The organism is Enterobacter sp. 61D5, from assembly GCF_034107965.1.
GTDB lineage: Bacteria > Pseudomonadota > Gammaproteobacteria > Enterobacterales > Enterobacteriaceae > Enterobacter > Enterobacter cloacae_M.
Genome location: NZ_JAWNFK010000008.1, coordinates 1 through 57671, shown reverse-complemented (window position 1 = coordinate 57671; position 57671 = coordinate 1). Strand labels below are relative to the sequence as shown.

Here is a 57671-nt window from a genome sequence, read left to right as displayed (position 1 = left end):
TTCAGCCGCAGCACCTACATGGTCAAGATGACCATGAGTGAGCAAAATCTGCATCAGCGTGACGCCGCTTGCTACTACTTCCTGCTTGATTTTCTCAGCGTCACCGCCGGGATCGACAAGCGCGGCCAGTTTAGTCTGTTCGCACCAGATCAATGAACAATTCTGGGAGAACGCGGTAACCGGAATAATACGATAGTTCATACTGCTCCTGTGTTTCGTTATTACCAGTGCCGAACCGGACCGGTATCAATATGCACAAAGTTGCTGCTGGGGTAATATCCTACACCACCTGCGCGCATAGATAACGCGGCTTTGCGAATATTGGCTAACGAAACGCCTTCAATATGGAAATCCATTGCCTGTCCCTTCGTGTGATAGCTTTTTTTGGCTACCCCGCGACTGTGGGCGCGCAGTTCATTATTGGTATCAATTGAACGATAGCCAGAAATGAGCTGAACCGGCTTGCTGGTGCCCAGCAGGCCCTGAAGGCGGAAAATCTGATCAAACAGTCCTGGATCGATGGCTTTTATTTTATTCGCGCGGAAATCACGGAAAAAATGGTTAAGTCTTGCTAATTCATCCTGAATATAGCCTCTGCCATCAAAAAACTCCGCTTTTAGCGACTCACCGGTATGAAGATTGTTGAGCGTTAAAACTCGCGGACGAGGTGTCGAGAGGGTGGCAAATGCTGGCGTCGGCAGGATGGCCGCTGCGCCAAGCGCAACGCCACCTAACGCCAGCAGTTTGCGGCGATTAGCGTCAAATTTGTCCATGATAATCAGGTCTACAGGTAAAAGAAATCGTAATATGCTTAGCGCACGAAGGTGCACCTTAACTGGCAAAACCTGGTACGTCAAGGCGCCCAACCCCAGTGAATACGCGGCTTGCAGCGATATAGCCCCTTATTCACCATAACTTACGACAATCATTTTTCCCGAACTACTTCATTTACCTGATTAATTGTTCCGCTTTTGGCAAAATTTGTGCGCCGGATCGCGCGGTGAGATCATAATTGTAAATATCTGTACGATACTGGGTACGCCCGTCTTCGCCCACAAACGCCGTCAGATAGTAAAGATTGACCGGAATATTGTGGCGAATATTAACGTAACGCGTATCCCCCTGTTTCAGGGCATCCGAGATGCGCGTATCGTTCCAGCCCGCATCCTGCAATAGCATATTGGCCAGCTCCGAGGCTTTGTTCACGCGCACGCAGCCAGAACTCAGCGCGCGCGTATCTTTCTGGAACAGGTTGTGGTTCGGCGTATCGTGCAGGTAGATAGCTTCTGAACTCGGCATGTTGAATTTGTAGCGCCCTAAAGAGTTATGCGCTCCGGGAGCCTGCTGGAAGCGGAACGGCAGATTCGACGCTGTGATGGTCGACCAGTCGACCATATAAGGATCGATGGCCTCTTTACTGTTCCATCCACGCATAACCGTGTAGCCATGACGTTCCAGATAACCCGGATCGTTCCAGACTTTCGGCAGAATGTCTTTACGCGCCAGCGTCGGCGGCACGTTCCACGGCGGGTTAACCACCACGTTATTCAGCGCGCTGCTCATCATCGGTGTTTTACGATCCGGACGCCCGACAATCACGCGCGACGCCAGCACTTCGCTGCCGTTCTGGTAATAGACCAGGGAATACGCCGGGATGTTAACCATAATTCCGGTAGAGAGCGTTCCCGGCAGCAAGCGCAAACGCTGGATATTGAGCGCCAGCACCCCTGCCCGCTGCGCAGGCGATACGTTCAGCCAGTCGCGCGTCGTCTGGCCAATGACGCCATCGGCCCCCAGCCCCTGAGCGGCCTGGAACTGTTTAACGGCCGCAACCAGCTCGCGATCGTAAGCCGCGGGTTTGTTGCTCAGGGCAACGGCTTTCTTCTCTTTCACGGGCGCTGACGGGCTGACGGCGACGTTTTGTGGATCATCACCCGGAAGAGCAATCTTTGGCCCGCCGTCAAGAAGACCGGAACGCGTCAGGATCTCGCGCAGGGCGGGCACATCGCTGCTCCACTGCCCCGGACGCAGCGTCGCGGTCCCGCGCATTTGCGGCCATGGACGCGAGTCCCCCACCAGCGCGAGGAGCGACTGGTGCAGAGTGGCATAGTGTGGATGCGCCGGTGCGAGGCTGGCGATAAAGCGCGGCAGTTCGCCGTTATCCAGCGCTAACTGCCATTGGTTAATCACCGACAGCGCCGGCGTCGCCAGCTTGTACGGCTTATCGCTGTAGAGCCAGCGGCTGCCATTGACCGGAATACCCGCCACGAACTGCAGGTAGCCCATCATGGCATCGGAAAGGACCACGTCCCGCGCCTGCCCGGTGACGGCAGGATCGGTTAGCAGCTCAACCCACTTAGTAAACTGCGGCTGAAATCCTGCAATCGCGACCTCCGCCAGCTGCTGCTGGAAGGCGCGCACGGCATCGCGATTTTCCCACATCGGTTTCATATCGCGGGCAGCATAGAGGAGCGTGAGCTGATTGATATAGACAGGCGTGTAGCCTGACGGCAGCTCAGACTGCAGCTGCTGACTGAGCGATTCGGCGTCGATGCCTTCCGGCAGCGGTTTAATACCGGCCATGATAGCCGTTGCCGGAGACTGGTCCAGCGGCTGGGACAACGACGTTGGCTGCGCGCCTGTCGTTGCCGAGCTGTCAGTCGGCACAATTTCAGGCTCGTCGGCCTGGGCGGTTAACAGCGGAGCAAACATCACTGCCAGGCATAAACTCAGCGCAGACAGCTGACGACCACATTCTTTCTTAAGCAACATCCCTTGCCCCCTGTTTTCACGACATGCCCATCAAATCAAGTTGGGGCTTTCTTTCATTATAGGTAGACGGCCAAGCTGTTGCCTTACCTTATGTAAAGAAGTTTAAAGATAACGCAGCCCTAAGCACAAGTTAAGTTTAAAAAAAAAGCGGCGCCAGTGCGCCGCTTCGGGTCAGAAGACGCGTCAGGAAGCGTCCGCCGTGTTTTCCGGCAATGACTCCGGCGGCTGCGGCGCAAAGCCACGCAGCCCAACAACGTGAACGTGTTCGCTGTTCTGGAACACCTTACGCACCAGTTTGTAGGTGGTGCCCTTCTCGGGGCTGATGTTCTCCGGCGCCGCGATAATGAGCTGCATATCGAGACGTTCGCAAAGCTCGAACAGCGTAGCAATTGAGCGGGCATCAAGACGCGCCGCCTCATCCAGGAACAGCAGTCGGCACGGCGAGATGTCTTTGCCGCGCAGGCGACGCGCTTCATCTTCCCAGCTCTGTACGACCATCACCAGAATTGACATACCGGTACCGATCGCTTCACCGGTAGAGAGCGCCCCGGATTCCGCACGCAGCCAGCCGTCTGAGCCACGGTTTACCTCAACTTCCATTTCAAGGTAGTTACGGTAGTCCAGCAGCTCCTCACCGATGGTTTGCGGCGTACGTTGCCCCATATCAATCTGCGGGTTCAGGCGCTGATACAGCTTCGCCAGCGCTTCGGAGAAGGTCAGACGGTTGCTGTTGAACAGATCCTGATGCTGCTCGTGCTGCTCAGACAGCACTTCCAGCAGCGTCGCGTGGGCTTCACGCACGTTGACGTTGAGGCGCACGCTGTTCACCTGGCCAAACGACACGCTCTGCAGACCCTGGTTCAGCTGGCGAATACGGTTCTGTTCGCGCTGAATGGTTTTACGAATGATGTTCGCCACGCTGCGGGAGCTGATCGCCAGCTTCTGCTCGCGGGAGGTCAGCTCTTCCGTCAGGCGACCCAGCTCGATTTCCATCTGTTCGATGGCTTCAACCGGATCGTCGGTACGGATGATGTCCTGACGAATACGCTCGCGCAGGTGCTGGTAAACCGCCACGAAGAACTGGATTTTACGTTCCGGACGTTTTGGATCCTCCGACATGCGCAGCACGTCGCGCAGGTGTTCGTTATCCGCCACCGCCAGACGCAGCGCACCCAACGCCTTATCCGACATGGAACGCAGCTCATCGGCAGAGAGGTACGCCAGCTCGCGACGGTGCAGACGACGCTCAACGTTATTGTCTTTCACCATGCGCATCACCGCGCACCAGCCCGCCTTGGCGGTCACGACCTGCTCGCGCATCTCAAAGTAGTCGCGCTCCAGCTTGCGCAGGCGACGGGTCAGGTTATCCATTTCCGCTTCGCAGAAGGTCAGCGCTTTTTCCAGCTGATTACGACGCGCGCGGTTATTGCTGAGCTGAGAATGCAGCTCGTCACGACGAATACGCGCGCGCTCTTCAGCCCCGCTGTCGGCACGCACGCCGATGTCCTGAAGCTCTTTCTGCAGATCGTTTAACAGCTCTTTCTTGGTATCGAAGGAGCTTTTCAGCGAGGCCAGTACCTGGTTGTACTGGTTCAGCTGAGCGGAGTGGCTGCGCATTGCTTCGCGGGCGCGAGTACGTTCCGCTTCCGCCTGCTCAAGGCGCTGACGCAGTTTTTCGTTCAGGTCGCTGTTGCCGCTCAGCATTTCAGCCGAATCGGAGTAGCCAAAGTGGGCCCGACGCTGCACCACTTCCGTCAGGGCAAACGCCTGCTGACGCGCTTCGCGCTGCACCTGCTGCGACCAGGCATAATCTTCTTTTAACTGCTCGAACTGTTCCGGGTCGCTCTGCAGTACAGACACGACGGGCTCCAGCTTCGCCAGCTGATTGCCGTGCTGCTGAACGAAACGCGCGGCTTCCTGCGCTTCATCCAGACGCTCCTGGATCTCATCCACACGGTCAGCCAACGTGTCGTCCGCCAGCAGATTCAGGCGCGGCAGGATGCGGTTAAGGGCAGCGACGCCCTCTTTCGCCTGTTCAAACTGCACGCGACTCTGCTGGTTATCACTTTCATGGCTGGCAATGGCACGTTCAAGCTCGCCACGACGGGTATTGAGCTTGCGGATTTCGGCTTCCGGATCCGCGTCAAACGCCACGGCGAGATGGCTGCCGATAAAGCGGCTGAACGCCTGGTGCAGACGCTGGGTTTTCTGCACGTCAAACGACAGGTTCGCAAAACGTTCAGACAGCGTCTCACGCTCGGCGTGCAGGCTCTCGATGCGGCTTTCGCGCGCGGCGCGGCCAAACAGCGGCAGCTCAGGGAAGCGGGAATAACGCCACTGACGGTCGGCGATTTTCACCACTACCGCTTTTTCCAGCTCGTCGACGCTGAATACGCTGTCATCGAACGACTGCGGATCCCCTTCGATCAGGTAGAGATCTTCCGGACAATCTTCCAGCCCGGCAAGCTGCTCAGAAATAAGCGACAGATCCGGGACTACAATCGCGTTGCGGGATGGACCGTACAGCGCGGAGAAGTACGGGGCATCGTCAAGGCCAACGTCGTCATAAATCTCGGACAGCAGCACGCCGCCAAAACGCTCGGCTAGCGCATTCAGGCGCGGATCTTCTGAACCGCCCGGCTGGCTTAGGCGCTCAATTTCTTCATCGACGTCGCGCTTGCGGGCGCCCACTTCGTCACGCTCAACGATGGCTTCACGTTCGCGCTCCAGCAGCTGCTGCAGGTATTCGGTCACTTCCTGGCTGGATTCGAACTGCTCGCCGCACTGCTCGCTGAGCTGGTTCAGGCTGCTTTGAGCCGCCAGCCAGACCGGTGCACGCTCCAGGAGCGTCTTCGAACGGGACTGAATCTGCTCCAGCTCCTGACGCAGGGTCATACGCTGTTCGCTGGCGTTTGATACGGTATCGGACAGGGCCGCAATACGCGCTTCCAGCTCCTGATGCAGGGCCTCAAGCTCGTCGAAATCGTAATTTTTTCCCTGACGCTTGCAGAATTCCGCCAGCAGACGCTCGGCTTCCTGCTGCTCGCGCAGGCGCTGCTCCAGCTCGTTCAGACGCATACGCAGCGGCTGAACCTGCTCGGCCAGATGGCGCTGGTTCACACCGTCGCGCAGCAGTTCACGGGCAACGTCCCAGGCTTCGCTACGCGCCAGCGGGCCGTTAATTGCGACCACCAGCTGATAAGCCTGCTCAAACTGGCTGTGCGCCGTTTGCGCGACGCTCATTTTCTGTTCGAGGGACAGCAGTTTCTCGGTGGCTTCCTGCTCTTTGGCCTGGAAGGTATCCAGCCACTCGTCGGCGCTGTCCGGCGTCAGGTCAGGCAGATGGCACAGCTCTTTCGCACGCTGTAATGCCTGCAATGCCTGGGTGTACTGAATCGCTCGCGTCTGCTGCACGTCAAGTGCCTGCTGGTAATCGGCAAGCTGGCTTTTCAGCTCATCCACTTCCAGCTCGGCCGCTTCGGCGCGGGCTTCGTTCTCTTCCTGCATGTCGGCGGCTTCAGCCACCACTTCATTTTGCTCTTCGAGACGAATCTGAAGCTCATCGAGGTCCGCTTCATAGCGCTCGATTTTTTCCTGCTGACGCAGCGCGGTCTGCACCAGGTTCAGATGATCGCTGGCGGCCTGATAGTCGGCTTCCAGGTCGCCTTCAGCACCGTTGTGCTCACCCAGCTCGCGCGCCATCTCGACGTGCTTGTACTGCTCCGCTACCAGCTGTTTACGGGAGGTAAACAGCTCGCGACGGTATTCTAACGCCTGATCGAGATGCACGCGGCGCTCGTTGGCGTGGCGCATGTAGTCTGCCGCCACGTAGTTGGTGGCTTCGCTGATCAGGTGTTTAAACAGGTCGCGGTCAGACTGGGTAACGCGAATCGCTTCCAGCGTCATGCGGTTTTCGCGCAGCGCCGCTTCCATATCCTGGAAGGCCTTACGCACGCCGCTGTTTTCCGGCAGCAGGTAGTCGCGCAGGGAGCGGGTAATCGCGCTGGAGATACCGCCGTACAGAGACGCTTCGATCAGACGGTAGTATTTACTACGGTCTGATGCGGTGCGCAGACGACGCGCCACCACGCCCAGATCGAACATCAGCGAGTGGTAGTCGGTAATGGAGTTGAACTGCTTGAACTGCACGCCTTCGATGGCTTCAAGCTTGTCCTTCAGCTCCTGCAGCGTCAACACGCGCGCCTGACGTTCGTTCAGGGTTTCCGTGAGCAGTGCCGTCGGCTGCACGGAGGTTGGCAGCCCCTGGATCGCAAACGGTTTGATATCCACTTTGCGGTCGCGACCGGCGACCTGCTGCAGGCGCACGCCCACCACCACGCGCTGATGACGGGAGTTAATAACGTCCAGAACCGAATAACAGACGCCGGCCTTCAGCTTACCGTGCAGACCTTTATCACGTGAGCCGCTTGTGGCCCCCGCTTCGGTGGTGTTACGGAAGTGGAGCAGCGTCAGATCGGGGATCAGCGCCGTAACAAAGGCTGCCATGGTGGTGGATTTACCCGCACCGTTACCGCCGGAGAGCGTCGTGACCAGCTCATCCAGATCGAACGTTCGGGCAAAGAAGCCGTTCCAGTTAATCAGCGTCAGTGAGCGAAATTTACCGCGTTCAATCATTACTCTTCCTCCCCGCTATCCGGCAGATTCTCTTCATGCTCGTCATTGAGCTGCAAATGGTTTTCCACCGGCATCGCTTCACCGTCGCGGATCATGCGAAGCTGCGCTTCACGCGCGTCATCGCCCGCACGCACGTCGGCGCCGAAGCGGAAGACAGATTCCGTAATGCGGAATTTGCTGCTGTCGTGGCCCATAAACCAGACCATCCCCAGACGACGCAGACGGTTCAGGGAAGAGCGAACTTTTTCCTGTAATTTCTGACGGTCAAGATCCGACCCCGTGGAGCGGTTGTTCACCAGCTTGAGCAGCTTACTTTCATCTGCCAGCGTCAACAGCTCGTCGTAAAGTTCCTGCTGGGTGAAGATCCCTTCATTCGCCAGACGTTCCGGGCTGAGGTAGAGGTAGCAAAGAATTTTGCCGACCATCATATCCAGCTCTGAGAGCACGGAACGCGGAATAAGCGTCGTGGAGCGCGGGCGCAGGTAGAAAAACCCTTCCGGCGCGCGGATAAGCTCCACGTTGTAGCGCGCGTAAAACTCTTCCAGGTACTCCTGGAAGTCCATCAAAAAGGCGTGATTATCCAGCTCGTCTAAGCCAATGTGACGACCGGCACGCAGCTGGCTGTCCAGCGCCGGAAATAACGGATTCGCCAGCGCCTGTGCCAGCTTAACGGGCATCACTTGTTCAATATTTGTCAATGACATGCGCCTGTACCTTGGCTCCGTAATCGTTAATTGGCTGCCACTTCGGCGGCAGTCCGGTGAAATCTGCTTGCGCGACGCCCAGGCGCACCGCCTGGTCTACCACAATGCGTGCAATGTCGAAGTGGCGCGCGCGAGGATATTGCGCCAGATAGTCGCGCACCACGAGACCAAGATCCAGCGGCACTTGTCTGGTTTTGTAGACAGCGAGCTGTTCTTCGATCATCGCCGCAAGCTGCTCGCGAATTTCGTTAAATTCTTCGTATTCCAGATCCGGCGGCAGTTCACCGGTCACCTCTTCATCGCGCAGCGCCATCTCTTCGTCGCGCATATCCAGCAGACGATCGGCATTGGCGTAGGTCAGCGCCCACGGCGCATCGAAATAGGTCTGCACCGACTGACGCAGACGCTGGGCAAAGACGCGGTTTTTATCCATATCAATCGCGGTACGGATAAATTTATGCACGTGTCGGTCGTAGCCGATCCACAGGTCGATTGACTGCTGACCCCAGCTGATAATGCGGTCGAGTTTGCTCTGCAGATCGAAGACCAGTCGATCGATAAAATGCAGATCGTCGTGCGCCAGCGTCGCGTCCTGGATGCGCAGCAGATTCGCCTGCAGCTTGTCCCCTGCGGCTTCCAGCGTATCCTGGAGCTCGCGCAGCGTGCCGGAGGTTTCTGACAGCAGAAGTTCACAGCTGGAGATGGCCGCTCGCCAGTCTTTATTCAGCAGCTGGGCGATATCGTCTTTCACCTGCTGCTGCTGTTCGTCCATCAGACGCTGGGTGAGATCGATACTGTCGAAAATCTCTGCCACCGAATATTTCAGCGGCGCGTAGACGTTACGGTGCCAGTGGAATTCGTCACCGTTTTCATCCGCCGCATCGGCGGCGCGCTTAAGCTCACCCGCCACGATCGAGAGCTGCATGGAAAGACGCAGCGTGGAAAATTCACGCTGGCGGATGTAGTAATCGGTGATGCCGATGCCCAGCGGCGTCAGGCGATAGATGGCGTTTCCTTCCGCCTGCTCGCTGGTAAAGCGGTTCAGCAGACGTTGACGCACCATATCGTTGATCGCGTTGTTGGCACGCACGCTAATGGTTTCGCTGGTTTGCTCAAACGCATCACTGACATGGCGGAACGCATCCACCAGTTCACCCTCGCTCATTTCACCGTCCAGCCGTTCGCCGTTCAGCGTGGCAACCGCCAGCAGGAAAGAGAGTCTGTCTACCGGCAGCGAGATGGAGAAATCGTTTTTCCTGGCCCAGGCAACCAGTTCGGGGACTGTCTGGGAAAATTCACTCATAGGTTATCCTTGCATCTGCGGCTTGTGCGCGGTGACGTGAATATAGCGGCCAAGGCTGATAAAAGGCTCCTGACGGCAATACCGCGTTTCTAATTCTGTTAAGGTGTCAAAACAGTCACTCTGTTTGTGTTTTTCACGCAGATAATCATGAAACACCCTGACGCCCGTCTTCCCGACGATCTGCCAGCCAATCGCTTCCAGCCAGCCATAAACCTGCTGTGGATCGCGCGGATAGTCCGGGGAAAGCGTGCGCTTTTTCTTTTTGGGCATCCCGACCTGCACATAGTCGAAGTTTCCTGCAACCATGTTGTGCATCAGGAAGCCGTTAGCATTGTAGAACATCAGCGACAGCGTGCCGCCCGGGCGCAACATCGACCACAGGGTTTGTAACACGCTTTGCGGATCGGCAACCCACTCCAGCACCGCATGAAACAATATCAGATCAACCTGGGTTTCCAAATGCTGCGCGATGTCCTGAGCGGCGCATTGTATAAAATGCATGTTGTCGCTCACACCTTTCTCTTCTGCAGCACGCGTCGCGCGGGCGACCATTTCAGCAGAAAGATCGCAAAGCGTGACGTGATGACCGCGCTCGGCCATTTTTATCGCCGTCTGCCCTTCACCGCCACCGGCGTCCAGCACGCGCAACGTTTGACCACCAAAGGTGGCCAGAATGGTGTCCAGATCCTGCCAGAGGATCGTCTGACGGAGCCGCCCTTTCGTGGTGCCATAAATGTTGCGCGAAAACTTTTCCGCGATGTCATCAAAATTGCGATCCCGCATTGGGAGAGTTCCACTCGCTAACTGCAAAACCGCTATTTTGTCACACCCGCGCGGAGAATGAACCTCTCTGGTGTAATATCACGGGTAATCACCTGCTATATGGTCAAAAAAGGAACCAAAAAGGATGCTTTTTACCCTTAAGAAATACATTGGAGGGATGATGCTTCCCCTTCCGCTGCTGCTCATCATCATCGCGCTGGGGCTGGCGCTGGTGTGGTTCAGTCGCTTTCAGAAGAGTGGCAAAACGCTTATCACGCTCGGCTGGTTTGTCCTGCTGCTGTTGAGCCTGCAGCCGGTCGCGGATGGTCTTTTACGCCCCATCGAAAACAAGTACCCAACATGGCAGGGAAATCAGAAAGTGGCGTACATCGTGGTGCTGGGCGGCGGATATACCTGGGATCCTGACTGGGCCCCCAGTTCAAACCTGATCAACAACAGCCTGCCACGACTAAATGAAGGCATTCGCCTCTGGCTGGCGAATCCGGGATCAAAAATGATCTTCACCGGCGCGGCGGCCAAAACGAACCCGGTGAGTACGGCTGAGGCAGGCGCCAGAGTCGCGGAATCACTCGGCGTGCCGCGCTCCTCAATTATCACTCTGGACAGCCCAAAAGATACCGAAGAAGAGGCTGCCGCAGTGAAGCAGGCGATTGGCGATGTCCCGTTCTTGCTGGTGACCTCCGCCTCACACCTGCCGCGCGCGATGATTTTCTTTGAGAAGCAAGGCCTGCACCCGCTTCCCGCACCGGCAAACCAGATGGCCATCGACGCGCCGCTCAACCCGTGGGAACGGGCGCTCCCCTCCCCGGCGTGGCTGATGCATAGCGATCGCGTCGGTTATGAGACGCTCGGACGCCTCTGGCAGTGGCTGAAAGGATCGTCAGGCGAGCCAGGGCAGGAGTGATTTTGTTGCCAGATCGAAATTTGCGCGATTAAAACGTCCCGTATTCACCAGCTGCGCGACTTCGTCCCAGAGCAGGTAAAGCCAGCGCCGCCAGAGAAACGCTTCTGCAACGGGCGCGCGTTGAAGGTAGTGCCACAGTAAACCTTCCGCCGCCCCGCTGTCGCTGAGCCTGAACAGCTCATATTCGCGCGGAGCCCAGAGCATGATCCCCGGCCCGAGCATCGCCAGAAGCTGATCGCTACGGGAGTCTTTGAGCATGCTTCGCAGGGTGAAATTACCGTGGATCAGCACGCAGTTGTCATTAAAACCGTCGAACAGCGCCGGTAAGCACTCGCGGGTGCGAAACAGAATACGTTTGTCCTGCATGGTTAAACCGGTATTGTTGAACTGGTTAAGCGTTCCCCACAGCACTTCCACCCGCTGGCGATACCACAGCGGCCACAGGTTTTCCTGAGTGCTGTCGACCGGACCGACAAGCCCGCGGCTATCCTGACGATGCCAGGCCAGCAGCGCCTCGACAATCTGGTCTTTTAACTGCTCCCAGCGTTCCGGCGTGCGCGCGGGCGCTTCAACGGGCACGCCGCGCAAGCGCTCAATCAGCAGCACGTCCGGGCCGGGGTGTTCCTCGTGCGTCATCACGCCGTACACCGTCGGCATACGGACGGTTCCCTCCCGCGCCAGCATCGACATTTTCCATGCAAGCTGCCTGGCAACGCCCGGCGAGGTGAAACTTCTGGCCATCAGCGGCATAGGGTTGCCCTGACTGTCATACAACGACCAAAGCGCGGTATCGGCCTTTTCACTCACGCATTCGACCCGGCTTAATTTCTCACCCAGCAGATGGCTAAGTTCGGCACGCAGCTGTTCCATATGAGATTACCCCCATTAAGACTACTGCTTTTATAATGAGCGCCCTGAAGGAAGATGTCACCCGGAAGAGATCAATTAGGGAAAAGAAAGAGGAATTAACGGGGAGAGGACATCCCCCCGTCAGGAGGGATGCAGGCGGTATTAGCGCAGCTCGGCGCGGACGCGCTCAAGATCTTCCGGCGTATCAACGCCCGTTCCAGGCACTTCGCTGGCAACGGCAACGTGAATTTTTTCGCCGTACCAGAGCACGCGAAGCTGCTCCAGCATTTCGATATGCTCCAGCGGGCTCGGCGCCCAGGTAACATATCGACGAATAAAACCGGCCCGATAGCCGTAGATCCCAATATGACGCAGGAAGGTATCACCGATGGTCTCTTTAGAGAGCGCAAAGCGATCGCGATCCCAGGGGATCGTGGCGCGGGAGAAATAGAGCGCATAGCCTTCGGCATCCATGACCACCTTCACCGCATTCGGATTGAATGCCTCTTCAGCGTGGTGAATAGGCACCGCGAGCGTCGCCATACCAACCTGACGCTGAGCCAGGTTTTCTGCCACCTGACGGATAATCACCGCCGGGATCATCGGCTCGTCACCCTGCACGTTAACGATGACCGTATCATCACTGAAACCACATTTCTCAACCACTTCCGCCAGACGCTCGGTGCCGGACTGGTGATCGGCGCGGGTCATGCATACCTCACCGCCTGCCGCCTCAACCGCACGGGCGACGTCAGGATGATCGGTAGCAACAATCACGCGATCGGCACCGGATTCACGCGCACGCTCAAGAACATGCACAATCATCGGCTTGCCGTTAATATCCACCAGCGGTTTACCCGGCAGACGCGTTGAAGCATAACGCGCAGGAATAATGACAACAAAACTCATGGTTTGCTCTCTTCTGCCACCAGGGAACGAGCTTCATTTTCCAGCAGTACCGGAATGCCGTCACGCAGCGGGAAAGCCAGGCTGTCCAGCTTGCAGATCAGCTCCTGTTTGTCCTGGCTGTAGTAGAGTTTGCCGTTGCATACCGGGCAGGCAATAATTTCAAGTAAACGGTGATCCATAGTTCCTCCGTATGGGTAATCGCTAAAGCTTAACACATTCCCTTTTCAGGGAGTGCCTGTTTCCCAGCCACTTCGACAGGTTGTAAACAGTCCGTCGGGTACCCGGCCCAGCGTCACGTCGCGGGCGCCCTGCCAGCGCGCGAATTCGCTAATGGCGAACGTTAACCCTTTTTCCAGGCTCGCCGTCACCCTGACGCCCTCTTCCAGATAAAGCGCAATGATTTCAAGCGTGCCGGTCTTGCGGTGCATTTTGGCGTCCATGCGCCCGACCAGTTGCCCCTTATGCAGCAGCGGGAGAACAAAGTAACCATACTGGCGCTTTGGGGCCGGGGTATAACATTCCAGCCGATAGCTAAAATCGAACAGCTGCTCGGCGCGTTTTCTGTCCCAGACGACCGGGTCGAAAGGCGACAACACCGCACTGTGGGTTGCCTGAAGTTTCCCCTCCTGGGCCTGAGGCAGTAGCGGGAGGAGATCCGCATGCAGCCACATTTCGCCCAGCGTTTCCACCGTGACGGGAATGATGCGCTGTTCGCGTTGCCAGATATCCAGCAGCGGTTTCAGCGCGGGCTGGCGAAGGCGGTAATAGTCTGCCAGCCATTGCGTGCGGAAAATCCCCAGACTGCGGGCGCTGTTCTCCAGCATGATGGCCTCGGCCGCCTCCTGGGTAAGCAGGTCACGCTCGTCGTCCCAGTGCGGCATCACGCGATGCGTCAGATCGTAGACGCGCTGAAAATTACGCCGCTCAATCACCATGACTTTGCCAGAGGTAAACAGCCCTTCGAGATGACGTTTATGCGGCTTCCACTCCCACCAGCCGCTGGTGCCTTTGCGCGGGTGTTCAAAATCGGCTGAGCGTACGGGACCGTTATCCTGAATATGCGCGATAAGCTGCTCAATTTCGGCCGCATGTTCCAGCATCCACGCCTGTCGGTATTTCCAGCCCATCTTTTCCGGGGCAAGCATACGGTGGCGAACCAGGGCAAAATCGCTGCGGGGCAGGAAGCAGGCTTCGTGCGCCCAGTACTCCATTAACTCTCCCTTGCTGAGCGCCTCATCCAGCCACTGCGAAGGATAATTCCCCAGGCGGCTAAACAGCACCAGGTAAGGGCTACGCGCCACAATGTTAATGGTGTCGATTTGAAGCAGCGACATGCGCTGGACGGTCGAGAGAATATCGGCAGGCTGCGCGCGGCGGCGGGGCTTTTTAAGCAGCCCCTGCGCGGCAAGGTGTAAATGACGTGCGGCTGAAAGCGAGAGTTGCGGTAAAGACATGCGTTATCCTGTCAGTCAAAGCGCCACCAGAACCGCGTAAGCGTTTATTTCACCAACGCAATCAGTTCCTTGAGCAAACGTTCCGGCTGCTCGCCGCTGAGTTCAGCGTCAACCGGCAGATACCACCAGTTTTCTTTCGCGAAGGCACGGCATTTCACCGCATCTTTTTCGGTCATGATCAGCGACTGCCCGGGTACGGTCAGGGCGTCTACCTGCCCTTCCACCAGCGCCTGGTGGTCGGCCAGCGGAACGCGTTTTTCCAGCCGGGCACCACACTGTTCCAGCGTCGCGAAGAAGCGCGGCGGATGGCCAATCCCCGCCATCGCCACCGGTGAAGGCAGCTCAGCAACCGACCGGCGCTCACCCGTCACCAGGTTGATCGCCAGGCCTGGCTGCAGATGCATCGGGATTTCACCCGCTTTTGCCTCACCACCGTTCACAATCACCGCATTAACGGACTTAAGACGCGAAGCGCGTTCACGCATGGGTCCGGCAGGCAGCCACCAGCCGTTGCCGAAGCGGCGAACCCCGTCGATGACCACAATCTCTTTATCACGCGCCAGGGCGTAATGCTGCAGGCCATCGTCAGTGATAATGATTTGTACCGCGTGTTCGGCAAGCAGTGCCTGAACGGCGTCGCTGCGCACCGGGGAGACCGCAACCGGCGCGCCGGTACGCTGGAAAATCAATACCGGCTCATCACCCGCTTCGGCGGTCGTGATTTCCGCCGTCAGCAGCAGCGGATAACGCGCCGCTTTACCGCCATATCCGCGCGATACCACCCCCGGGCGGATACCGCGTTTTTGCAATTGCTCCACCAGCCAGATAACCACCGGTGTTTTACCGTTGCCGCCCGCCGTAAGATTACCGACCACCACCACCGGAACCGGCGCGCGCCAGGCGCGCTTCAGCCCCAGACGGTAAAGCATACGGATAATGCCGCTCACCAGGCCGTAAAGCCAGGAGAGCGGCAAAAGCAGCAGCCACAGCGGGGATTCACCGGACCAGATGCGTGCAATCATTCGCCAAACTGCATCTTATGAAGCTGGGCGTAAACGCCGCGGTGTTCCAGCAAATCAGCATGGCTTCCGCGTTCAACAATGATACCGTCCTCAACCACGACGATTTCGTCAGCCTGCTCGATAGTCGACAGACGGTGCGCAATCACCAGCGAGGTACGGTTCTTTTGCAGCTCATCCAGCGCAGACTGAATAGCGCGTTCAGATTCCGTATCCAGCGCAGAGGTCGCTTCGTCCAGAATCAGAATCGGGCTGTCACGCAGCAGCGCACGCGCAATGGCGATACGCTGACGCTGGCCGCCGGAGAGCAGCACCCCGTTCTCACCGATTATCGTATCAAGGCCGTTATCCATCTTGTTGATAAAGTCCATTGCGTAGGCCATGCGCGCGGCGTTCTCAATCTGCTCGCGGCTGTATTCATCCGTGCGCGCATACGCAATGTTGTTAGCCACGGTATCGTTGAACAGGTGCACGTTCTGGGAAACCAGCGCCACTTGGTTACGCAGCGACTGCAGGGTATACTCCCGCAGATCATGACCGTCCAGGAGGATCTCACCTTCGTTAATATCGTAGAATCGGGTGATCAGGCTGGCAATCGTCGATTTACCCGAGCCGGAACGGCCCACCAGAGCCACGGTTTTACCCGCCGGAATGGACAGGTTGATATTACGCAGCGCCGGCGTTTCACGTCCAGGATAGGAGAAAGTGACATTGCGGAATTCAACGTCGCCACGGGCGCGCTCAATCTCGCGTGTACCTTCATCTTTTTCCTGTTCGGAATCCAGAATGCTGAACAGCGTCTGACAGGCGGCCATCCCGCGCTGGAACTGGGCGTTCACGTTCGTCAGTGACTTCAGCGGACGCATCAGGGCGATCATTGAGGAGAAGACCACGGTGATAGTACCCGCCGTCAGCGTCTCCATCACGCTTGGGAAGCTTGCCGCATAGAGGACGAATGCCAGCGCCAGGGAGGCAATCAGCTGAATAATCGGGTCAGAAATGGAAGAGGCCGAGACCATTTTCATCCCCTGCAGACGCATTTTGTTGCTGACTTTATCAAAGCGTTTGGTTTCGACGTCCTGACCGCCAAAAATCAGAACTTCTTTATGCCCTTTCAGCATCTGTTCCGCGCTGGTCGTCACCTGCCCCATCGTGTTCTGCATATTCTTACTGATATTGCGGAAGCGCTTTGAGACGACGCGGATAGCAATAGAAACTATCGGCGCCAGAACGATAAGGATGATCGACAGCTGCCAGCTGTAATAGAACATCATCGCGAACAGGCCGATGATTGACGCACCCTCACGCACAACGGTGATCAGCGCGCTTGAGGACGAGGAGGCAACCTGCTCGGAATCGTAGGTAATACGAGACAGCAGCGTCCCGGTAGACTGCTTGTCAAAGAACGAGACCGGCATGCCCATCATGTGGCTGAACAGGCGACGGCGCATGGTCATCACCACTTTCCCTGATACCCAGGAAATACAGTAGCTGGAAATATAGCTGGTGATGCCGCGTAAGATCATCAGTCCGATAACCACCAGAGGCATCCATAGCAACACTGAGCGATCCGTTTTACCAAAACCGTCGTCCAGTAACGGTTTGAGGAGCGATAGCATAAAAGTATCGCTGGCTGCGTTGAGAATTAACGCAACACCCGCCACGATCAGGCCTGCTTTAAAGGGTGCAATCATCGGCCAGAGTCGGCGGAAGGTTTGCCACGTGGAGAGATCTTTGTCGTTATGCATTCAAAAAACCAGCATTCGTTGAAATAGCCGCATATTCTACCCGTTATCGACGGGCTCGCCAAACCACTGATGATACCAAACGGGTAAAAATTGCTCTCGCAAGCGCCGGATTTGCCAGTGATGTTGCGAGAATGTCACCGATATTTGTCCAGAATGAGGGGTATCGTGCCAGATGTACCCCTCTTTTCGATAGCGTCGGACAACTTTTGCCGACGGGAATCGCCATGCGTTATAGCGGGCCGCGGAATCCAGGGCGATCTGACCTTCCACCCGCTGTACCAGCGGCAAAGACGACGAAGTATTGCTGCCATGATGAGGAACCTGTATGAGCGTGGACGTCAGATAACGCCAGTAATGGCTAAGCATAGCCTGTTCCGCTTGCGCTTCAATGTCCCCTGTTAGCAGAACGCTCTGCCCTCCGTCGTCCACCTTTACCACGCAGGAATGGTTATTTCCCTGAGCCGGGTAATTTTCGGGGGGCCAGTGTACGGTGAAGGAGAGTCCCTGCCATTTCCATCTCTGCCCGCGAAAACAGGGCCGATGTCCCGCCTGGCGCAATGGGCTTCTTACCCACACGTCCGGCCACGCTTTTTGCAATGATGCGAGTCCTCCCGCATGGTCGAGGTGTTCATGACTGAGAATAACGCCTTCAGGCCGCAGATGATGCCAGCGAAGCCACGGGATAATTAACCGCTGTGCGCTATCCCCACCCGGCCAGGCAAGCCCGGTATCATAGATAATGGCTTTGCCCTGCCGTTCAACGACCATCGCCAGCCCCTGCCCTACATCCAGCATATGCAGCGTCCAGCTCTCGTTTTTTTCCGTTCTCCAGAGAGGAAATGTGAGTAAAACACTTCCTGCAAGACAAACGGCAGGAAGGGTTTTCCAGGCACGGAAGCGCCAGCCGATGATGATAAGCCAGGGCAGTAATGTCATGTACTGCCAGCGTTGGTCGACATTTTGCCAGCCGTCAGGCAGGCGCATGAGGAGCCAGAATAGCCCCGCAAGTGACTTATTGGCTGCGAACCAGACGACGCTTTCCGGTGCCGCCAGCGGCAGCAGATGAAGCAGCATGCCGAGCAGGATCAGCGGCACGGAGACAAACGTCACCAGGGGAACGGCAAAGAGATTCGCGACCAGGGAGGAGATGCTGAATCCATGGAAAATCAGAACCTGTAGCGGCATCAGCAGCATCAGCATGCCGACCTGCAGATAGATCAGGTTCAGCAGCGGCCGTATACGTCGTACCCGGTGCCAGCCAGGAAGAGGCAGCCACTGAAACCAGAAAATCAGCGCAGCGACAGCAAATGCAGACAAGAGCAGACTCTGCGAGAGTATGGCTAAGGGATCGCTTATCAGGATCGCCGCGATACAGCAGCCCCATACCTGCCATGGAGACCATTGCCGGGCAGCGATCCGCAACATTGCAAGCACAGCAAGCGCGATGACCGTTCGTAGCGCAGGTGGTTGAAGACCGGTTAGCCAGGCGTAGAACGCGGCAAAGCATAACCCGGCCAGAAGAGGCATTTGCCATTGGATCCAGTGGCTGGGTAATAAAAACTGAATCCCACGCGCGAGTAACCAGGCAAGGGATGCCGCCAGCGCGATATGCAGACCCGAAATAGCCATCAGATGCAGCGTCCCTGTTTCACGCATCAGGTCTTTTATTTCCCGGGGCACATCCAGACGTTCGCCCATTCCCAGTCCGAGAATAACCGCCCCCCATCGGTAAGCAGAAAGGCGGTTTTGCAGTGACATGAGATATTGCGCTCGCAGGCTGCAGCGTCCATCGACGAGTTCCGCACGGCTGAAGTGACCGCTCAGCGTTTGATGGCGGGCAAAGGCACTACGCTGGGAATCATAACCGCCGTCGTTCAGTTCGCCATGGACAGGTCTGAGCCTGAGCGTCATGGTCCAGCGCTGACCGGCACACGCTTTCTGTGGCAGATAATTGCCATACAGCGTTATGCCGGTAGAGGCCCACCAGCGCTTGCCATCAACGCGAAGAATGTTTCCCTGATGCTGCGTTGCGCCATCTGTGGCGGTGATCTCTACCTCAGCCTGCACGGCCCCCGTGGTTAAATGCTGCATCGGCCAGACGCTCTCCTTCGCAACCAAAATACCCCACACGCAAAATAACAGCGTGAGACCCGCATACTTCAGTCGTACGTTTCGCCGTGCGGCCAGCACGACCCCGCCAACAATCATTATCCACACGCTATGACGTGATGGCAGTTCAGGTAACCAGAGTAACGGGGCTATTGCCAGAATGACGCAGACGCTATGCGCGGGAATTCCCATTGCTACCTCCCTGTTTCAGAGGGGCAGTATGTAATCAGGCAGAGCGAATTGTCAGATGGGAAGAGTGTGTTTTACAGCGCGCGCTGTTCTGTTTTTATCGGTTTGCAGAAAACGAAACGGAAAAATGCGGGGCACCTTCAGAAGGAAAGCGACAGAGACAAAAAAAGCACCCGCAGGTGCTTTCTTTCGAACCCAGTTTAACCGGCTGGCTAAACTCAGTTGCCGTAAATATTGGCGCGATCGCGCAGTTCTTTACCCGGCTTAAAGTGTGGAACGTACTTGCCTTCCAGCTCGACTTTATCGCCAGTTTTCGGGTTACGCCCGGTACGTGGAGCACGATAGTGCAGAGAAAAACTACCGAAACCGCGGATTTCAATGCGCTCGCCCTGGGCAAGAGTGGAGGCCATATGCTCCAGCATCTCTTTTACGGCATCTTCCACTGCCTTGGCAGGGATATGCGGTTGCTGACTGGCAAGTCTTTCAATCAATTCTGACTTGGTCATGATTCCTCCGGTTCCTTTCAAACCAATTAGCTGAACAGCTCATTAAACAAGGGCGGCCGTAGCCGCCCTTTGTTATTGATTACAGGACGAATCCTGCAATCTGTCAAGTTTGCTCCTCATCCTTCACGCTGTAAATGCGTTACAGCGCAAATGATGCTGAGAACCTGATATTACTCGCCTTTAGCTGCTTTGAAAGCTTCAGCCATTGCGTTGTTAGAGAAGTTTGCATCTTCCTGTTTGTTAACAGTTGCGATTGCATCTTTCTCATCAGCTTCGTCTTTAGCACGAACAGACAGGCTGATTGCACGGTTCTTACGGTCAACACCGGTGAACTTAGCTTCAACGTCGTCGCCTACGTTCAGAACCAGAGTGGCATCTTCAACGCGGTCACGTGAAGCTTCAGAAGCGCGCAGGTAACCTTCAACGCCGTCAGCCAGTTCTACGGTTGCGCCTTTAGCGTCAACTGCAGTCACTTTACCGTTTACGATTGCGCCTTTCTTGTTCAGTGCAACCCAGTTGTTGAACGGATCTTCTGCGAGCTGTTTAACGCCCAGGGAGATACGCTCACGCTCTGCGTCAACCTGCAGAACAACTGCAGCGATTTCGTCGCCTTTTTTGTATTCACGAACTGCTTCTTCACCTGCAACGTTCCAGGAGATGTCAGACAGGTGAACCAGGCCATCGATGCCGCCGTCCAGGCCGATGAAGATACCGAAGTCAGTGATAGACTTGATTTTACCTTCAACACGGTCGCCCTTGTTGTGGGTTTCCGCGAATTGCTGCCATGGGTTGTTTTTGCACTGTTTCAGGCCCAGGGAGATACGACGACGTTCTTCGTCGATATCCAGAACCATCACTTCCACTACATCACCAACGTTAACAACTTTGGATGGGTGGATGTTTTTGTTGGTCCAGTCCATTTCGGAAACGTGCACCAGACCTTCAACGCCTTCTTCGATTTCAACGAAGCAGCCGTAGTCAGTCAGGTTGGTTACGCGACCAGTCAGTTTAGTACCTTCTGGGTAACGCTTAGCGATAGCTACCCATGGATCTTCGCCCAGCTGTTTCAGGCCGAGGGATACACGAGTACGCTCGCGGTCGAACTTCAGCACTTTAACAGTGATTTCGTCGCCCACGTTCACGATTTCGCTTGGGTGCTTAACGCGTTTCCACGCCATGTCGGTGATGTGCAGCAGGCCATCAACGCCGCCCAGGTCAACGAATGCGCCGTAGTCAGTGAGGTTCTTAACGATACCTTTGACTTCCATGCCTTCCTGCAGGTTTTCCAGAAGCTGATCGCGTTCTGCGCTGTTTTCGGATTCGATAACGGCACGACGGGAAACAACAACGTTGTTACGCTTCTGGTCCAGCTTGATTACTTTGAACTCAAGCTCTTTGCCTTCCAGGTGCAGAGTGTCACGAACTGGACGAACGTCTACCAGAGAACCTGGCAGGAACGCACGAATACCATTCAGCTCAACAGTGAAGCCACCTTTAACTTTGCCGTTGATAACACCGACCACAGTTTCAGCTTCTTCGTAAGCTTTTTCCAGCGTGATCCATGCTTCGTGACGTTTAGCTTTCTCACGAGAAAGCAGGGTTTCACCGAAGCCGTCTTCTACTGCGTCCAGAGCAACGTCAACTTCGTCACCAACCTGGATTTCCAGCTCGCCCTGGGCGTTTTTGAACTGCTCTGCCGGAATGGCGGACTCAGATTTCAGACCGGCGTCAACCAGTACTACGTCTTTGTCGATAGCAACAACAACACCGCGAACGATGGAACCCGGGCGGGTTTCGATTTCTTTTAAGGATTCTTCAAACAGTTGAGCAAAAGATTCAGTCATGTTTAATCTTCAGGTTAATATTAACGTCCACCTGGCTCCGTGCCGGATGGGGTTGTTTCACATACCCGCCGTCAATCCATTGCAGCGGGGGTACTGCTAAATCGGTCGCGATTACGCGAGTGCCAGTTTTTGGCGCGCATATTGTAGCGCTTTTTCAATCACTTGCTCAATAGTTAAACTGGTTGAATCCAGAACTAATGCATCTTCTGCAGGAACAAGTGGGGCGACGGCGCGGTTACGATCGCGGTCATCGCGCTCTTTTATCTCGGATAAAAGGCGATCAAAGTTAACACTAAACCCCTTTTCCTGCAACTGAAGCATGCGGCGTTGAGCACGTTCTTCCGAAGAGGCGTCAAGGAAAATTTTCACTGGCGCATCAGGGAATACCACCGTTCCCATATCGCGTCCGTCAGCGATCAGCCCCGGGGCTTCACGGAACGCGCGCTGACGACGTAACAGCGCCTCGCGAACGCGCGGGAACGCCGCGACCTGAGAGGCCGCATTAGCCACTTCCTGCGTACGGATTTCGCCGCTCACGTCTTCCCCTTCAAGGATGACTTCCAGGTTGCCATCGGTCGATACGAAACGCACATCCAGATGCGCAGCCAGCGGAACCAGCGCTTCTTCAGACGCGACATCCACATGGTGATGCAGCGCGGCCAGCGCCAGCACGCGATAGATTGCTCCCGAATCTAAAAGATGCCATTGCAATGCTTCCGCCATCGCTTTGCACAGAGTACCTTTCCCTGCGCCACTCGGCCCATCAATGGTGATTACCGGGGCAACTGCCGTCATCTTTTTCTCCTTAAATAAGGCATACCGTTTACATGAACGCCGCGCATTATACGCGCCAACGTGCGCAACTGTTACCTTTGCGTGCAAATTACGGAATGATTGAAGCAGAGTGTAGAAGAAATGAGCGGAGGTGTTCGTAATGAAGCGTAAGCAAATGCCGCATCGGGCGATGCGGCAATACGTTATCAGGCCAGCGTGCTAATGCGTGCCAGCTGTTCGAAGTAGTCCGGGAAGGTTTTCGCGGTACATTTCGGGTCAAGAATGGTGACTGGCGTGTCTGACAGCGCCACCAGCGAGAAGCACATCGCCATGCGGTGATCGTTGTAGGTGCCGATTTCCGCAAACTGCAGTTTTGCCGGAGGGGTCACGCGAATGTAGTTTTCGCCCTCTTCCACCTCGGCACCGACTTTTCGCAGCTCGGTCGCCATCGCGAACAGGCGGTCCGTCTCTTTTACGCGCCAGTTGTAGATGTTACGCAGCGTGGTAGTGCCTTTGGCAAACAGCGCCGCCGTGGCAATGGTCATCGCCGCATCCGGGATATGGTTCATGTCCATGTCGATGGCGTTCAGCTCGCCGTGGGTACAGGAGATGAAGTCATCGCCCCAGGTGACAATGGCGCCCATTTTTTCCAGCACGTCCGCAAAACGGATGTCGCCCTGCACGCTGTTACGGCCAATACCGGTCACTTTTACCGTGCCGCCTTTAATCGCACCCGCGGCCAGGAAGTAGGACGCGGATGACGCATCACCCTCAACAAGGTAGTTGCCCGGAGACTGGTACTGCTGCGCCCCGCGCACCACGAAGCGCTGATAAGACTGGTTTTCCACCTCAACGCCGAAGGTTTTCATCAGGTGCAGCGTGATATCAATGTACGGTTTAGAAACCAGTTCGCCCTTGATGCTAATAACCGTATCCTGCGGTGCCAGCGGCGCGGTCATCAGCAGGGCCGTCAGGAACTGGCTGGAGACGCTGCCGTCCACCTCGACGTGACCGCCGGTAAAACCGCCGCGCAGACGCAGTGGCGGATAGTTTTCCTGCTCCAGATACTCAACCTGCGCGCCGCCCTGACGCAGAGCATCCACAAGGTGACCAATCGGACGCTCTTTCATGCGCGGCTCGCCGGTCAGCACAATGTTGTTACTACCCAGACACAGGGCCGCCGCCAGCGGGCGCATCGCGGTACCGGCGTTGCCCAGAAACAGCTCAAGCTCTTCGACCGAGCGCAGCGCGCCGCCGTTGCCGGTCACTTCGCAGCGGGTACGATCGTCGGAGAGAGTGTAATGAACGCCCAACGCTTCCAGCGCATTGAGCATATGGCGCACGTCATCGCTGTCCAGCAGGTTTGTGAGGACGGTGGTGCCGTTTGCCAGAGATGCCAGCAGCAGAGCGCGGTTCGAGACACTTTTTGAACCAGGCAGATTAATGGTGCCATCTACCCGCGCGATAGGTTGTAACGTCAGGGATTCCATGAAAACTAAACTCTCAACTCAACATAATAAAAACCCCGCAGGGACGCTACGGGGGTGAAAAACAGCAAATTAACCGTGACGACGTTCGAAGTCGATCATGAAATCCGTCAGGGCTTTAACGCCTTCCAGCGGCATCGCGTTATAGATGGAGGCACGCATGCCGCCAACGACACGGTGACCTTTGAGCGCATGCAGGCCTGCCGCGAAGGACTCTTCCAGGAACACTTTATCCAGGCTGCTGTCCGCCAGCTGGAACGGCACGTTCATGCGGGAACGGTTCGCTTTCGCCACATCGTTGCGGTAGAAATCGCTCTTGTCGATTACGCCGTACAGCAGTTCGGCTTTCTGCTGATTCACCTTGTCCATCTGCGCCACGCCGCCGTTTTGCTTGAGCCATTTGAAGACCAGGCCGGAGAGATACCAGGCAAACGTTGGTGGGGTGTTGAACATCGAATCGTTATCGTTCAGCACGGTGTAATCGAGAATCGACGGGCAGGATTTATGCGCTTTACCCAGCAGGTCCTCACGCACGACGACGATAGTCAAACCGGCCGGACCGATATTTTTCTGCGCGCCCGCATAGATAACGCCGTAGCGGCTGACATCAATTGGCGCAGACAGAATGGTGGAGGAGAAGTCGGCGGCAACCACGACATCGCTGCCGAAGTTTGGCGTCTCGTCGATGGCAATCCCGTCAATGGTTTCGTTCGGGCAGTAGTGCAGATACGCTGCGCTATCGGAAAGCTGCCACTCGCTCATTGGCTTCACGGCGCGCAGACCGTCAACGGTCACTTTGGCGTCGATAACATTCGGCGTGCAGTATTTATGCGCTTCTTTAACGGCGCTTGCCGCCCAGTAACCCGCATCAACGTAGTCAGCCGTCGTTTTGTCACCGAGAATATTAAGCGGAACGCCCGCAAACTGGCCGCGTCCACCGCCGTGACAGAACAATACTTTGTAGTTCGAGGGAATATTCAGCAGATCGCGAAAATCCTTTTCTGCCTCTTCCGCCACCTGAATAAACTCTTTACCACGGTGGCTGATTTCCATCACCGACGTACCGAGACCGTTCCAGTCACAGAGTTCCTGTTGAGCCTGTTTAAGCACGTCTGCCGGCAACATTGCCGGACCTGAACTGAAATTAAAGACTTGAGCCATTTCCCCTCACCACGCTAAAAGCCATAAGTTATAACTGTGGATATCGGTTTTATCATTCAGTGACACGCGCCGCAATGTCTAAAACTTATGACCCATGAAATGTGCCCCGCGTCACACAAAACAATCTGCCGCCTCGCTAAGACAAAACCGACAAAATGGCTGTCAGGTAATGCGTTTGGCCCGGCTAACCTTCGTCCATTCCGGATTTGCACAGCGGGGGCATAATTGACGATCCCCCGGCAGCATCGCGACAACATGGCTACATCTTACGCAGGCATACTCGCCTGATTCCGGTACCGTTCTGAAACGCTCAATGAGCATATCCGGCAGGATACACAGTCCCGGCTTCACCTCGTCGTCAGAATAGTAATAGACGCTGATCTGCCCGTTAGTTTCCATGATCGCCAGACGCACCTGCCCGAGCTGTTCAACGCTGTTCAGGCGAAGCTCCATAAAGAACTCAAACTCGGTCATATTGGCGCTTTGTACATTTTCCCAGGCCAGCTGTCCGTCCTCGACGATAACGACCGGCTTCCCTTCAAGCAGATCTTCCAGCTTTTCGCTTTTCGACATCAGCCACATGACAAGACGGTAAAGTAGCGCCAGTGAGACAAAAACGATAAACACCGGCACCATCGGCACGTCATCATAAAAGGCGACGTCACCCGCCGCCGAGCCCAGCGTCAGGATGATCAACACCTCAAAGAGCGACATCTGCCGCACGCCGCGGCGGCCGGTGATTTTAAGAAACAGGAAGACGAGGACGAAGGTATACAGGCTACGCAGCGCCACTTCGCCCAGAAATTCAGGAGGAACTTTATCAAACGCCATCCGCTGGAGATCAAATGCTTTCATTTTTCTATGCCTTAACAGTCAGTTACTGCCACTAAGCATAGTCCAGCCTTTTATTTTCGCCGAAGATAGCACCCGTCACGCAAAACCCGTATCATTGCGCGCTTTACGTACGATAAAAGTGAACGCCATGACTCAAACGTTTATCCCCGGCAAAGACGCCGCTCTGGAAGATTCCATCGCTCGCTTCCAGCAGAAACTGACCGACCTGGGTTTTAACATCGAAGAAGCCTCCTGGCTCAATCCGGTGCCTCATGTCTGGTCCGTGCATATTCGCGATAAAGACTGTGCCCTGTGCTTTACCAACGGTAAAGGCGCGACAAAAAAAGCGGCACTGGCCTCTGCGCTGGGTGAGTATTTTGAGCGTCTGTCCACCAACTATTTCTTCGCTGACTTCTGGCTGGGCGAAACCATCGCTAACGGCCCGTTCGTTCACTATCCAAATGAAAAATGGTTCCCGCTGACCGAAGATGACGAGCTGCCGGAAGGTATTCTCGACGCGCGCCTGCGTGCTTTCTACGATCCGGAAAACGAACTGACCGCCAGCATGCTGATCGATCTGCAGTCTGGCAATGAAGACCGTGGGATCTGCGCCCTGCCGTTCACCCGTCAGTCTGACGAGCAGACCGTGTATATTCCGATGAACATCGTCGGCAACCTGTATGTGTCCAACGGTATGTCCGCCGGTAACACCCGCAATGAAGCGCGCGTGCAGGGTCTGTCTGAAGTCTTTGAACGCCACATTAAAAACCGCATCATCGCTGAATCCATCAGCCTGCCTGAAATTCCGGCAGACGTGCTGGCGCGCTATCCGGGCGTAGTGGAGTCCATCGCTAAGCTCGAAGCAGAAGGTTTCCCAATCTTTGCCTATGACGGCTCGCTGGGCGGCAAGTATCCGGTTATCTGCGTGGTGCTGTTTAACCCGGCCAACGGCACCTGCTTCGCCTCATTCGGGGCGCACCCTGACTTCGGCGTGGCGCTGGAGCGTACCGTTACCGAGCTGCTGCAGGGCCGTAGCCTGAAAGATCTCGACGTCTTCACTCCGCCAACGTTTGACGATGAAGAAGTGGCCGAGCATACCAACCTTGAAACCCACTTCATTGACTCCAGCGGTTTAATTTCCTGGGATATGTTCAAGCAGGACGCCGACTATCCGTTCGTGGACTGGAGCTTTGCCGGTACCACGGAAGAAGAGTTCGCCACGCTGATGGCTATCTTCAACGCGGAAGATCAGGAAGTCTACATTGCCGACTACGAACATCTTGGCGTCTACGCGTGCCGCATTATCGTTCCGGGCATGTCCGATATCTACCCGGCTGAAGATCTGTGGCTGGCGAATAACAGCATGGGCGCGCACCTGCGCGAAACGCTGCTGGCTCTGCCGGGCAGCGAGTGGGAGAAAGAAGATTATCTGAACCTGATCGCCCAACTGGACGAAGAAGGCCATGATGACTTTACCCGCGTACGCGAACTGCTGGGCCTGGCGACCGGTAAAGACAACGGCTGGTATACCCTGCGCATCGGTGAGCTGAAAGCGATGCTGGCCCTGGCGGGTGGCGATTTGGATCAGGCCCTGGCCTGGACCGAGTGGACCATGGAATTCAACCAGTCTGTCTTCTCTGCCGAACGCACCAATTATTACCGCTGCCTGCAAACCCTGTTGCTGCTGGCCCAGGAAGAGGATCGCGAGCCGCTGCAATACCTCAACGCTTTCGTGCGTATGTACGGTGCTGAAGCCGTTGAAGCAGCCAGCGCGGCCCTGAGCGGCGAAGCGCCGTTCTATGGCCTGCAGGCTGTTGATAGCGATCTGAAAGCCTTCCCGGCGCATCAGTCGCTGCTGAAGGCCTACGAAAAGCTGCAGAAAGCAAAAGCCGCTTACTGGTTAAAATAAGCGCACATAACATTACCAGCAGTAGGCGTATTCAATCGTCTGGGCTATATTACGGGGCAATTTCATTGCCCCGTTTTTTATTTTCTTCGGCAATGACTGTTGATTGTAATAATAAAGTTAAACATGGGTAAATATAATAATATTTACCTGGGCTTTACTGTTACTTTTTATGGTAAATACTCCATATTAATTAACTGCGTCAGGGGTGGCCGAACGAAAAAATTCAACTCTTTTCATAACTTTTAAAATTTATTTTTATACGGATAATCAATTACTTACTCCGCATTTGTTGTAAAACCATACACACTGCGGGCCTATAAGCCAGGCGAGATATGATCTATATCAATTTCTCTTCTATAATGCTTTGTTAGTATCTCGTCGCCGACTTAATAAAGAGAGAGTTAGTGTGAAAGCTGACAACCCTTTTGATCTTTTACTCCCTGCTGCGATGGCCAAAGTTGCCGAAGAAGCGGGTGTCTATAAAGCAACGAAACACCCGATGAAGACGTTCTATCTGGCGATCACGGCTGGTGTGTTCATCTCTATCGCTTTCGTCTTCTACATCACCGCCACCACCGGTACTGCCGGAATGCCTTTCGGCATGGCCAAACTGATTGGCGGCATTTGCTTCTCACTGGGTCTGATTCTCTGCGTCATATGCGGCGCCGACCTCTTCACCTCAACGGTGCTGATTGTCGTGGCAAAGGCCAGCGGAAGAATTACCTGGGGTCAGCTGGCACGTAACTGGCTTAACGTCTACGTGGGTAACCTGGTTGGCTGTCTGCTCTTTGTTTTGTTGATGTGGCTTTCTGGCGAGTACATGACCGCCAACGGTGGCTGGGGCCTTAACGTCCTGCAAACCGCCGACCACAAAATGCACCACACATTTATCGAAGCCGTTGCTCTCGGCATCCTCGCAAACCTGATGGTCTGTCTGGCTGTATGGATGAGCTACTCGGGTCGTAGCCTGATGGACAAAGCCTTAATTATGGTTCTGCCGGTTGCGATGTTTGTTGCCAGCGGCTTTGAGCACAGTATCGCGAATATGTTCATGATCCCAATGGGGATTGTCATCCGCGACTTTGCAAGCCCGGAGTTCTGGACCGCAGTTGGTTCATCCCCGGAAAGTTTCTCTCACCTGACTATTATGAATTTCATTACTGATAACCTGATCCCTGTCACTATCGGGAACATTATCGGTGGGGGTTTGTTAGTTGGGTTGACATACTGGGTCATTTACCTGCGTGGCGACGATCATCATTGATGGTTTTCTCAGGCAGTAAATAAAAAATCCACTTAAGAAGGTAGGTGTTACATGTCCGAGCTTAATGAAAAGTTAGCCACAGCCTGGGAAGGTTTTGCGAAAGGTGACTGGCAGAATGAAGTAAACGTACGTGACTTCATTCAGAAAAACTATACCCCGTATGAAGGTGACGAATCCTTCCTGGCTGGCGCAACTGACGCGACCACCAAGCTGTGGGACAGCGTAATGGAAGGCGTTAAACTGGAAAACCGCACTCACGCGCCAGTTGATTTTGACACCTCCGTTGCTTCCACCATCACTTCTCACGATGCTGGCTACATCAACAAAGCCCTTGAGAAAATCGTTGGTCTGCAGACTGAAGCACCACTGAAACGCGCAATCATCCCGTTCGGTGGTATCAAAATGGTTGAAGGTTCCTGCAAAGCGTATAACCGCGAGCTGGATCCAATGCTGAAAAAAATCTTCACCGAATACCGCAAAACCCACAACCAGGGTGTATTCGATGTTTACACCAAAGACATTCTGAACTGCCGTAAATCTGGCGTTCTGACTGGTCTGCCAGATGCGTATGGCCGTGGCCGTATCATCGGTGACTACCGTCGCGTTGCGCTGTACGGTATCGACTTCCTGATGAAAGACAAGTACGCGCAGTTTGTTTCCCTGCAGTCTGACCTGGAAAATGGCGTAAACCTGGAAGCGACTATCCGTCTGCGTGAAGAAATCGCTGAACAGCACCGCGCGCTGGGTCAGATCAAAGAGATGGCTGCTAAATATGGCTGCGATATCTCTGGTCCTGCGACCAACGCTCAGGAAGCCATCCAGTGGACCTACTTCGGCTACCTGGCCGCTGTTAAGTCTCAGAACGGTGCAGCAATGTCCTTCGGTCGCGTATCCACCTTCCTGGATGCGTACATTGAACGCGACATCAAAGCAGGCAAAATCACCGAGCAAGACGCTCAGGAAATGATTGACCACCTGGTCATGAAACTGCGTATGGTTCGCTTCCTGCGTACCCCTGAATACGATGAGCTGTTCTCTGGTGACCCAATCTGGGCAACAGAATCAATCGGTGGTATGGGCGTTGACGGCCGTACTCTGGTAACCAAAAACAGCTTCCGCTTCCTGAACACCCTGTACACCATGGGTCCTTCTCCGGAGCCGAACATCACCGTTCTGTGGTCTGAAAAACTGCCTCTGAACTTCAAGAAATTCGCGGCTAAAGTGTCCATCGATACCTCTTCTCTGCAGTACGAGAACGATGACCTGATGCGTCCGGACTTCAACAACGACGATTACGCTATCGCTTGCTGCGTAAGCCCAATGGTTGTTGGTAAACAAATGCAGTTCTTCGGTGCGCGTGCAAACCTGGCGAAAACCATGCTGTACGCAATCAACGGCGGCGTTGATGAAAAACTGAAAATGCAGGTTGGTCCTAAGTCTGAGCCGATCAAAGGCGACGTTCTGAACTTCGACGAAGTCATGGAACGTATGGATCACTTCATGGACTGGCTGGCTAAACAGTACGTCACTGCACTGAACGTTATCCACTACATGCACGATAAGTACAGCTACGAAGCCTCTCTGATGGCGCTGCACGACCGTGACGTTATCCGCACCATGGCGTGTGGTATCGCTGGTCTGTCCGTGGCTGCTGACTCCCTGTCTGCAATCAAATATGCGAAAGTTAAACCAATTCGTGACGAAGACGGCCTGGCTGTAGACTTCGAAATCGAAGGTGAATATCCGCAGTTTGGTAACAACGACTCTCGCGTTGATGACATGGCGGTTGACCTGGTAGAACGTTTCATGAAGAAAATTCAGAAACTGACTACTTACCGTAACGCTATCCCGACTCAGTCTGTTCTGACCATCACCTCTAACGTTGTGTATGGTAAGAAAACCGGTAACACCCCAGACGGTCGTCGTGCTGGCGCGCCATTCGGCCCAGGTGCTAACCCAATGCACGGTCGTGACCAGAAAGGTGCGGTTGCCTCTCTGACTTCCGTTGCTAAACTGCCGTTTGCTTACGCGAAAGATGGTATCTCTTACACCTTCTCTATCGTGCCAAACGCGCTGGGTAAAGACGACGAAGTGCGTAAAACTAACCTCGCGGGTCTGATGGATGGTTACTTCCACCACGAAGCGTCCATCGAAGGTGGTCAGCACCTGAACGTGAACGTCATGAACCGTGAAATGCTGCTCGACGCGATGGAACACCCTGAGAAATATCCTCAGCTGACCATCCGCGTATCTGGCTACGCAGTACGTTTTAACTCCCTGACTAAAGAACAGCAGCAGGACGTTATCACCCGTACTTTCACTCAGTCCATGTAACTGGAATTGACTGAAATCACGCGTTAAAAAGCGTACAATAAAGGCTCCACGTCAGTGGGGCCTTTTTAGCACCCTCTCCACCTCAGTCTCTTTTGTCCGCTATCTATACTCTATGGATATCAGCCAAAACAGACTTCAACACAGCCGGCTTTGAGCTGTGCATACTCAGGCCCCGGACGGGCCGATGCTGGAGATATCACCGCAATGTCAATTATTGGTCGCATTCACTCCTTTGAATCCTGTGGCACCGTCGATGGCCCGGGCATCCGCTTCATCACCTTTTTCCAGGGCTGCCTGATGCGCTGCCTGTACTGTCATAACCGTGACACCTGGGATACGCACGGCGGTAAAGAAGTGACCGTTGAAGACTTAATGAAAGAGGTGGTGACCTACCGCCACTTTATGAACGCGTCCGGCGGCGGCGTCACCGCATCCGGCGGTGAAGCCATTCTGCAGGCTGAATTTGTCCGCGACTGGTTCCGCGCCTGCCATAAAGAAGGCATTCATACCTGCCTCGACACCAACGGCTTTGTACGCCGCTACGATCCGGTTATCGACGAGCTGCTTGAAGTGACCGATCTGGTCATGCTCGATCTCAAACAGATGAACGATGAGATCCACCAGAACCTCGTTGGCGTCTCAAACCACCGCACGCTGGAATTCGCCAAATACATTGCCGATAAAGGCATCAAAACCTGGATCCGCTACGTGGTGGTTCCCGGTTGGTCAGATGATGAAGACTCCGCGCACCGCCTGGGGGAATTTACCCGCGACATGGGCAACGTCGAGAAAATTGAGCTTCTGCCCTATCACGAACTGGGTAAACATAAATGGGTGGCAATGGGCGAAGAGTACAAACTCGATGGCGTGAAGCCGCCGAAGAAAGAGACGATGGAACGCGTCAAAGGTATTCTTGAACAGTACGGCCACAAGGTGATGTATTAAAGAAAAGGCCCGGTGAGAACCGGGCCTTTTTATATTCTATTTAAAGACGCCGTTAATAACGGACGTCACGATGGCTGTACTCAGCGCAATTAAGACCAGGTCATCTCCGACCACGCGCCATTCATAGCCCGGGTAGGAAGGAAGCTGGCCCAGCATTGAGGCCGGCACGGTTTTCTTCGCAATGCCCGGAGGCAACGGCTTACCGCGCGCCAGGTTTTTCGCGATACCCGGAGGCAGAGAGTCATAGCCCGTTAAGCCATAATTCAGCGCCAGATGGCGGGCATGATCGAAACTCACGCGAGCGTCGACATCGTTACCGACATCTTTACTGCTTTTAAAACTATTATCCGATTTTCCAGGGTTATCCTGACCGTTATTTTGCTTATTGCCATGGTTACCAGAATTCCCGTTACCATGATTGCCGCCATTACCTTGCCCGCCACCGTTTCCGTGACCACCGCCATTCCCGTTTCCAGGATTAGCCATGACCGGAGCCGTTGCAAACGTTAAAGACAACACTACGGCAAGTGCGGTAGTGGAAAAACGACGAATAGACATGATTGCTGCCTTATAGTGGTAGGACTCACATGAATTATCGCCTGGCGTAATAAACAAACAATAAGTAAAACTCTTAGTTGTGACAGGGACAAAAAAGCCTGTCATCGACAGGCTTTTAATTAATCAGGTATGAGCCACAGGCGTTGGGTGTTCGCCCACTTTGCGCAGCAGCATTAAGAGATAAATAAACGATACGCTGGCGATCATGATAAACAATAAATTATCAGAGTAATTCTGCATCAGCATCGCGGTAAACGTCGGCCCTAATAAACTGCCGATGGTATAGCTCAGTAAAAGCGCCTGGTTCATTGCCACCAGCTGATGATGTTCAACTTTCTCACAGGCCCAGGCCATCGCGACCGGATAGAGCGTAAAGCCGGCAGCCCCGAGAATAAACAGCGCAGGCGCCATCGCGGCGTTGCTGAGCATCGCAAGGCATCCCATAATCACCACAAAGACCTGAACGCGCAGCACCAGCAGACGGCCGAAACGATCCGCCAGTCGGCCAATCGGCCACTGCCCGACGATCCCCGCACTCACCATCACCGCCATCCAGAAACCAATTCCGGAATCGCTGACGCCCTGATGATTCAGATAGAGCGGCATCAGGCCGTAGAGCGAGCCCAGTACAATCCCCGAGATAATGCAGCCGTTAACGCCCAGGCGCGCCTGACGGAGTCTGAGCATCGGCCAGACGTGGGTCGCTTCCTGATGCTCGCTGTTCTGGTTCACAATGCGCGTGAAGAGCAGCGGCAGGATCGCGGCCAGCACCATGCCCGTTACCCACGGCAGAACGCTCATCAGATCGGTTGGCAGCTTGCTGACCATCAGTTGACCCAGCACGGTGCCGACGTAATAAACCATCATATAGGCTGCCAGCAGGCGTCCACGGTTGCGGGAGGTGCCGCTGCACATCAGCGCACTTTCAACCACCACCCAAATCATCGCGCAGCCTACACCTGCGATAAAGCGCCATGCCATCCAGCTCCAGAAGCCGACCATCAGGCCCAGCCCAGCACACCCGGCGGCGAAAATCAGCGAAGCCAGATAATAGCTGCGGTTAAAGCCAAAGCGCTTAATCAGGCTCCCTGTCACCAGCGTACCCAGCAGGTTGCCGGTAAAAAAGGACGAGCTGACCATACCCACCTGCCAGGTCGGTAAGTTTTCATGGGCGAGCCACAGCGGGACGAGCGTGTTTAACACTGCGATCGCCAGGGTCAGCAGAAGCAGGCCACAGAGCAACAGAAGCACTGGCCGGGTATAGGTGGTCATGGATTAAAAACCGTGAGGAAGTTCAGATTTCGTGCGCATCATGCCACTGGCAAAAACAAAGTCAATCCACTGACTTAGCCGCCTCGCACAATATGTTCCCTGTCGATTTAAAAAACTTATCCTGCTAATGCCACGCCTGCTATAGATATTAATTATGTATCTGTTTTTATTTATTAATGGACAAAATTAAAACAAAACGACAGTCGAAAAATTTCATGATCGAAAAAAGAAAAAGCCGGGCACTCAGGCCCGGCTTGATATAACGAAATGCGACGTTAGCTGGCGATAGCCATACCTACGGTCATATGCAACCCGTAGAACACGCCGCGGCCAATCAGTTCACCCGCCAGGACCAGCACAAAGGCCAGTGACAGCAAAGGCAGCGCGGGCTGATAGCCTTTGAGCTGCGGAGCGATCCAGAATACCAACGCCGCGACCAGCAGAACGATGCGCCAGGCCATCAGAGAACCGTAGTCCGGCACCAGGGCAGAAGCCTGCTGAATAGAGCTGTGAATGGTTGCCAGTTCTGCCCCCTGCATCAGAGCAACCATCGCACTCACCACCAGCGCCAGCAGCGAAACAGCCGGCAGCAAACGCATTGCCCACCCGTCTACGCCCGCCACGCGCAGCAGCAGGTAGCCCAGCAGCGGCCCGCCGATAAACATCGTCAGGAAGAAGCTCATCGGCGTCCAGACGCTGTACCAGGTTGGAACGGTATCGATAGTGTTATAGACGCGCACCATCATCCACACGAACACCACGCCCAGAACCATCGTCACGATCAGCCACAGGCTGCGCAGACCCGCAGGCAATTTCTTCAAAGCGGCCAGCAGCCAGCCCAGCCCACCGACGGCAAAGAAAATTGCCCCGCTGGCAATCTCGTTACTAAGGGATGAGGCCCCCACGCGGTTCAGAGAGTTAAACGCGCGCATCGGCGAACCCAGGTGCAGCGTAGAGGCGATAAAGCCAATTCCCATCAGCACCCACAGGCCAAACATGCTCAACACTAAACGCTGCTGCTGTTCGGCATTGAGGTTCCCTTTTAACAGCGCCAGCGCAAGCACAATGAAACCGCCCGCCACGCACTGACCAAAGACCGTGAAGATCATCAGCGGCCATTCATGCCATCCACTTCCCATCTCACACCTCCTTCGGATTTGCCAGGTAGCCGGTAGTGTCACCTGTAGGACGGCTGTTGGCGTTAGGTTTAATCACAATGCTCGGCTTCGTGAAGTGCGCAGACGGCAGCGGTGCCACTGCGGCAAGCTGACCGTGTTTTTGACGCAACTCTTCAATCGGGCCGAAGTCCAGCGCACGCAGCGGGCAGGACTCAACGCAAATCGGCTTTTTGCCATCCGCCACGCGGGTATGGCAACCGTCGCATTTGGTCATATGACCTTTGGCGGCGTTGTACTGCGGCGCACCGTACGGGCACGCCATGTGGCAGTACCGGCAGCCGATGCAGACATCTTCATCCACCACCACAAAGCCGTCTTCACGCTTGTGCATCGCCCCGCTCGGGCAGACCTTGGTGCAGGCCGGATCTTCACAGTGGTTGCAGGCAATCGACAGGTAATAGGCAAAGACGTTCTGATGCCAGACGCCGTTATCTTCCTGCCAGTCGCCCCCGGCGTATTCGTAGATGCGGCGGAAGCTGACGTCAGGAGTCAGGTCTTTGTAATCTTTACAGGCCAGCTCGCAGGTTTTGCACCCGGTGCAACGGCTGGAATCAATAAAAAATCCATACTGGGTTGTCATCGGCTACTCCTTAAACCTTTTCAACCTGGACAAGGTTTGTGTGGGATGGGTTGCCCTTCGCCAGCGGCGACGGACGCTGCGTGGTCAGCACGTTAATACTGCCCGCCTGGTCGATGCGGTTGGCATCAGGGCTGTACCAGGCCCCTTCCCCCAGCGCCACCACGCCTGGCATCATGCGCGGCGTCACTTTGGCTTCAATGTGCACCTCGCCGCGACCGTTGAAGATACGCACGCGATCGCCATTGCTGATGCCGCGTGCTTTGGCATCCATCGGGTTGATCCACATCTCCTGACGGCAGGCGGCCTTGAGTACGTCGACGTTACCGTAGGTGGAGTGCACGCGCGCTTTGTAGTGGAAACCGGTCAGCTGCAGCGGGAATTTCGCCGTCAGCGGATCGTTGTAGTTTTCGAAACCCGGCGTGTAGATCGGCAGCGGATCGATAACGTCCCCTTCCGGCAGCTCCCAGGTCGACGCGATTTTTGCCAGCTCTTCGGAGTAGATTTCGATTTTGCCCGACGGCGTGGTCAGCGGATTCGCCTGCGGATCTTCACGGAACGCTTTGTAAGCCACGTGGTGCCCTTCCGGATCGCGCTGTTTGTACATACCCTGCTTGCGGAAGGTATCGAAATCAGGCAGGTCAGGGACCGCCTTACGGGAGAGTTCATGCAGATGGCGCATCCACCCTTCCTGTGTACGCCCCTCGGTAAACTGCTGCTCAACGCCAAGACGTTTCGCCAGCTCAGAGGTCATCTCATAAATGGTTTTGCACTCGAAGCGCGGTTTGATCGCCTGGTCGGTAAAGATCACGTAAGACATGTTGCCGCAGGAGGCGTCCAGCGCGAAATCCATCTGCTCAGAGGCGGTGCAGTCCGGCAGCAGGATATCGGCATATTTCGCCGAGGAGGTCATATGGCAGTCGATCACCACAATCATCTCGCACTTCTTATCATCCTGCAGGATTTCATGGGTACGGTTGATTTCGGAGTGCTGGTTGATGAGACAGTTACCGGCATAGTTCCAGATCATCTTGATCGGCACGTCCAGCTTGTCCTTGCCGCGCACGCCGTCGCGCAGGGCGGTCATTTCAGGACCACGTTCGATCGCATCGGTCCACATAAACATGGAGATGCTAGTCTGAACAGGGTTATCCAGCGTCGGCATACGTTCAAACGGCACTTCATACGAGCCTTCACGCGCGCCGGTGTTACCGCCGTGAATACCGACGTTGCCGGTCAAAATGGAGAGCATGGAGATGGCACGGGTCGCGATTTCGCCGTTCGCATGGCGCTGCGGTCCCCAGCCCTGGCTGATGTAGGCCGGTTTGGCGGAGCCAATCTCACGCGCCAGCTGAACGATACGCTCGGCCGGAATACCGGTGATGGTGGACGCCCACTCGGGCGTTTTCGCCACGCCGTCGCTGCCCTGCCCGAGAATATAGGCCTTGTAATGGCCATTTGCAGGCGCGCTGGCTGGCAGGGTTTTCTCGTCATAGCCGACGCAGTATTTATCCAGGAAAGGCTGATCGACGAGGTTTTCGGTGATCATCACCCACGCCAGCGCGGAGACCAGCGCTGCATCGGTACCCGGACGGATTGGGATCCACTCGTCTTCACGTCCGGCGCCAGTGTCGGTATAGCGCGGATCGATAATGATCATGCGGGCATTGGATTTGGCGCGGGCCTGTTCGAGATAATAGGTTACCCCGCCACCGCTCATGCGGGTTTCGCCCGGGTTATTACCGAACAACACCACCAGCTTACTGTTTTCGATATCAGACGGGCTGTTGCCGTCCGCCCAGCCGCCGTAGGTGTAGTTGAGTCCCGCGGCAATCTGCGCCGATGAGTAGTCACCATAGTGATTGAGATAACCGCCGCAGCAGTTCATCAGGCGTGCCACCAGCGTTTTACCCGGTGGCCAGGAGCGGGTCAGCGTACCGCCGAGCGTCCCGGTGCCGTAGTTCAGGTAGATGGATTCGTTGCCGTACTCTTTGATAAGGCGCTGTATATTGGTGGCGATAATATCGTAGGCTTCATCCCAGCTAATTCGCTCGAACTTGCCTTCGCCACGCTTACCGACGCGCTTCATTGGATATTTCAGGCGGTCCGGATTATACACGCGACGACGCATTGATCGGCCGCGCAAACATGCGCGAACCTGATGTAACCCTTCATAGTTATCGTCCCCGGTATTGTCGGTTTCGACATATTTAATTTCGCCATCCACCACATGCATACGCAGCGGACAACGGCTACCGCAGTTTACGGTACAGGCACTCCACACCACTTTTTCCGGAGCTGAGGCTGGGGATAGTGCATCCGCCGCTGAGGCCAGTCGGGTAAAAGGAAGCGTGAAGGCGCTGCTGGCTACGGCCAGGCCGCCTATTGCCGTGGTTTTCATCAACCCACGGCGAGTGACCTCGGCAGCCATTAATGCTTCAGGCGCGTTGATTTTCATAGAGACTCACTTTGGTTGCTCACAAAGAAAAGAGTGGCGGCACAAAACCGCTATGTAGTTTTATATATAACGAATTTTTACGTAATCAGCTTTTTATGCTGACTTTCATTCGGAGGAGTATTACTACTTTAGAGGGAGGGGGTATTGCGTCGTGTCAATTCCGCGGCATAAAAAAAGCGCCTAAAGGCGCTTTTTTGTTGTGAGGCAAAGAATTAGCCGATGTACTGCTGGCCCTTCATGTATGGACGCAACACTTCAGGGATCTCAATACGACCGTCTGCCTGCTGATAGTTTTCCAGCACGGCAACCAGCGTACGGCCCACAGCCAGACCAGAACCGTTCAGGGTATGCACCAGACGGGTTTTCTTGTCAGATTTGCTGCGGCAGCGTGCCTGCATACGACGCGCCTGGAAATCCCAGACGTTAGAGCAGGAGGAGATTTCACGGTAGGTGTTCTGCGCAGGCACCCACACTTCCAGATCGAAGGTTTTGCAGGCACCAAAGCCCATATCACCGGTGCACAGGGCCATACGACGATACGGCAGGCCCAGCAGCTCCAGCACTTTCTCAGCGTGACCGGTCATCTCTTCCAGCGCGTCCATGGACTCTTCAGGGCGGACGATCTGCACCATCTCAACTTTGTCGAACTGGTGCATACGGATCAGACCGCGCGTGTCGCGACCGTAAGAACCTGCTTCAGAACGGAAGCACGGAGAGTGTGCCGTCAGCTTAATTGGCAGGTCGTCTTCATCGATGATCTCATCACGCACGAGGTTAGTCAGCGGCACTTCAGCGGTTGGGATCAGCGCGTAGTTGCTGCTGTCTGCTTCCTCGTCCAGCGGACGGGTATGGAACAGATCGCCGGCAAATTTCGGCAGCTGACCCGTACCGTACAGCGTATCGTGGTTAACCAGATACGGCACGTAGGTTTCGCTGTAGCCATGTTGCTCGGTGTGCAGATCCAGCATGAACTGTGCCAGCGCGCGGTGCAGATGAGCAATCTGGCCTTTCATCACCACGAAGCGAGAACCGGTCAGCTTAACCGCTGCCGCAAAGTCCAGGCCCGCGTGCATTTCGCCCAGCGTCACGTGATCGCGTACTTCGAAGTCAAACTCACGAGGCGTACCCCAGCGTTTCACTTCAACGTTGTCGTTCTCATCTTTGCCGACAGGCACGCTGTCGTCAGGAATATTCGGGATAGCCAGGGCAATATCACGAATCTCGGCCTGAAGAACATCCAGCTCAGCTTTAGCCTGATCCAGTTCTTCACCCAGTTTGTTCACTTCCAGGCGTAATGGCTCAATATCTTCCCCGCGCGCTTTCGCCTGGCCGATGGATTTCGATCGAGAGTTACGCTCTGCCTGCAGATTTTCAGTTTGTACCTGCAGAACTTTACGACGCTCTTCAAGAGCGCGCAGCTTATCTACATCCAGCTTAAAGCCCCGGCGTGCCAGTTTTTCAGCGACTGCGTCTGGCTCATTACGCAGCAGATTGGGATCGAGCATGCTTATCCTGTGCTTATCGAATTAAAATAGGAAAATGTGACCACAGCCTGCGGCCACAAGGATACATTGCCAACATTACCGCAACGATTGAACTAACGGTAGCGTTTTATAGGGCTATTTTGATCCTGTCCGGCGAGCCAGGTGAGCTTTTCACCAATCTTGCCTTCAAGACCTCTGTTTGTGGGGTGATAATAGCGCGTTTGTGCCATCTCCTGCGGGAAATATTCCTCCCCGGCAGCGTAGGCATTGGGTTCATCATGAGCGTAACGATACTCCTGCCCATATCCCATCTCTTTCATCAGTTTGGTCGGCGCGTTACGCAGGTGAACCGGCACATCGTAGTCCGGACGTTCACGCGCATCGGACATCGCCGCTTTAAACGCGGTATAAACCGCATTACTTTTCGGCGCACAGGCCAGATAGACAATCGCCTGCGCAATGGCGCGTTCGCCTTCCGCGGGCCCAACGCGGGTGAAGCAGTCCCAGGCCGACAGCGCGACCTGCATGGCGCGAGGATCGGCATTGCCGACATCTTCTGACGCAATCGCCAGACAGCGACGCGCGACATATAAAGGATCGCCGCCCGCAGTGATAATGCGCGCGTACCAGTAAAGCGCCGCATCCGGCGCGCTGCCGCGCACGGACTTATGCAGCGCCGAGATCAGGTCGTAAAAACGGTCGCCTTTGTTATCGAAACGCGCGCTGCGCTCCCCCGCAATTTCGGTGAGCAGTTCCGGTTTCAGCACCCGCTTCCCGGCATCGTCGATTTCGGCCATATCGGCCATCATTTCCAGCGTATTCAGCGCACGCCGCGCATCACCGTTGACCAGCTCGGCAATTGCACGACGCGTGTCGTCAGGCAGAACGATATCCTGCCCGCCGTAGCCGCGCGCTTTGTCGTCCATCGCCTGGGTGAGAACCTTTTCGATATCCTCGGTGGTGAGCGATTTGAGCAGGTAAACGCGCGCGCGGGAAAGCAGCGCCGAGTTCAGTTCAAACGATGGGTTTTCGGTGGTCGCACCGATGAAGAAGATCGTGCCGTCTTCAATATGCGGCAGGAAGGCATCCTGCTGGCTTTTGTTGAAGCGATGGACTTCGTCCACGAAGAGGATGGTACGCCGCCCGGCATTGCGGTTCTGCCGCGCACGCTCGATCGCCTCACGGATCTCTTTCACGCCGGAGGTGACCGCCGAGATACGTTCGACGTCCGCGTTGGCATAGCGGGCGATCACTTCTGCAAGCGTAGTCTTGCCGGTGCCAGGGGGGCCCCAGAGGATCATGGAGTGAAGATGCCCGGCCTCAATGGCGCGCGGCAATGGCTTACCGGCAGCCAGCAGATGTTGCTGGCCGATATACTGCGCTAAATTTTCTGGCCGCATACGAGCGGCCAGAGGTTGAAACGCGTTATCTGAAAAATCGAGCGACAGATTGCCCACTCACGCCTCTTACTTATTGCGTTGGTCGTCCACCGTTACGCCCTGCGGCGGGGTAAAGGTAAATTTCGATGCATCAACGGCGCCGTTCTGCTGAGACTTGAGCTGGTAGCTGCTGCGCTGATCGTCCTGCTCAACCGCGCCGAACTGATTAATCGTACCGTTGGTGCTTACGTTAATGGTGAACTGCTTCAGGTTGCCGTTACTGCCTTTCGGCGTCAGGACAAACTCGTCACCCGTCTGTTTAATATTGTACTGCTGCCAGTCGCTGGACTGGTTACGAGCAATCAGCATAAACGGCGTATTGCTGGTGGCATCTTTCAGCCAGGTCGCCGTTGCCTGCTCAACGAACGGGTTGAAGAACCATAAGGTTTTGCCGTCAGACACCAGGATACTCTCATCCGGCTGGGTCATGTGCCAGTTGAACAGATTTGGGCGTTTTACCCACAAATCTCCCTGGCCTTCCTGCACCGCGTTGCCGCTGCCGTCCGTCACTTTTTGCGTGAAGCTGGCGTGGAAGCTGCTTACTTTATCCAGTCGGCTTTTAAGGTCGCTGGCTGCATCAGCCCAGACGCTGCTGGCGACAAAACTGGTGAGTAATGCACAGGCGATGGCGATTTTTTTCATTGTTATTCCTTAAAATACGTCTTCCCGATATGGGGTTTCCGTCTTCTATTCTGGACCTGCCCGAAGGCAGGCAACAGAAGAAAATGCTTAATTTTGGCTGATTTACCCTTCTTTGCAATCGCTGAAGGTTAATCAAACGGCGGCGGTGCCAGCACCTCGCGGTTACCGTTATGCCCCTGCTCGCTCACAATGCCCTGCGCTTCCATCTGCTCAATAATACGCGCTGCGCGGTTATAGCCGATGCGGAACTGACGCTGCACGCCTGAGATGGACGCTTTGCGTTTTTCGGTAACGAAGTTAACCGCCTGATCGAATAACGGATCCAGCTCTTCGCCGCCGTCGAAGCCACCGCCGCCGCCTTCGCTTTCCGTGTCGCTGGTAATACCGTCAACGTATTGCGGACGACCGCGCGCTTTCCAGTCCTGCACGACGGCGTGAACTTCCTCATCGCGGACGAACGCACCGTGGACGCGCACCGGAGAGGTGGAGTTCGGGCCTGAATAGAGCATGTCACCCATACCCAGCAGCGACTCTGCGCCACCCTGGTCAAGAATGGTACGGGAGTCAATTTTACTTGATACGGTAAAAGCGATACGCGTCGGGATGTTCGCTTTGATAAGACCGGTGATAACGTCCACGGAAGGACGCTGGGTCGCCAGCACTAGGTGAATACCCGCCGCACGCGCTTTCTGCGCCAGACGGGCAATCAACTCTTCTACTTTCTTACCGACGGTCATCATAAGGTCAGCGAATTCATCGACCAGCACGACGATATAAGGCAGTTTTTCCAGCACCGGATGCTGGGCATCCATGCTGTCACCCGGCTTCCAGTAAGGATCCGGGATCGGACGCCCCATGCGCACAGCCTGGGCAATTTTCTCGTTATACCCGGCCAGGTTACGCACGCCCAACGCAGACATCAGCTTGTAGCGGCGTTCCATCTCATTGACGCTCCAGCGCAGGGCGTTGGCGGCGTCTTTCATGTCGGTGACCACTTCGGTCAGCAGATGCGGGATGCCTTCGTAGACCGACAGTTCGAGCATTTTCGGGTCGATCATAATGAAACGCACATCTTCCGGCTGCGCTTTATAGAGCATGCTGAGGATCATGGCGTTCACACCAACAGACTTACCGGAACCGGTGGTACCCGCTACCAGCAGGTGAGGCATTTTGGCGAGATCCGCGACTACCGGATCGCCAGCGATATCTTTACCCAGCACCACCGTCAGCGGAGATGGGTTATCCCGGAATTTGGTGTTATCCAGCACTTCACGCAGGTAGACGGTCTGACGTTTCTTGTTCGGCAGCTCAAGGCCAACGTACGGTTTGCCCGGTATTACTTCCACCACACGTACCGCAACGGTCGACAGAGAACGCGCCAGGTCGCGGGACAGGTTGGAAATACGCGCGGCTTTAACGCCGGGCGCCAGGTTCAGTTCAAAACGGGTGATCACAGGACCCGGCGAGTAGTTCACCACGTCCGCCTTGATGCGGAAGTCAGCCAGACGCGCTTCAACCAGGCGCGCCATCTGCTCCAGCGCGAAGGTATCGACCGGCTCCACTTCTGACGGCGGAGGCGTTAACAGATCCAGCGACGGCAACGGCGTGCTTGGACGCTGCAGCGGACGGCTGTCACCGTTACGCATCAGCAGAGGGTGAATCAGACTTTCCTGCGGCTGAGGCGCAGGCTGCTGGAACTGCGGTGGCTGCTGCGATTGCTGCGGTTGCTGAACAGGTTGATGCTGCTGCGCGTAGGCCTGTGGTGCTGGCTGCTGGCGCACAGGCTCCGCTTCCGGCATCACGCTCGGGGTAAATAACGGCTCGCTCGGGCCATCATCCACCAGATCCTTCATCGGCGAGAATTCAAAATCAGACAGCGAGAACGGATTTGCACCAGCCGGTTGTTCACCGGAATAGCGCTGCTGTTGAGTGGCCGCAAACTGGCGCGCTAATTCTGCTTCAGCCGCGTCCTCTTCGTCTTCCAGCACCGGTTCATCGTGCTGATATTCTTCACCGTAGCGCTGATTCTGCTGCGCGGCGAACTGACGGGCCAGCTCGTCCTGCTGCATTTCATCGGCGTCATCTTCGTACTCAGGCTCGCGCGCTTTCTCTTCCGCCATACGCTGGGAAGGCAGCTTGATGCCATAAGAGGCAAGCTCACGACGGGTGGGTACGCGAACGCGGTTAGGGCGAGGCAGTTGCGGACCAATCCCCTCCTTCACCTGAGGACGCGGCGTGCCCCCTGTTGCCAGGCTAAAGACAGGTGCAGCTACGGCAGCGGCCGCGGTAGCCTGCTTCACGCTTTCCGCTACGGGTGCGACTGCAGGCGTCGGGTCGATCGGTGGAACGGAAGCAGAACGCGCTTTCGTCACCGGCTCCTGCACCGGTTCAGGCACAGGCTGGTACCAGGCCGCCAGCTGCTCGCGTTCACGCGCACGACGCTCTTCAACTTCTTCAAAATAGTACATCGGTGGACGAGAGGGTTTTACCTCTTCCACGATTTCATGTTCAGGCTGCGGCTCTACATAAGGCTGCACAGGTTCAACCGGCTCAGGCACATACTCCTGATAAGGTTGGGCCACAGGCTGTTCATAGTGCGGGTAATCTTGCGGTTCATACGCAGGCTGCGGCGGCTGATAAGGCTGCTGCCACTGCTCCTGCTGCACAGGGATGTAGCTTTCAGGTTCAGGCGCGATAACCGGCTCCGGCGTGTGAACGCCTGGCGCAGTCTGCCAGTCAACCTGAGGCTGCTGAATAACGGATTCCGGCGGCGAAACCGGCGCGGATGGCATCACGGCGTCGACAGGCGCGGCATACGCCTGCGCAGCGGTCGTCGCGGCTGCAGCGGCCGCAACCGGCTCGGTAACCGAATGGCCATTTAACAGCGGATCGTATTCGTCGAAGTCACCCGGAGTGGCCCGGCTGCCGGAGAAGAGCACATCGTCAGGATCGACGGCGACACCCGCAGCGCGATACGCCACCTGCTCGTCTTCATCCATGCGTTTACCGGAGAAGAGCGCCGCATCGGTTTTACGACCCAGCGGGTTGGCAAATTTCTCAGCAACACGCTGGCGACGCGCCAGCGCGCCGCGCAGAATACGCGCACGACGAGACTCGCGACGCTGAACAGGCGCGTCATCTTCCTCTTCATCTTCGTATTCTTCTTCATCAACCCACGTATCGTCACGACGGGTACGGTTGCTGGCGAAGGTCAGAATGGTGAGGATAAAACTGCCGATTTTCTCGGCTATGCTCACCCAGGACCAGCCGGTGAACAACGTCAGCCCGGCCGCCCAGATACATAGCAGCGCCAGCGTGCCGCCGCTGCTGTGCAGCATCGGCTGCAGCGCAGAACTGAGTAAACTGCCGATCACCCCGCCAGAGGCGAAGTACCAGATATCATCCGCATTGATTGCCGCCAGCCCGCACGAGGTGAGGATCAGCGCCAGCGCGCCAATCAGGCGCAGCGACACGGCAAAATAGTCGATGTAATCATCGTTCTGACGATGACGCCACGCAAACCAGCATCCGCCAATGATAATAACGGGAAGGGTGTAGGCCATCACACCGAAAATGAAAAACAGCGTGTCAGCAAGCCAGGCACCGGGGACACCGCCTAAATTATGGATAGGCTCATGCCATGCAGTTTGTGACCAGCTGGGATCTGAGGGGTTGAAACTGAGTAAGGCTGCCATCAGCCAGACGGCAAAAAGGGCAATAACAATCAGCAAAGCCTCGAGAAGACGACGTCCGCTGCTTAGCTTCGATAGTGTGACTTCTTTGTCTTCAGTGTATTCCTGGCTCAAAAAAGGCTCTCCAGGTATCAGGCATATCCTGCCTTTTTGCTAAAACGGACAACAGCGCCGGGACTCCCCGGCACTGTTGCTGTATGGATTAACAGGAGTGTAATCAAACTACGCTGATTTTGCACCTGTTCCGTGTTAGCGCGTCTTAATAACCAGACGATTGCTCTGTTTGACCTCTTCCATCACCACATACGTACGGGTGTCGTTCACGCCTGGCAGACGCAGCAGGGTTTCCCCCAGCAGCTTACGGTAGGCGGACATATCAGGCACACGGGTTTTCAACAGGTAGTCGAAATCACCGGATACCAGATGACACTCTTGAATTTCTTCAAGTTTTTGTACAGCGGCGTTAAATTGCTCAAACACATCCGGCGCACCACGATTCAGAGTAATCTCAACAAATACCAGAAGTGAGGCATCCAGATAATGCGGGTTCAGCAGAGCAGTATAGCCCTGAATGAAACCCTGTCTTTCCAGTCGGCGCACACGCTCAAGGCACGGCGTCGGGGAAAGTCCCACACGTTTTGAAAGCTCGACGTTGGAAATACGCCCATCCTTTTGCAATTCATTAAGAATGTTACGATCGATACGGTCGAGATCTTTGCCAGGGCGCTTCTTGCTATCTACCATTATTATTGTCTCTCTGTATTCCTTCCCTACTCCTGCCTGGACCCTGTGCACATCACTGTTCAGAGCCTGTACCCGTTAGTCATCACATCGCCTGGTTTTGTATTAGACGCGATGCGGATTCGGGTTCTGTTGGTAAGAAGACCGTTGCCCGAAGGCAGTCACCGACATCACGTATGGCGTCTGTCCACGCCATGCGTAGATTTCACTGACCCGGTAAAAATGGCATTTACGTGCATGCCTATGCGGCATACGGTTAACGCGGTTTTTTTTCTTCCTTGAATGTTTTCGCAAAAGCGCAGGGGATTGTCAAAGCAAAACATCGTTTTTTAGTACAACATGCCGGATATTCATTACGGCAGGGTATTAATCCTCATTTTATTGCCTTACAAACGACCGGTTTTCAGGCGAAAGCGTGATGTTATAGCGCCTCATTCATCGCCCGTGGCTATTACACAGATTGATATCAAAATTGCTGCGCTCTTTTTTTACGACAACAAATTCCCTACAATCCAGCCAAATGTCTGTCAACAACAATGGGGATCTCATGGGCACGGCCAAACACAGTAAGCTGCTAATCCTTGGTTCTGGACCTGCGGGATATACCGCAGCGGTCTATGCTGCACGCGCTAACCTGCACCCGGTACTCATCACCGGCATGGAAAAAGGCGGTCAGCTGACCACCACCACCGAAGTGGAAAACTGGCCAGGGGACCCGAACGACCTGACCGGGCCGCTGCTGATGGAACGTATGCACGAGCATGCCGCTAAATTCGAAACTGAAATTCTGTTCGACCACATCAATAAGGTCGATCTGCAGAACCGTCCGTTCCGCCTGACGGGCGACAGCGGCGAATACACCTGTGACGCGCTGATCGTTGCCACCGGCGCCTCTGCCCGTTACCTCGGTCTGCCATCCGAAGAAGCGTTCAAAGGCCGCGGCGTCTCTGCCTGCGCAACCTGTGACGGTTTCTTCTACCGCAATCAGAAAGTCGCGGTCATCGGCGGCGGTAACACCGCAGTGGAAGAAGCGCTCTACCTGGCGAACATTGCCTCTGAAGTGCACCTGATCCACCGCCGCGAAACCTTCCGCGCGGAGAAGATCCTGATCAAACGCCTGATGGATAAAGTGGCCAGCGGCAACATCGTGCTGCACACCAACCGTACCCTGGAAGAGGTGACGGGCGACCAGATGGGCGTTGCCGGTCTGCATATCCGTGATACCCAGAACACCGACAACGTCGAAACGCTTGAAGTGGCGGGTCTGTTCGTGGCGATCGGTCACAGCCCGAACACCGCGATCTTCGACGGTCAGCTGGAGCTGGAAAACGGCTACATCAAAGTGCAGTCCGGCATTCACGGTAATGCGACCCAGACCAGCATCCCGGGCGTGTTCGCGGCTGGCGACGTAATGGACCATATTTATCGTCAGGCGATTACCTCTGCTGGCACCGGCTGTATGGCCGCGCTGGACGCTGAACGCTACCTCGATGGACTGGCTGAACAAGGTAAATAATCTTTACAAGTCAGTAACAAACGTAAATAAAGGCGGCGATAAGTCGCCTTTATTGTCTCCCCGTTGTAACATTGCGCTGCCCAATTTCTAATAACGTCACCTGCAAAGTACGCAATGGAAAAAACCCGTCAACAAGAGTTAACACGCTGGCTGAAACAGCAAAGCGTTATTTCCCGCCGCTGGCTTACGATTTCCCGTCTCCTGGGGTTCGTTAGCGGTCTGTTGATTGTTGCCCAGGCATGGCTGCTGGCCCGCATTCTTAATCACATGATCATGGAGAACATCCCGCGCGAAGCGCTGTTGCTGCCTTTTATTGTCCTGATCCTGATTTTTATCCTGCGCGCCTGGGTGGTGTGGCTGCGTGAGCGCGTCGGTTTTCACGCCGGACAGCACATCCGCTACGAGATACGCCGTCAGGTGCTGGATCGCCTTCAGGAAGCCGGGCCCGCGTGGATCCAGGGTAAACCGGCCGGTAGCTGGGCGACGCTGATCCTTGAGCAGATTGACGATATGCACGACTACTATGCGCGCTATCTGCCGCAGATGGCCCTTGCCGTCTTCGTTCCGCTGCTGATCGTGATCGCCATCTTCCCGGTGAACTGGATGGCTGCGCTGATTCTGATGGGCACCGCCCCGCTGATCCCACTGTTTATGGCGCTGGTCGGCATGGGGGCAGCGGATGCCAACCGCCGTAACTTCCTGGCTCTGGGTCGCCTCAGCGGTCATTTCCTCGATCGTCTGCGCGGCATGGAGACGTTACGCATTTTTGGCCGCGGTGAAGCGGAAACCGAAAATATTCGCCGGGCATCGCAGGACTTCCGTCAGCGCACCATGGAAGTGTTACGCCTTGCCTTCTTGTCCTCCGGCGTACTGGAATTCTTTACCTCGCTGTCGATTGCCCTCGTGGCGGTCTACTTTGGCTTCTCCTACCTTGGCGCGCTGGATTTCGGCCATTACGGCACGGCGGTGACCCTTTCTGCCGGTTTCCTGGCGCTGATCCTGGCCCCGGAGTTTTTCCAGCCGCTCCGCGATCTGGGGACCTTCTATCACGCCAAAGCGCAGGCGGTTGGTGCAGCCGATAGCCTGAAAACGTTCCTTGAAACGCCGCTGGCTCACCCGGAGCGGGGTGACGTGACGCTGAATGCTAAAGACCCCGTGACCATTGAAGCGCAGGACTTTTCTATTCTGTCACCGGAAGGCAAAGTGCTCGCGGGTCCGCTGAACTTTAACTTACCTGCCGGACAACGCGTAGTGCTCGTCGGTACCAGCGGTTCCGGGAAAAGTTCGCTGCTGAATGCGCTATCCGGTTTTATGGCCTACACAGGTTCACTGCGGATCAACAAAACGGAACTGCGTAACCTCGATCCTGACGCCTGGCGTAAACAGCTCAGGTGGGTAGGCCAAAACCCGCAGCTTCCAGCCTCTACGCTGCGTGAAAACGTCCTGCTGGCGCGCCCGGACGCGCGTGAAGATGAACTGCAATCGGTGCTCGACCGCGCCTGGGTCAGCGAGTTTCTGCCGCTGCTTCCGCAGGGGGTAGATACCGTGGTCGGCGACCAGTCTGCCGGACTCTCGGTCGGACAGGCGCAGCGCGTGGCGGTTGCCCGTGCGCTGCTTAACCCATGCCATCTGATGCTGCTGGATGAGCCCGCCGCCAGCCTGGACGCCCACAGCGAACAGCGCGTAATGGAGGCCCTGAACGCCGCCTCCCGGCAGCAAACCACCCTGATGGTTACCCATCAGCTGGAAGGGATTGCCGACTGGGACCAGATCTGGGTCATGGAGAACGGCCGTATTGTTGAGCAAGGCGATTACGCCTCTCTCGTTGCCGCGCAGGGACCGTTTGCCGCCCTGCTGGCGAACCGTCAGGAGGACATCTGATGCGTGCTCTGCTGCCTTATCTTGCGCTCTATAAACGTCACAAATGGATGCTGACGCTGGGGATTGTGCTGGCGATTGTCACGCTGCTCGCCAGCATTGGCCTGCTCACCCTTTCCGGCTGGTTCCTGTCAGCCTCGGCCGTCGCGGGCTTTGCCGGTTTATACAGCTTCAACTATATGCTCCCGGCTGCCGGTGTTCGCGGTACCGCCATCACGCGGACTGCCGGACGCTATTTCGAACGGCTGGTCAGCCACGACGCCACTTTCCGCGTGCTGCAGCACCTGCGCATCTACACCTTCAGCAAACTGCTGCCCCTCTCCCCTGCCGGGCTGGCGCGTTTTCGTCAGGGTGAATTACTTAACCGTGTTGTTGCGGATGTCGACACGCTGGATCACCTGTACCTGCGCGTGATTTCCCCGATCGTGGGCGCGTTTGTGGTGATTGTGGTGGTCACGCTGGGGTTGTCTGTTCTGGACGTTTCCGTTGCGCTGACGCTGGGCGGGATCATGCTACTGACGCTCATCATTCTGCCGCCGCTGTTTTACCGCGCCGGGAAATCCACCGGGGAAAACCTGACGCGCCTGCGCGGGGACTACCGCCAGCAGCTCACCTCCTGGCTTCAGGGGCAGGCTGAGCTGACGATTTTTGGCGCCAGCAAGCGCTACCGTGCGCGGATGGAAAGTACGGAGCTTAACTGGCATGAGGCCCAGCGCCGCCAGTCGGAGCTGACGGCCTTCTCTCAGGCGCTGATGATGTTAATCGGCGGCGTGGCGGTGATTGCCATGCTGTGGCTGGCTTCCGGCGATGTAGGGGGAAATTCACAGCCGGGTCCACTTATTGCCCTTTTCGTCTTCTGCGCGCTGGCGGCGTTTGAGGCGCTGGCCCCGGTGACGGGCGCCTTCCAGCATCTTGGTCAGGTGATCGCCTCTGCCCTGCGCATCACGCAGATTGCCGAACAGGAGCCAGAAGTCACGTTCAGTGCCGGGCAAACTGCGGTACCAGAGCAGGTTGCGCTGACGCTTGAAGATGTCACCTTCGCCTATGACAAACAGGCGCAAAACGCGCTGGATGGTATCAATCTTTCAGTTAATGCAGGACAGCGGATGGCGATCCTCGGCCGTACCGGCTGTGGTAAATCGACGCTGCTGCAGTTGCTGACCCGCGCCTGGGATCCGCAGCGCGGCCAGATTCGTTTTAATAACACGTTGCTGACCGATTTCAGCGAGCAGGCCCTGCGCAAGACGGTGAGCGTCGTTCCGCAGCGCGTGCATCTGTTTAGCGCCACCCTGCGCGATAACCTGCTGCTGGCCGCGCCAGAGGCCTCTGATGATGCGCTTCGCGCAGTGCTGGAGCAGGTCGGACTGCAAAAACTGCTTGAGGACGACGGGCTGAACAGCTGGCTGGGCGAAGGCGGCCGTCAGCTCTCCGGCGGTGAACTGCGCCGTCTGGCTATTGCGCGCGCGCTGCTGCACGATGCGCCGCTGATGCTGCTCGACGAACCCACCGAAGGGCTGGATGCAACAACCGAGAGCCAAATCCTTGATTTACTGGCGAATGTCATGACCGGCAAAACCGTGCTGATGGTCACACACCGCCTGCGCGGACTGGCGAGTTTTGATCGGATAATTGTGATGGACAACGGACACATTATTGAGCAAGGTAGTCACGCAGAGCTGTTGGCGAAACAGGGTCGCTACTACCAGTTTAAACAGCGTCTGTAGACTATATTTGTAGCGTCCTCACTCGCGTACTGGAGTTTTGCTGTCATGCGCCTGGTCCAGCTTTCTCGTCATAACATCGCGTTCCCTTCTCCGGAAGGGGCGCTGCGTGAGCCCAACGGGCTGCTGGCCCTTGGTGGTGATCTCAGCCCCGCACGGCTTTTAATGGCGTACCAGCGCGGTATCTTCCCCTGGTTTTCCCCCGGCGATCCGATTTTATGGTGGTCCCCCGATCCGCGTGCCGTGCTGTGGCCAGCGCAGTTTCACGCGAGCCGCAGCATGAAGCGTTTCCATGCGAAATCCCCCTACCGAGTCACCCTCAACCACGCTTTTGGTCAGGTCATTGAAGGCTGTGCAGAAGACCGCTATGAAGGGACATGGATAACCCGCGATATCATTACCGCCTACCACCAGCTCCATGAGCTTGGCTACGCCCATTCCATAGAGGTGTGGGAAGGTGGAGCACTCATCGGCGGCATGTACGGCGTGGCGCAGGGGACGCTGTTTTGCGGCGAGTCGATGTTCTCTCGTGCGGTTAACGCCTCGAAAACCGCGCTGCTGGTCTTCTGCGATGCGTTTGCCCAGCGCGGCGGACGCCTGATCGATTGTCAGGTGCTCAACGAGCATACGGCCTCCCTGGGTGCTGTTGAAATCCCGCGACGCCAGTACATCGAACAGCTGGACGTCAGCCGTCAGGAGAAGCTCCCGCGCGACTTCTGGATACCGAGAACGCTCTTTATGCCCAATGCCTAAATGTTTTCCGCATATTTTTTGTGAGGGTGTTATAATTATGCCGCAGAGTAGCTTCTGCCTGTTGCCCCGCCGCCGTTTGGGACCCTCGCTTCAGATAACGTCCTGACGTTTATCCTGTTGTCTCCCCTTTACGAATGCGCTTCCTGTTCGGTTGTACCGTGACGCTTGGGCAATGCGCCGAAACTGTTTTGCTGCGTTTTAATCGCGCAATTCTTTACTTAATTGATGAATTTCGGCATTATCTTGCCGGTTCAAAACTTGGTAGTGATACCCCAGAGGATTAGATGGCCAAAGAAGACAATATTGAAATGCAGGGTACCGTACTTGATACGTTGCCTAATACCATGTTTCGCGTAGAGCTGGAAAACGGTCACGTGGTAACTGCGCACATCTCCGGTAAAATGCGCAAAAACTACATCCGCATTTTGACGGGCGACAAAGTGACTGTTGAACTGACCCCGTACGACCTGAGCAAAGGCCGCATTGTCTTCCGTAGTCGCTAATTGTTTTCGCCTGTAATGGCAGATGAATATTAAATAAGGCCGGGATTTTCCCGGCCTTACTTTTTTGTGCTGCAGGCGATTATTTGAACAATTATTTGGCCGTTCGATACAGCGTCAGGGCTGTCTGTTCGACAGCAATGCCTTTTTTATGGCTGTGTCTTGCTATGCTATCAGCCGTTTGCCACCTGATAACCTATATTTATCAAAGCATCAAGCTCGTCTTTTGCAAACAACCTTGCCCGGTAGCATTCACCAGGGAACTCTGGATAGCCATCCATCGAGCAAATCAGATCGTAGATTGTGGCAATAATATGGCCTGTTGCATCGCTGATAAAGAAAGAGCGTGCGTGGTTGGTGTAGATGCCATAGTAGTCACCATAATCTATTGCTGCCCCCATAAAATCAGTGACCTGAGGAACACGATCGGAGGGTAACTGGATAATGCTTCCTGCCTGAGTTGCTGTATTGGCAACGAGATCAACAGCATAGAACATGACTCTCGCTGGATCGGTTTTGTAAGAATCAGCCGTTGCATCACTTGTAATATCTCGAGTAACCGCATTGCCTTCATTATCAACGCAGGAGCGATTATCAAAGAGCGAAAGAACAAATTTTCCTTCAGCCTCATTGCTTAACCCAGCAAAAGCGCTATTTTTAGTGACGAATACGGTATGAGCGCCATTTTCAAAACTCTCAATACCGGAAGTATCTATCTGCGTAACGCCCTGTCCTGCTGCGAAATTACTGTTAAACCCCCCGGTATTAATACTCCATAATATCTTGCCGTCGGCAGGAGAAATACCAAACGTCAGGCCTGCAGAGCGAGTATGAACAACAATCGCTTCAGCATTTGCCTCGCCTGCGGGGATCCAGGAAAGCGAGTTAAGATGAGCATCGTTTGTGGGGCTATTATTCAGGATCTGAGTATTATCAAATGCACGAGTATAATTTTTTGCCCACAACATCACGCCTGTCTTTTCATCAAATTTTAAAATTAATGCGTCCTGTCTCATCGTGTTGGTCGAACGGTCCGGGTTATCATTACCAATCATGAAAAGATTATCGGCTGAATCCCAAATCAGATCGTGGGTGTTAGCGTAGCGGTTACCATCGCGGTCGCGTAAATCAAACTCCAGAATCTCGTTGCCTAAAATATCGATTTTGAAAAAGCGTCGCCCATACCAGTGTTCATCTTCATCACTGCCGATATAGAAATAACCATTATGCGTTTTTAGCATCTGATTACGGTAGGGCTGAGCATAATAGCAGCGAAGATCGCCGTTCCGGTCGTAGCCATCACAATTGGTAGTCATTAACCAACTGTTTCCCCATACGGTCGTGAAGTTAGCGGGATCCGTTTGCTCAATATCGATATGGAAAATCGTCCCCTCGCGGTAGAGTTGTTCCTGTGTGCTTACCTGGATGGTTTGATTAAAAATTTCCACTCCGCTAAGGTTTTTAAAGACAATCTGCACATGGTTAAGGTAGTTTGCATACAGTCCAATAACCGGAATTTTTATCTCAGGTAAAGAGACAATGTCATTTGAAGAATACGTAAAGTCTAAACTTGTAGTGCTAGTCGTTCTTCCCAGTACCGTATAGGAATATGTTATCGCCTCATCAATTATAAACTTCAGATAGACCGCAAGCTGGTTGTTAGCAGGGGCGAGTTCCATTCCAAGATAGGTAATTGCCATATTATTCACCTGTTATTAATTATTACTGTTTAACTTCTTTTACTCGCATCTCATTCACCTGTTGGGGAATGATCTTATTTCCTTTCACCAGATAATCAATAACCGCATCGGAAAGGTTATATCCACCTTTTACCTGTTTGTTCTGACCATCAATGAATGCAGTGAAGCCATCACCACCAGGGGCAAGGAAACTATTTGTCGCTACGCGATAGGTTTCAGAGTCTACAATTGGCTTGCCATTAAGCGTAAATAGTACAACGCGTTGCCCGACAGGTTTATGTTGGTCGTAGCGCATTTCCAGTCCTTTCGACATCTGCAAAACACCGTTAGTGAGTGACGCACTGTGCTCCATAAGATTTCGTAAGGATTTCCCATTCAAATCCATTACGGTTAGCTCATTTGGAAACGGAAACGCGCTAATAACATCGCCGAGGGTTATCGGACCGGCATTCAAATCAGCCCGCAGACCACCTGAATTAGTGAGCGCCAGTTGCGCATCAGGCGCAGCAGCAAGCATTGCATCGGTAAATAAATTGCCCAGCGAAGATGATTCCCCGTAGGCGCGCGTAAGCGTAACAGGCGTCTCTCCAACTTTTTGGCGAACCGTTTCGGAGAGCTTTTTATTCCAGCTATCAATAACACTCTGAGTTGCCGGATCGGGTTTCCATTCATCAGCATAAAGGGTCTTAAGTTCGAAGCTTTTTATTTTGTTGTGATGTTTTTTTAGATCCACATCCAGGACCAGCTTACCAATATCAATCCCACCACTGTCAGTCGAAAGCACCAGCGTGTTACCTACTTTAAGCGGCTCCGGCGTTCCAACATGCGCATGTCCGGTAATCAGAATATCCAGTCCTTTCACCTGCTTCGCCGTCTGGATATCCTTATCAAGGGCGCGTTTGACATCGGTGTTACCGATACTGGACTGGCGTGCGGGGAAACCTTCATGCATGAGTGCAACGGTTATATCTACTTTTCCACGTAGTTCATTCAGATAACGCTGGAGATATTTCACCTCGTCACGCGCTTCAATACCCTGACGCATTGACGATGAAACGGTATCATCGAAAGCGAATACGCCATGCAACCCAATGACCCCAATTTTAACGCCATCCTTTTCGATGATGGTATACGGCTTATTCCAGAAAAGGACATTACTATTTTTATAAAACACGTTACCTAACAGTATCGGGAATTTAGCCTGACTGAGCTGTATCAGCGTATTATCCCATCCATGGTCGAACTCATGATTGCCGACAGACGCAGCATCAAATGACATTGTATTCATAATATCTATGATTGCCCGCCCTTTTGTCAGGCTGCTAATGTACGGACCGGTAAAGTAATCTCCAGCATCGAAATAAAAAGTAGCCTTATTCTTTTGCTTTTCTTGCTTAACGTAAGTCGCAATATTTGCGAAGCCACCGACAGCTCTTTTACCTTCTGCAACATAAGGGAGTTTATAGGGCTCAACATGTGCATGCAGGTCATTGGTATAAATGACGGTAACATCCTGCGCTGGACTTAGCGAAGCATATCCCGATAGTAATAAAACCGCGATTACTGTTTTTTTCATTTTTTAACTCTCGAATTAAAGAAAGAATTTCATTATCGATTAGCAAAAAACAGATTTTGTGAACCTTCTCACGACATATGGAAAAGGGAGACGCGAAAATTTACGACTAACAGAATCAGTTGGTGAAGCACATGGAATCCGCTCCAAAAATAGATCTCAATGTTTGTAAAAGCTGGTCATGTCCAAATCTCGGAATACCAGATGCGAATGATTATGTTTTTCCTGTTTATCGTCTGGGCTACGCTGCACTTGAATGTCAAAAATGTGGCAGTCTTCCTCCACTGTTTAATACCAAAGAATGTGACGAGTGGTTCAGTCAATTCATGCAACGAAAATTAGGAAATACAGGACAAGGTTGTCCCCGCTGTTTTACAGCGCACATCATTCGCTATGGATACACAAAAGCCAGAACACCCCGCTTTCAATGTTGTACCTGCCGTTATGTATTTACTCCACACTATGACAATGCTGTAGGCCTGAATAAAAATATCACCCTTCTTTCCCAGCTCGAACAAGGGGTGCACTCTGGTGAAACGACAAACCAAAGGGTCCTTGCGCAAGCGGTTAACGGATTCGAGCACGATCTGCATGTTTCACTCCCTGCGCTAACAAGGGTGTCAACGACCACAATGGTTATACCGTTTCAGGGTCATTCTGCGAGACAGAAACTGTATGTTGTAATCAGTGCCGATGCTGACTCCGGCAAAATTATTCAAATAACAACCAACTATTGCGACTGGAAGGCAGGTGATTCATTGCTCTATCAGGGTTCTAAGTCTTTCCCTTCTTCGATACTACCGTCGAGCGATACCGATCTTATTCGGGAGCAAGAGATGCAATTTCTTAAACGGAGTCAATTTGATGAAATTCAGTACGGTAGTGCCGAGCTTAAGCGAAACGACCGGGGAAGCATGGTCCGTCCTGTCATTACCATACACAGTCATTTCCAGAGATTAAAACGACGCTTCCCGGGTGTAACCGATCATTATCTCGCCCATGAGTGCGTTTTGCGCGGCGGGGCTATAACTGCCTGGTCAACAGAAGTCCGACTTGGGAAAACCGATCTTTGGTTTGTGTCTGAAAATATTGAAAACGCCAACCTCTCTGACAAAGCATTTTGCCTTACTGGTAGCTGGAAAATGGGATGGTGGAAAAATGTGTGGCAGCGTTGGGATAATGGCGAGATATGCAAGATGATTGGCCTGCTGACCGGACAGCAAAGTACAGCGGAACCCGCGTTGATTTCACTTGCATCCTGCACTGCATTTGCTGTCTGGCTGAAATCCCATCCATGGTCATTACAGTGTCATAACTTTGGGGCGCGGGTAGTGAGCCAGCATTTAGTGGGTCTTGGCTGTATTTACAACCAACAGATGAAGGAAAATTCAGGCAGTTAAGGGCTACATAACGCGAGCTGTACGGCAGCGAACTGCACTATTTTATTGTCATCAAAAGTTATTAACGTCTTCCTGTAACACCCATTTTTACGAAGATTAATCCATTTGGCGTCAGAGGAACTCCCCCGACGCGGTTGAGTCCGTCAAGGTGGT

General features: G+C 54.8%; 43 protein-coding genes (1 of these 43 running past the window's edge). 11 read left to right on the top strand and 32 right to left on the bottom strand.

The window, feature by feature from the left end:
- From UTM25_RS09185 to cmoM, 7 genes are all read right to left on the bottom strand, one after another.
- Nucleotides 1–201: the 5' end (the start) of an MBL fold metallo-hydrolase gene (locus UTM25_RS09185; RefSeq protein ID WP_194399982.1), read on the bottom strand. 447 nt of this gene lie to the left of the window's left edge; only the first 201 of its 648 coding nucleotides appear in the window; the start codon lies at nucleotides 199–201; its stop codon lies beyond the left edge, outside the window.
- 20 nt (nucleotides 202–221) lie between these two features.
- The gene (locus UTM25_RS09180; protein ID WP_023335137.1) at nucleotides 222–773 is read right to left on the bottom strand and encodes a YcbK family protein; all 552 of its coding nucleotides are present in this window, start codon (nucleotides 771–773) and stop codon (nucleotides 222–224) included.
- A gap of 175 nt (nucleotides 774–948) precedes the next feature.
- On the bottom strand, nucleotides 949–2772 hold the full coding sequence (gene ldtD / locus UTM25_RS09175) for a L,D-transpeptidase (protein WP_194399981.1): 1824 nt from the start codon (nucleotides 2770–2772) through the stop codon (nucleotides 949–951).
- A 183-nt stretch (nucleotides 2773–2955) separates the two neighbouring features.
- Nucleotides 2956–7407 (bottom strand): chromosome partition protein MukB, encoded by a 4452-nt coding sequence (mukB, locus tag UTM25_RS09170; RefSeq protein WP_194399980.1) that lies wholly within the window; start codon nucleotides 7405–7407, stop codon nucleotides 2956–2958.
- Nucleotides 7407–8111 (bottom strand): chromosome partition protein MukE, encoded by a 705-nt coding sequence (gene mukE / locus UTM25_RS09165; RefSeq protein WP_008499954.1) that lies wholly within the window; start codon nucleotides 8109–8111, stop codon nucleotides 7407–7409. The genes mukB and mukE overlap by 1 nt, the downstream gene beginning before the upstream one ends.
- Nucleotides 8092–9414 (bottom strand): chromosome partition protein MukF, encoded by a 1323-nt coding sequence (mukF, locus tag UTM25_RS09160; protein WP_023311005.1) that lies wholly within the window; start codon nucleotides 9412–9414, stop codon nucleotides 8092–8094. Before mukF ends, mukE begins: the two co-directional genes overlap by 20 nt.
- A 3-nt stretch (nucleotides 9415–9417) precedes the next feature.
- Nucleotides 9418–10197: a tRNA uridine 5-oxyacetic acid(34) methyltransferase CmoM gene (gene cmoM, locus UTM25_RS09155; protein ID WP_194399979.1), complete on the bottom strand. Its 780-nt coding sequence runs from the start codon at nucleotides 10195–10197 to the stop codon at nucleotides 9418–9420.
- Nucleotides 10198–10321: 124 nt separating this feature from the next.
- Between cmoM and elyC the strand changes: the two genes are divergently transcribed.
- Nucleotides 10322–11101, top strand: coding sequence for an envelope biogenesis factor ElyC (gene elyC, locus UTM25_RS09150; RefSeq protein WP_194399978.1), 780 nt, complete (start codon nucleotides 10322–10324; stop codon nucleotides 11099–11101).
- On the opposite strand, the gene UTM25_RS09145 is transcribed toward elyC, so the two are convergent.
- The 13 genes from UTM25_RS09145 to UTM25_RS09085 all read right to left on the bottom strand — a co-directional run bounded on the left by UTM25_RS09145 (nucleotide 11078) and on the right by UTM25_RS09085 (nucleotide 26005).
- Entirely contained in the window at nucleotides 11078–11971 is an 894-nt protein-coding gene (locus UTM25_RS09145; RefSeq protein WP_023311002.1) for a YcbJ family phosphotransferase, read from the bottom strand. The two genes, elyC and UTM25_RS09145, sit on opposite strands and share 24 nt — an antisense overlap.
- A 141-nt stretch (nucleotides 11972–12112) precedes the next feature.
- On the bottom strand, nucleotides 12113–12859 hold the full coding sequence (kdsB, locus tag UTM25_RS09140) for a 3-deoxy-manno-octulosonate cytidylyltransferase (RefSeq protein ID WP_023311001.1): 747 nt from the start codon (nucleotides 12857–12859) through the stop codon (nucleotides 12113–12115).
- Complete coding sequence (gene ycaR, locus UTM25_RS09135) at nucleotides 12856–13038, bottom strand: protein YcaR (RefSeq protein ID WP_006174474.1); 183 nt, start codon at nucleotides 13036–13038, stop codon at nucleotides 12856–12858. Before ycaR ends, kdsB begins: the two co-directional genes overlap by 4 nt.
- A gap of 45 nt (nucleotides 13039–13083) precedes the next feature.
- Nucleotides 13084–14313, bottom strand: a complete 1230-nt coding sequence (locus tag UTM25_RS09130; RefSeq protein WP_194399977.1) for a winged helix-turn-helix domain-containing protein — start codon at nucleotides 14311–14313, stop codon at nucleotides 13084–13086.
- A gap of 44 nt (nucleotides 14314–14357) precedes the next feature.
- Nucleotides 14358–15335, bottom strand: coding sequence for a tetraacyldisaccharide 4'-kinase (gene lpxK, locus UTM25_RS09125; protein WP_194399976.1), 978 nt, complete (start codon nucleotides 15333–15335; stop codon nucleotides 14358–14360).
- Entirely contained in the window at nucleotides 15332–17080 is a 1749-nt protein-coding gene (gene msbA, locus UTM25_RS09120; RefSeq protein WP_063441480.1) for a lipid A ABC transporter ATP-binding protein/permease MsbA, read from the bottom strand. The genes lpxK and msbA overlap by 4 nt, the downstream gene beginning before the upstream one ends.
- Before the next feature lie 36 nt (nucleotides 17081–17116).
- Entirely contained in the window at nucleotides 17117–19381 is a 2265-nt protein-coding gene (locus UTM25_RS09115; protein WP_194399975.1) for a ComEC family protein, read from the bottom strand.
- 215 nt (nucleotides 19382–19596) lie between these two features.
- The gene (gene ihfB, locus UTM25_RS09110; RefSeq protein WP_008499965.1) at nucleotides 19597–19884 is read right to left on the bottom strand and encodes an integration host factor subunit beta; all 288 of its coding nucleotides are present in this window, start codon (nucleotides 19882–19884) and stop codon (nucleotides 19597–19599) included.
- 170 nt (nucleotides 19885–20054) lie between these two features.
- Nucleotides 20055–21728 carry a 30S ribosomal protein S1 gene (rpsA, locus tag UTM25_RS09105; protein WP_008499966.1) on the bottom strand — a complete coding sequence of 558 codons (1674 nt, stop codon included), beginning with the start codon at nucleotides 21726–21728 and terminating at the stop codon, nucleotides 20055–20057.
- Nucleotides 21729–21839: 111 nt separating this feature from the next.
- Nucleotides 21840–22523, bottom strand: a complete 684-nt coding sequence (gene cmk / locus UTM25_RS09100) for a (d)CMP kinase (RefSeq protein ID WP_013097305.1) — start codon at nucleotides 22521–22523, stop codon at nucleotides 21840–21842.
- Between the two features lie 185 nt (nucleotides 22524–22708).
- On the bottom strand, nucleotides 22709–23992 hold the full coding sequence (aroA, locus tag UTM25_RS09095; protein WP_194399974.1) for a 3-phosphoshikimate 1-carboxyvinyltransferase: 1284 nt from the start codon (nucleotides 23990–23992) through the stop codon (nucleotides 22709–22711).
- A gap of 69 nt (nucleotides 23993–24061) precedes the next feature.
- On the bottom strand, nucleotides 24062–25150 hold the full coding sequence (gene serC, locus UTM25_RS09090; protein ID WP_194399973.1) for a 3-phosphoserine/phosphohydroxythreonine transaminase: 1089 nt from the start codon (nucleotides 25148–25150) through the stop codon (nucleotides 24062–24064).
- Between the two features lie 162 nt (nucleotides 25151–25312).
- Nucleotides 25313–26005, bottom strand: a complete 693-nt coding sequence (locus UTM25_RS09085; RefSeq protein WP_194399972.1) for a DUF421 domain-containing protein — start codon at nucleotides 26003–26005, stop codon at nucleotides 25313–25315.
- 127 nt (nucleotides 26006–26132) lie between these two features.
- On the opposite strand from UTM25_RS09085, the gene ycaO reads away from it, so the two are divergent.
- From ycaO to pflA, 4 genes are all read left to right on the top strand, one after another.
- Nucleotides 26133–27893 carry a 30S ribosomal protein S12 methylthiotransferase accessory factor YcaO gene (gene ycaO, locus UTM25_RS09080; RefSeq protein WP_023310993.1) on the top strand — a complete coding sequence of 587 codons (1761 nt, stop codon included), beginning with the start codon at nucleotides 26133–26135 and terminating at the stop codon, nucleotides 27891–27893.
- A 406-nt stretch (nucleotides 27894–28299) separates the two neighbouring features.
- Nucleotides 28300–29157, top strand: a complete 858-nt coding sequence (gene focA / locus UTM25_RS09075) for a formate transporter FocA (RefSeq protein ID WP_008499974.1) — start codon at nucleotides 28300–28302, stop codon at nucleotides 29155–29157.
- A gap of 51 nt (nucleotides 29158–29208) precedes the next feature.
- Nucleotides 29209–31491, top strand: coding sequence for a formate C-acetyltransferase (gene pflB, locus UTM25_RS09070; RefSeq protein WP_033145088.1), 2283 nt, complete (start codon nucleotides 29209–29211; stop codon nucleotides 31489–31491).
- 204 nt (nucleotides 31492–31695) lie between these two features.
- Nucleotides 31696–32436 (top strand): pyruvate formate lyase 1-activating protein, encoded by a 741-nt coding sequence (gene pflA, locus UTM25_RS09065; RefSeq protein WP_194399971.1) that lies wholly within the window; start codon nucleotides 31696–31698, stop codon nucleotides 32434–32436.
- Between the two features lie 36 nt (nucleotides 32437–32472).
- Here pflA and UTM25_RS09060 read toward each other — a convergent pair whose 3' ends face one another.
- The 10 genes from UTM25_RS09060 to lrp all read right to left on the bottom strand — a co-directional run bounded on the left by UTM25_RS09060 (nucleotide 32473) and on the right by lrp (nucleotide 46480).
- Complete coding sequence (locus UTM25_RS09060; RefSeq protein WP_194399970.1) at nucleotides 32473–32994, bottom strand: anti-virulence regulator CigR family protein; 522 nt, start codon at nucleotides 32992–32994, stop codon at nucleotides 32473–32475.
- A gap of 123 nt (nucleotides 32995–33117) precedes the next feature.
- Nucleotides 33118–34266 (bottom strand): MFS transporter, encoded by a 1149-nt coding sequence (locus tag UTM25_RS09055; RefSeq protein WP_320714658.1) that lies wholly within the window; start codon nucleotides 34264–34266, stop codon nucleotides 33118–33120.
- A 275-nt stretch (nucleotides 34267–34541) separates the two neighbouring features.
- Nucleotides 34542–35405, bottom strand: coding sequence for a dimethyl sulfoxide reductase anchor subunit family protein (locus tag UTM25_RS09050; RefSeq protein ID WP_029739492.1), 864 nt, complete (start codon nucleotides 35403–35405; stop codon nucleotides 34542–34544).
- A 1-nt stretch (nucleotide 35406) separates the two neighbouring features.
- Nucleotides 35407–36024, bottom strand: coding sequence for a DMSO/selenate family reductase complex B subunit (locus tag UTM25_RS09045; protein ID WP_021240882.1), 618 nt, complete (start codon nucleotides 36022–36024; stop codon nucleotides 35407–35409).
- A 10-nt stretch (nucleotides 36025–36034) separates the two neighbouring features.
- The gene (dmsA, locus tag UTM25_RS09040) at nucleotides 36035–38479 is read right to left on the bottom strand and encodes a dimethylsulfoxide reductase subunit A (protein WP_194399969.1); all 2445 of its coding nucleotides are present in this window, start codon (nucleotides 38477–38479) and stop codon (nucleotides 36035–36037) included.
- A gap of 212 nt (nucleotides 38480–38691) precedes the next feature.
- The gene (gene serS / locus UTM25_RS09035; RefSeq protein WP_008499983.1) at nucleotides 38692–39984 is read right to left on the bottom strand and encodes a serine--tRNA ligase; all 1293 of its coding nucleotides are present in this window, start codon (nucleotides 39982–39984) and stop codon (nucleotides 38692–38694) included.
- Between the two features lie 92 nt (nucleotides 39985–40076).
- The gene (gene rarA, locus UTM25_RS09030) at nucleotides 40077–41420 is read right to left on the bottom strand and encodes a replication-associated recombination protein RarA (RefSeq protein WP_033145084.1); all 1344 of its coding nucleotides are present in this window, start codon (nucleotides 41418–41420) and stop codon (nucleotides 40077–40079) included.
- A gap of 9 nt (nucleotides 41421–41429) precedes the next feature.
- The gene (gene lolA, locus UTM25_RS09025) at nucleotides 41430–42044 is read right to left on the bottom strand and encodes an outer membrane lipoprotein chaperone LolA (RefSeq protein ID WP_023310983.1); all 615 of its coding nucleotides are present in this window, start codon (nucleotides 42042–42044) and stop codon (nucleotides 41430–41432) included.
- A gap of 128 nt (nucleotides 42045–42172) precedes the next feature.
- Nucleotides 42173–45850, bottom strand: a complete 3678-nt coding sequence (locus tag UTM25_RS09020) for a DNA translocase FtsK 4TM domain-containing protein (RefSeq protein ID WP_194399968.1) — start codon at nucleotides 45848–45850, stop codon at nucleotides 42173–42175.
- 135 nt (nucleotides 45851–45985) lie between these two features.
- Nucleotides 45986–46480, bottom strand: coding sequence for a leucine-responsive transcriptional regulator Lrp (gene lrp, locus UTM25_RS09015; RefSeq protein ID WP_000228469.1), 495 nt, complete (start codon nucleotides 46478–46480; stop codon nucleotides 45986–45988).
- A 544-nt stretch (nucleotides 46481–47024) separates the two neighbouring features.
- Between lrp and trxB the strand changes: the two genes are divergently transcribed.
- From trxB to infA, 5 genes are all read left to right on the top strand, one after another.
- Nucleotides 47025–47993: a thioredoxin-disulfide reductase gene (trxB, locus tag UTM25_RS09010; RefSeq protein ID WP_194399967.1), complete on the top strand. Its 969-nt coding sequence runs from the start codon at nucleotides 47025–47027 to the stop codon at nucleotides 47991–47993.
- Between the two features lie 114 nt (nucleotides 47994–48107).
- Nucleotides 48108–49874, top strand: coding sequence for a heme ABC transporter permease/ATP-binding protein CydD (gene cydD, locus UTM25_RS09005; protein ID WP_194399966.1), 1767 nt, complete (start codon nucleotides 48108–48110; stop codon nucleotides 49872–49874).
- Nucleotides 49874–51595 carry a heme ABC transporter ATP-binding protein/permease CydC gene (cydC, locus tag UTM25_RS09000; RefSeq protein ID WP_048979707.1) on the top strand — a complete coding sequence of 574 codons (1722 nt, stop codon included), beginning with the start codon at nucleotides 49874–49876 and terminating at the stop codon, nucleotides 51593–51595. Before cydD ends, cydC begins: the two co-directional genes overlap by 1 nt.
- Nucleotides 51596–51640: 45 nt before the next feature.
- Nucleotides 51641–52345, top strand: a complete 705-nt coding sequence (gene aat, locus UTM25_RS08995; protein ID WP_194399965.1) for a leucyl/phenylalanyl-tRNA--protein transferase — start codon at nucleotides 51641–51643, stop codon at nucleotides 52343–52345.
- Between the two features lie 284 nt (nucleotides 52346–52629).
- Complete coding sequence (infA, locus tag UTM25_RS08990; RefSeq protein WP_002211347.1) at nucleotides 52630–52848, top strand: translation initiation factor IF-1; 219 nt, start codon at nucleotides 52630–52632, stop codon at nucleotides 52846–52848.
- A gap of 170 nt (nucleotides 52849–53018) precedes the next feature.
- Here infA and UTM25_RS08985 read toward each other — a convergent pair whose 3' ends face one another.
- Together UTM25_RS08985 and UTM25_RS08980 are read right to left on the bottom strand one after the other, a co-directional pair.
- Nucleotides 53019–54545, bottom strand: coding sequence for an aryl-sulfate sulfotransferase (locus UTM25_RS08985; RefSeq protein ID WP_194399964.1), 1527 nt, complete (start codon nucleotides 54543–54545; stop codon nucleotides 53019–53021).
- Between the two features lie 22 nt (nucleotides 54546–54567).
- On the bottom strand, nucleotides 54568–56121 hold the full coding sequence (locus UTM25_RS08980) for a bifunctional metallophosphatase/5'-nucleotidase (RefSeq protein ID WP_194399963.1): 1554 nt from the start codon (nucleotides 56119–56121) through the stop codon (nucleotides 54568–54570).
- A 122-nt stretch (nucleotides 56122–56243) separates the two neighbouring features.
- Between UTM25_RS08980 and UTM25_RS08975 the strand changes: the two genes are divergently transcribed.
- Entirely contained in the window at nucleotides 56244–57518 is a 1275-nt protein-coding gene (locus UTM25_RS08975; protein WP_194399962.1) for an IS1 family transposase, read from the top strand.
- Nucleotides 57519–57671: the final 153 nt, after the last annotated feature.

Excerpts from the sequence above, each read along its gene's own strand:
- UTM25_RS09180 (WP_023335137.1), bottom strand. The coding sequence starts at position 773 with ATGGACAAATTTGACGCTAATCGCCGCAAACTGCTGGCGTTAGGTGGC.
- ldtD (WP_194399981.1), bottom strand. The coding sequence starts at position 2,772 with ATGTTGCTTAAGAAAGAATGTGGTCGTCAGCTGTCTGCGCTGAGTTTA.
- mukB (WP_194399980.1), bottom strand. The coding sequence starts at position 7,407 with ATGATTGAACGCGGTAAATTTCGCTCACTGACGCTGATTAACTGGAAC.
- mukE (WP_008499954.1), bottom strand. The coding sequence starts at position 8,111 with ATGTCATTGACAAATATTGAACAAGTGATGCCCGTTAAGCTGGCACAG.
- mukF (WP_023311005.1), bottom strand. The coding sequence starts at position 9,414 with ATGAGTGAATTTTCCCAGACAGTCCCCGAACTGGTTGCCTGGGCCAGG.
- cmoM (WP_194399979.1), bottom strand. The coding sequence starts at position 10,197 with ATGCGGGATCGCAATTTTGATGACATCGCGGAAAAGTTTTCGCGCAAC.
- elyC (WP_194399978.1), top strand. The coding sequence starts at position 10,322 with ATGCTTTTTACCCTTAAGAAATACATTGGAGGGATGATGCTTCCCCTT.
- UTM25_RS09145 (WP_023311002.1), bottom strand. The coding sequence starts at position 11,971 with ATGGAACAGCTGCGTGCCGAACTTAGCCATCTGCTGGGTGAGAAATTA.
- kdsB (WP_023311001.1), bottom strand. The coding sequence starts at position 12,859 with ATGAGTTTTGTTGTCATTATTCCTGCGCGTTATGCTTCAACGCGTCTG.
- ycaR (WP_006174474.1), bottom strand. The coding sequence starts at position 13,038 with ATGGATCACCGTTTACTTGAAATTATTGCCTGCCCGGTATGCAACGGC.
- UTM25_RS09130 (WP_194399977.1), bottom strand. The coding sequence starts at position 14,313 with ATGTCTTTACCGCAACTCTCGCTTTCAGCCGCACGTCATTTACACCTT.
- lpxK (WP_194399976.1), bottom strand. The coding sequence starts at position 15,335 with ATGATTGCACGCATCTGGTCCGGTGAATCCCCGCTGTGGCTGCTGCTT.
- msbA (WP_063441480.1), bottom strand. The coding sequence starts at position 17,080 with ATGCATAACGACAAAGATCTCTCCACGTGGCAAACCTTCCGCCGACTC.
- UTM25_RS09115 (WP_194399975.1), bottom strand. The coding sequence starts at position 19,381 with ATGGGAATTCCCGCGCATAGCGTCTGCGTCATTCTGGCAATAGCCCCG.
- ihfB (WP_008499965.1), bottom strand. The coding sequence starts at position 19,884 with ATGACCAAGTCAGAATTGATTGAAAGACTTGCCAGTCAGCAACCGCAT.
- rpsA (WP_008499966.1), bottom strand. The coding sequence starts at position 21,728 with ATGACTGAATCTTTTGCTCAACTGTTTGAAGAATCCTTAAAAGAAATC.
- cmk (WP_013097305.1), bottom strand. The coding sequence starts at position 22,523 with ATGACGGCAGTTGCCCCGGTAATCACCATTGATGGGCCGAGTGGCGCA.
- aroA (WP_194399974.1), bottom strand. The coding sequence starts at position 23,992 with ATGGAATCCCTGACGTTACAACCTATCGCGCGGGTAGATGGCACCATT.
- serC (WP_194399973.1), bottom strand. The coding sequence starts at position 25,150 with ATGGCTCAAGTCTTTAATTTCAGTTCAGGTCCGGCAATGTTGCCGGCA.
- UTM25_RS09085 (WP_194399972.1), bottom strand. The coding sequence starts at position 26,005 with ATGAAAGCATTTGATCTCCAGCGGATGGCGTTTGATAAAGTTCCTCCT.
- ycaO (WP_023310993.1), top strand. The coding sequence starts at position 26,133 with ATGACTCAAACGTTTATCCCCGGCAAAGACGCCGCTCTGGAAGATTCC.
- pflB (WP_033145088.1), top strand. The coding sequence starts at position 29,209 with ATGTCCGAGCTTAATGAAAAGTTAGCCACAGCCTGGGAAGGTTTTGCG.
- pflA (WP_194399971.1), top strand. The coding sequence starts at position 31,696 with ATGTCAATTATTGGTCGCATTCACTCCTTTGAATCCTGTGGCACCGTC.
- UTM25_RS09060 (WP_194399970.1), bottom strand. The coding sequence starts at position 32,994 with ATGTCTATTCGTCGTTTTTCCACTACCGCACTTGCCGTAGTGTTGTCT.
- UTM25_RS09055 (WP_320714658.1), bottom strand. The coding sequence starts at position 34,266 with ATGACCACCTATACCCGGCCAGTGCTTCTGTTGCTCTGTGGCCTGCTT.
- UTM25_RS09050 (WP_029739492.1), bottom strand. The coding sequence starts at position 35,405 with ATGGGAAGTGGATGGCATGAATGGCCGCTGATGATCTTCACGGTCTTT.
- UTM25_RS09045 (WP_021240882.1), bottom strand. The coding sequence starts at position 36,024 with ATGACAACCCAGTATGGATTTTTTATTGATTCCAGCCGTTGCACCGGG.
- dmsA (WP_194399969.1), bottom strand. The coding sequence starts at position 38,479 with ATGAAAATCAACGCGCCTGAAGCATTAATGGCTGCCGAGGTCACTCGC.
- serS (WP_008499983.1), bottom strand. The coding sequence starts at position 39,984 with ATGCTCGATCCCAATCTGCTGCGTAATGAGCCAGACGCAGTCGCTGAA.
- lolA (WP_023310983.1), bottom strand. The coding sequence starts at position 42,044 with ATGAAAAAAATCGCCATCGCCTGTGCATTACTCACCAGTTTTGTCGCC.
- lrp (WP_000228469.1), bottom strand. The coding sequence starts at position 46,480 with ATGGTAGATAGCAAGAAGCGCCCTGGCAAAGATCTCGACCGTATCGAT.
- trxB (WP_194399967.1), top strand. The coding sequence starts at position 47,025 with ATGGGCACGGCCAAACACAGTAAGCTGCTAATCCTTGGTTCTGGACCT.
- cydD (WP_194399966.1), top strand. The coding sequence starts at position 48,108 with ATGGAAAAAACCCGTCAACAAGAGTTAACACGCTGGCTGAAACAGCAA.
- cydC (WP_048979707.1), top strand. The coding sequence starts at position 49,874 with ATGCGTGCTCTGCTGCCTTATCTTGCGCTCTATAAACGTCACAAATGG.
- aat (WP_194399965.1), top strand. The coding sequence starts at position 51,641 with ATGCGCCTGGTCCAGCTTTCTCGTCATAACATCGCGTTCCCTTCTCCG.
- infA (WP_002211347.1), top strand. The coding sequence starts at position 52,630 with ATGGCCAAAGAAGACAATATTGAAATGCAGGGTACCGTACTTGATACG.
- UTM25_RS08985 (WP_194399964.1), bottom strand. The coding sequence starts at position 54,545 with ATGGCAATTACCTATCTTGGAATGGAACTCGCCCCTGCTAACAACCAG.
- UTM25_RS08980 (WP_194399963.1), bottom strand. The coding sequence starts at position 56,121 with ATGAAAAAAACAGTAATCGCGGTTTTATTACTATCGGGATATGCTTCG.